This window comes from Campylobacter mucosalis (assembly GCF_013372205.1).
In the GTDB taxonomy this organism is placed as follows: Bacteria; Campylobacterota; Campylobacteria; order Campylobacterales; family Campylobacteraceae; genus Campylobacter_A; species Campylobacter_A mucosalis.
Window position 1 is genome coordinate 1,326,445 of sequence record NZ_CP053831.1, and the last position, 57,671, is coordinate 1,384,115.

Here is a 57,671-nt window from a genome sequence, read left to right on the forward strand (position 1 = left end):
GTTTTGCTTTTAGTGTCTTTAGAGTTGTATTACCAAATATAGCAGGAACATTACCATCTTCTGTAAAGCCATCATGTTTAATATGAGTATATGATAGACCTGCTATAGGTTTAATAAACATAGCATTACCTAAACCAAATACATAACCATACTCAACATCTACATCAAAGAATTTACTATCATACTTTCCTGTTGAAGTACCTATCTTAGAATCCATTGCATGTCTGCTTAGTTCATTTCTTCCAAATCCATATCCAATCTTAGCATCTATCTCGCTTTGATCAAAGTAGCTTCTTGAATATACACCAAAGCTATAGTTATCAGATTCACTTCTTACTTGTGAATCTTTTGATTGTACTTTTGCATAGTTGATAAATCCACCAACTATAGTGTTATCAAATGCTTTATCATAACCTAGTGTTACACCCCAAATGCTTGGATTAGCAGAGTCTTTTATTTTACCTTTACCACCAAAGATATTACCCCATAGGTTATTATCATGGTTAAATCTATTTGTATACTCTTTTATTACACTTGATAGACTATCACCAGCATCAGCAAATGTTTCTCCTTCTAGCTCATTAATAGCTTGTGCTAGTGCTAGGTCTGCATTAAATGGGTTTGATAGTTTTGCTAAGCGAGTGTTTGTAGCAAGTCCTGTATTAAACATTATGATATCAGTAGATGTACCTTTGTTCTGTGATCGTTGGCTTTGCTCTATTGATGTGTTTAGTGCTTTTGCAGTATCAGCAAGTTCTTTTGCATTATATGAGGTTACTATAGATTTTACAGTATCATTTGCTAAGACAGTATCAGTAAATGATCCTAATACTTCACCTTGTTTCTCTTCTAGGTTTGCAACCTTTGTTACACCTGTTGCACGAGCATTAGCTGCGTTTTTTAGTTCTTGTTGGGCTGTTTTTATTTGGTCGGTATCCTTGCTTTCTATGGCTAATTTTAGATCAGTAGACTTGGTGGCTGTAATACTCTCATCACTGGTTGCTTTTGCTACTACATCTTCAAATTTAGCCATAAGATCGTTTGAGGCTTTAAGCTCGGTTTCTTTGTCTGATACGTCATTTATCTTGTTTGTAACTTTTTCTATCTCCTGTTTTGCTTTGTTTGTCATATTGGCAGCGCCTTCTTGTCTACCAACATCTCCAATAAGAGCATTTAGAACTTTTTCCTTTATTTTCATCTCCTGACAAATCAGGTACATTGTCATTGTCAAAATCATCTTTATTTGCTGTGCCAGCAAGGATAGCATCAATGTCACCTTTGGTTAGAAGTGTATCCTCTGCATTTTTTCTTTTAAGTTTTACACCTGCATCTATGGCTGCTTTTAGTGCAGCTGCCTTTTCTATGTTACCTTCTTGTGTTTTACCCTTAGCTTCTGCTGTATTTAGCTGATTTAATACGTTTGACACAAGAGTCTCTTGCTCTGCTATCTTTTTATTATCTGTGCTGAGCAAAGTTACTATCTTGGCATCTGTAGCTTTTATAGCCTTACTCACTTCCTCTTTGGCTTTTACAACTGCGCCTTGCTTTGATTTTATATCTGCATTGATAGCGTTCTTCACATCATTTTTGCTCTCAATATATGCTGAATATTTATCATTGGGTGTAACTACTAAACTTTGGTCTGAAGCAGCGAATTTCAAACTCTCTTCTTGTATCTTAGCGTCTCTTTTAGCCTTTAATTCATTATGTTTATTTGTGAAATCTTTTATAAGGGCTTGCCAAACGTCTCTGTTGTTTTCGGCAAATATCTCTTTTATTTTATCTTTATTAAGAGCTTCAAAATCTGAAAGTGTCAGGCTGGTTTCTTGAACTGCCGTATTGCCATCATCAGCTATGGTTATTTTTATGGATTTATCGCTTCCTATTACTAATTTTGAGTTTTTGCTACCTTTTATTATCAAATCAGAAGCCCCTGGGGCTATTTTGTCTTTTAATCCCTCTATTTTTCCAAAAGCGTCATAAATTTTACCATTTACATCCTCTTTTAGTTGATCTACACCGTCATTGACTGCTTTAGCTCCATTCCATTTAGCTAAGTTTTCATAACCTATAGTTTTTAAGCTATTTACAACTTCAAGAATCTCTTTGTAAGCAGCCGTTCTAGTTACTTCATCTATTTTAGCATCTTGCAGATTTTTTAATTCATTATCAGCCAATGCAACCGTAGATATACTAGCACTTAAAAGTGCAACACATGCAATCTTTGAAAATTTCATTTTAACTCCTTAAATTATTGTAGAAATCACAATGGTATTTTACCCCCCCCCACTTAAAGTAATGTTAAAATTTATAATGCTTTTTAAATAAAGTTTTACTTTTTGATGTTTTTAGGTGTAAATTAGATTAATGAGTTAGGATTATAAAGTCATACTTCCAAACAGCCAAGACCTAAGTCTTAGCTGTTTAGTATGTATGTATGTTTATTGTATGTTTGTATGCATACTTATTGTATGTATCTTAGAATTTATAAGAAACTCCAAGTGTTCCATTGTAGTATTGTTCTTTTGCTTTAGCTTTTGCACCAAAGTTAATGTTTGTGCTTAGATTGTTTGTAATCTTAAACTCAGCACCAGTCTTAAGAGTAATGTATGTATTCTTTTTCTTATCAGCATCAAACACTACATCTTTACTAGAACCTACAAATTTTACACTAAGGTCATTTGCACTCTTACTAAGTTCTCTTTCTACACCAGGAGTTATATAAAAGTAGCCTGCATTATCAGTATATACTCTAAACTCACTACCAAGTTTTGCTTTTAGTGTCTTTAGAGTTGTATTACCAAATATAGCAGGAACATTACCATCTTCTGTAAAGCCATCATGTTTAATATGAGTATATGATAGACCTGCTATAGGTTTAATAAACATAGCATTACCTAAACCAAATACATAACCATACTCAACATCTACATCAAAGAATTTACTATCATACTTTCCTGTTGAAGTACCTATCTTAGAATCCATTGCATGTCTGCTTAGTTCATTTCTTCCAAATCCATATCCAATCTTAGCATCTATCTCGCTTTGATCAAAGTAGCTTCTTGAATATACACCAAAGCTATAGTTATCAGATTCACTTCTTACTTGTGAATCTTTTGATTGTACTTTTGCATAGTTGATAAATCCACCAACTATAGTGTTATCAAATGCTTTATCATAACCTAGTGTTACACCCCAAATGCTTGGATTAGCAGAGTCTTTTATTTTACCTTTACCACCAAAGATATTACCCCATAGGTTATTATCATGGTTAAATCTATTTGTATACTCTTTTATTACACTTGATAGACTATCACCAGCATCAGCAAATGTTTCTCCTTCTAGCTCATTAATAGCTTGTGCTAGTGCTAGGTCTGCATTAAATGGGTTTGATAGTTTTGCTAAGCGAGTGTTTGTAGCAAGTCCTGTATTAAACATTATGATATCAGTAGATGTACCTTTGTTCTGTGATCGTTGGCTTTGCTCTATTGATGTGTTTAGTGCTTTTGCAGTATCAGCAAGTTCTTTTGCATTATATGAGGTTACTATAGATTTTACAGTATCATTTGCTAAGACAGTATCAGTAAATGATCCTAATACTTCACCTTGTTTCTCTTCTAGGTTTGCAACCTTTGTTACACCTGTTGCACGAGCATTAGCTGCGTTTTTTAGTTCTTGTTGGGCTTTTGCGATTTGGTCACTAGGTTTTTTATCTTTTATAGCTGTATTTAGAGCCTTTGACTTAGCATTTGCGATGCCTTCGTCGCTGGTTGCTTTTGCGGATTCGCTTGCATACTTAGCTATAACTTTATTTGCTTCTTTAATTACAGTTTCTGCTTCTGTGACTTTCTCTATTTTATCTATTACTTTTTCTATTACCTGATTTGCTTCCTTTACTGCTTTTTGAGCACCAGAATTCTGATTATTGCCTATAAGGGAATCTAGGATTTTAGCCTTATTCTCATCACTAGTTGTATTATCTGCGCCACCATTATCAAAATCATCTTTATTTGCAGTGCCATTCTTTATTCCATTAATGTCCTCTTTGGTTAGTGCTCTACCATTGTTTGCTTTAGTTTGTAGCTTTACACCTGCATCTATGGCAGCTATTAATGCGTCGGCTTTTGCTTTAACAGCCGCTTCATCATTGCTATTTTTTTTCTTTGCTTCTTCTAATGTTTTTATGAGCGCATTTACAGTAGTTTCTTGTTTGATTATCCCTGCATTGTCTTTGCTTAGTAACGTTAACTTGTCTTCACTTACTTCTTTTATGGCTTTGTCTACCGCGGCACGTGCTTCTATAAGAGCAGCTTGCCCGTCTTTCATACTTGCTTTAGCAGCATTTTCCACAAGGCTTTTATTTTCAATAAATAATAAATATCTGTCATTAGGATTGATAACTTGATCGGCGGGAGTATCTTGCACAACTTTTAACGCTGCTCTATCTATAGCTTTAAGTCTAACTTTTTGTTCTACATTATGCTGTGCTGTAAAATCTTTTATAAATGCCTCCCAAACATCTCTGTTGTTTTCAGCAAAAATATCTTTTATTTTTTCTTTATTATCGGCTTTAAAAGTTTCAAGACTTAGGACTAATTCCTGATCGTTGCCACCGTTAACTGCCGTATTACCATCTCCCTTTATAAGTATTTTTATTTCTCCTTGTTGAGTTATTGTAAGTGTTGAGCTCTCTTTGGTTACTTTAAGTTTTTTATCTTTATTTTTGATGTCTGCTGTTGCTTTTTGTATTTTTTCTAATGCGCTGTAAATTTTTGTATTTATATCAGTATCAGTATTGCTTTTATCTCCACTCCAAGTTTTTAATTTATCATAACCTATGGTTCGCAATTCGTTTATAGCTTCAACAATTGTATTATAGCCTGCTGTTCTAGTTACTTCATCTTTTTTAATTTCTTCTAGAAGTTCTAATTTGGTTTTCCGAACTTGTTGAGGCTGGGCTTGTTGAGCCAACGCAACCGTAGATATACTAGCACTTAAAAGTGCAACACATGCAATCTTTGAAAATTTCATTTTAACTCCTTAAATTATTGTAGAAATCACAATGGTATTTTACCCCCCCCACTTAAAGTAATGTTAAAATTTATAATGCTTTTTAAATAAAGTTTTACTTTTTGATGTTTTTTTAGGTATAAATTAGATCAATGAGTTAGGATTATAAAGTCATACTCCCAAACAGCCAAGACCTAAGTCTTAGCTGTTTGGGACTTAAACTTATCGTGTATATTCTCACACTTACAAGCTAGAGCAGTCATTTTTTTGACTCCGCTAGCTATTTTTTCTAAGTCTTAAACTTTCAAAATATTCTTCAGCTAATATCGTTGTTTTAAACTCATACTCATCTTTTATTATCTCATCCAATGCTTGTTTGATTTCTTGCAAAGAAACTTTAAAAAATTCTTTTCTAAAATTTACAGCATTTACTCTTGAATTTGCAAAATATTTATGCAATTGATACTCTACATTAGGTGCATCTTCGCAATATATTATCGCGTGAACATCGAATTTGAATGGCACACTAGCATCTCCTAATTCATCTATTCTATCCATCGGCTCTAGTCTTCTTGTCATTCCTATTTTATAAACATTTTCTCCAAAACTACCTATATTGCTTATAATGTATATATAGCCCCTTTTTGTTTGCTGTGCCAAACTAATTGCTCTTTGACTATTTGCTTCTGCTTCTTTTAGCTTTGCTTCAAGCTCTTCTATCTGTTTCTCTTTTAACGCTTTTTCTTCGCTTGTTGCATATTCTAGCTCCAACTTCACTTTATTTAGTAATTTTTCGTATATTTCTTCCTCTTTTTTCGCATCATCTATAGCTTTTTGATATTCTGCATTTGCTCTTTTTTCTTCATTCATACGCTCTCTTATAAGTATCTGTTCTTCTTTTTCTTCTTGTTTTTTTAATTTATATTGATACACCAATTCACACTCTTGCATTTTTAATTCAATATATTTATCATTAAACACAATTTCAAGAGTTGGCGATATTTTTTCTATTTCAGTTGCTAGTCCCCAAATTTTTTCTAAAGTTTTACTAAAATTTGACGGCGTTACCTTTTCTATTAAAAAATCACACTCGATATTATATGTTTTTATCATCAACTTTGACGTGTTTTTAAATATCTGATTATTTAAAGATGTAAAATTTGTTATGATGTTATTTTCTGCGTATTCTATTGCCACCTTATCTGTTATCATCTTTTTTTGTTTGTTCCGATTTATTTTTATAGCTTCTACAAACGATTGGGACATTTCGTATAGATAATTTGGAGTTTCAAAATGTCCATACCCTATCAACTCATCTATACGAGAATACAAGTCAGCTTTATTTATTAACTCTTTTAGTTTTATCTCATTTTTTGATATATCTTTTTCTATTTTTGATAATTTGCTAATTTTTTGCTTTACTTGGTTTAAATTATCTTTTACATATAAAATTTCTTTTTCTTCTCGTGCGAATTTATCTATACTCGTTATCAACTCTTGATTTCGTTGATTTAAATTTTGATTTTTTGTATTTAATTTTTTATTTTCTTCGAATATTTCTTCATATTTTTTTCTAACACCATTAAACATATCTGCTTTACCTAAGCCTTTTTTATATCCACAATAAGCAGATACACCCACTATAACTAAAATAGTAATCAAACCTTCCATAGCAAAATCCTTTACTTAAAATTATTTTTTATATATTTTTCATAAAGCTTGGCACGTGATTCTTCTTTTTTTTCTAATACCCGCTTAGCTCTATCGATCATTCTTTTTAGCCGATCTCTATTTTCTTTGTTGTTTTGTACTTTCATACCTCCTCCTTTATGTCGTTTAGCTTGATTATGAAGTCATTTAGGGCTTTTTTGTTGCCATAACTCTTAAGTACCTAAATTTGATGCGTTTGCCACCTTTTTCAGTACCGTCTACAATTATATCTATTACTATTCTTTATGGAATTATACAATCTTAAACTTATTTAAAGGTTTAAGATTAAACATAGCTACATAAGCAAGAAATAATAGGGAGCTAACCACAAACCTTATACTAGATTGGTATCAAAACAAAACCGTGGTGATGTAATTTACTTTTTAAGATCCAGCGCAACATATTAACATTAAATATTGATTAAAGAGGGATTAAAATGGATTTTTAAATAAAAGTGGCTCCGGATGCTGGATTCGAACCAGCGACCAATCGGTTAACAGCCGACTACTCTACCGCTGAGCTAATCCGGAATGCTTATGAATGAAGTTGCAATTTTATATAAAAAAAACTTTTTTGTCAATAAAATTTAGCTTAAATTTCACAATTTAAGCTAAAAAATCAAACAAATAAGCCATTTACGCTTTCATTATGATAAATTCGTCTAATTGTTTCGCCAAAAAGCGGTGCAACACTAACAACCTTTATACACCCAAGCTCCTCTTTTAAAGGTATGGTATCTGTCACAACAAGCTCATCAAGATAGCCCATTTTTAGGTTATCATACGCAGCACCACTTAGTACAGGATGTGTACAAAACGCCATTACACTAGTTGCTCCACGCTCTTTAAATGCTTTTGCGGCTTTTACTATCGTTCCTGCGGTATCTATCATATCATCAACTAGTATCACATCTTTACCATTTACGTCGCCGATGATATTCATTACTTCGCTCTCATTTGCCTTTTCGCGACGCTTATCGACTATAACCATATCAAGCTCTAGTTTTTTTGCTAACGCCCTAGCTCTAGCAACACCACCCACATCTGGACTTGCGACAATTGGATTTGGCAGGTTTTTAGCCTTTACATAGTCGTTAAAAACAATACTTCCATAAAGGTTATCAACTGGAATGTCAAAAAAGCCCTGAATTTGCCCAGCGTGTAAATCCATCGTAACAACGCGGTCAATCCCAGCTACTTGCATCATATTTGCAACAAGTTTTGCGGTTATCGGCACTCTTGGTGCAGCCTTTCTATCTTGTCTTGCATAGCCAAAATATGGCACTATCGCAGTTATAGAACTAGCAGAGCTTCGCTTAAGTGCGTCTGTGAGTATTAAAAGTTCCATTAAATTTATATTTGCAGGAGCACAGGTTGGCTGGATAACAAACACATCTTTGCCACGCACACTTTCGCCTATTTGAACGCTAATTTCGCCGTCGCTAAAACGCTTAATACTAGCCTCACTAAGAGGAAGAGAAAGATACTGTGCTATCTTTTTTGAAAATTCCAAATTTGCTGTTCCTGAAAAAATTTTGTAGCCTCTCATAAAAAACCTTGAATAAAAATTTTGAGTTATTTTAGCCAAAACGAGCTTAAGCTTGTAAATTCCAGGAGTCAAATGACCCCTAGATTTTATTTGTTTATAGCTAAAATCGTATTACCTTCATCATCAGTTGTGATATCAGCCATACCCATTGTATTATATCCGCAATCAACGTAGTGAATCTCACCCGTCACGCCACTTGCAAGATCGCTTAAAAGATACATCGCTGATTTACCCACGTCTTCAGTCGTTACGTTGCGTTTTAGAGGAGAATTTACCTCGTTATAGTGTAAAATCATCCTAAAGTCGCCTATGCCACTAGCTGCAAGTGTTTTAATGGGGCCTGCTGAAATGGCATTTACGCGGATATTTTTTGCACCCAAATCGTGTGCTAAGTAGCGAACAGAGCTTTCAAGTGCAGCCTTTGCAACGCCCATAACATTATAATGAGGCACAAATTTTGGACCGCCAAGATATGTCAAAGTAAGCACCGAACCACCCTCTTTAAGCACTGGCAAAACCGCACGAGTAAGGCTTAAAAGCGAATAAACAGATGTCCCCATAGCGATATCAAACGCCTCTTTTGTGGTGTTTATAAACTCGCCCTCTAACGCCTCTTTTGGTGCGTAAGCAACGGCGTGAACGATAAAATCTATCTCGCCTAAATCTGCTCTTATCTTATCTGCAATTGTGTTAAGGTGCTCTTCGTTATTTACATCAAGCTCATAAACAAATTCACTTCCAAACTCCGCAGCTATCGGCTCTACACGCTTTTTAAGAGCGTCGTTTAAAAACGTAAAAGCAAGTTTTGCTCCCTGCTCGTGACAAGCCTGTGCTATGCCGTAAGCGATTGATTTGGCGTTGGCAACGCCGACGATTAGACCTTTTTTGCCATTCATTATCATACTTTTCTCCTTTTTTATTTGGTTGCTTTTATATTGTGAGTGCTTTTAAATGAGCTTGAAATTTTACCTAGCAGACTAAATGTTTAGCTTACGCAAAATTTTCGCTACACAACCCTAAAAATCACTCTATTTTAAAATTTAGCTTTTAGCCGTGCTAATTAAATTTAAAAAATTACTAGCATCCCAACTAGCAGTGCCAACTAAAACGCCACCACAACTATCAATATTGCAAATTTCGGCAATATTTTTAGCATTTACACTTCCGCCATACAAAAGTGGTGCGTGAGTTAAAGTAGCTAAAAACTCTAAAATTTCAGCTATCTGCTTGGTGTCTGCACTCTTTCCGGTGCCTATTGCCCAAATTGGCTCATAAGCTATAACTAAATTTTTATAATCTAGGTCAATGTTGCTAAGCTGTTTGGTTAAAAACTCCTTTGTTTCTTTGCTCTCAAACACCTGCAAACTCTCGCCCACGCAGTAAACTATCGTCCAGTTGTTTTTAACAGCAAAATCAAATTTCGCCCTTAAAAACTCCTCGCTTTCGCCTAAAATTTCACGTCTTTCTGAGTGTCCGATCAAAACATTTTTTATCCCAAACTCATCAAGCATAGCTTTGCCAATCTCGCCAGTAAACGCCCCACTCTCACACGGATAGAAATTTTGTGCTCCAAGGGCAAATTTAAACTCACCCTCCAAAAAAGCACTAGCAGGTGCAAATACTAGAACATTTTCATCTGCATTTAGCTCCTGCTCTAAAGTTAGAGCGTATTCGTTAAAGCTATTTCTGGTGTGATTGCACTTTAAGTTGGCCGCAAAAATCACGCTTCAACCCTTTTTCTTAGCGGTTTTACGCCTGGTAGCTCTTTGCCTTCAATTAACTCCAAACTTGCTCCTCCACCAGTTGATATAAACGTCATCTCATCGGCATCTCCGGCACGAGCTACGACGTCTGCGGTATCTCCACCGCCCACAACGGTTGTTGCGTGAGTTTCAGCTATACAGTGGCTTATTTTTATGCTACCTTTTGAAAATTTATCCATCTCAAACACACCCATAGGTCCGTTCCACCAAATGGTTTGAGCGTCTATTAGTGCCTCTTGAAACAGTCTTATACTAGCAGGTCCTATATCAAGTCCCATCCAACCAGCTGGAATTTCTTGAGCTGTTACAAATTTTACAGCACTCTCATTTGAAAAGCTTTGAGCTGCGACTACATCGACAGGCAAATAAATTTTAACCCCCAACTCCTTACCTTTTTTAAGCACCATAAGTGCCTCGTCAATAAGCTCCTCTTCAAGTAGCGAGTTGCCGATATTTTCACCAAGAGCCTTTAAAAATGTAAAAGCCATACCGCCACCAATTATTAGCTTATCAACACGTGGAAGTAGATTTTTTAAAGCCTGAAGTTTGCCACTTACCTTACTTCCGCCAACTACCGCCACAAATGGACGTGCTGGTTTTTTAATAAGCTTTTCGGCAAAATTTATCTCTTTTTGAAGCAAAAATCCAGCAGCCTTTGTGTTATCATCATAAAATTTTGTTATAGCTTCAACCGAACTATGAGCTCTGTGACAAACACCAAAAGCGTCATTTATGTAAATTTCACCAAACTCGCTTAAAGCTTTTGCCAAAGCTTCGTCGTTTTTGGTTTCGCCCTTTTCAAAACGTAAATTTTCAATAAGTAAAATTTCACCAGCTTTTAGGTTTTTAGCCTTCATCTTAGCGTCATCTCCTATGACATCTTTTGCCATTATGACATCTTGATGAAGTAAAAATGACAAACGCTTTGCCACTGGCTTTAGCGAAAACGCGTCTTCATAGCCATTTTTTGGGCGTCCCAAATGCGAAGCCAAAACGATTTTACAGCCCTGATCAAGGCAGTATTTTATGGTTGGAAGTGAGGTAAAAATTCTCCTATCGTCAGTTATGTTGCCAAACTCGTCCATCGGCACGTTAAAATCACACCTTATAAATACGCTCTTACCAGCGATATCGATATCTTTTACCAAGATTATGCTGTCCATTATTTACCCCCTACAAACACGCCCATATCGACCAAACGTGCGGAGTAACCCCACTCATTGTCATACCAAGCGATCACTTTTACAAGATCATCACATACAACTTGCGTAGTATCAGGCACAAAGATAGAGCTTGCTGGATGAGTCATAAAATCGCTTGAAACAAGATACTCGTCATCTATGAAAATTTTATCTTTAAAATTCTCTCTTGAAGCAACTCTAAATGCTTCGTTTACATCCTCTACGCTAACCTTTGTTTTTAAAACAGCAGTCAAATCAACAAGCGAAACGTTTGGCACTGGCACACGTATAGCACCGCCGTTTAATTTACCAAGCAAATGTGGCATAACCTTGCCGATAGCTCTTGCTGCACCTGTTGTGGTTGGGATTAAATTTACAGCTGCCGCACGAGAACGCCTAAAATCCTTAGCTTTGACATCTAAAATACTTTGTCCGTTTGTATATGCGTGAATAGTAGTCATAAGCCCTTTTTCTACACCAAATTTATCATCTAGGACTTTTACGACAGGGGCGAGACAGTTTGTGGTGCAACTTGCGTTTGATATGATAGCTTCGCCTTTGTAGCTATCTGTGTTAACACCTATTACATACATTGGCGTATCATCTTTTGCAGGGGCTGACATTACCACCTTTTTAACACCATTTGCTATAAATGGCTCACACTTCTCTTTTGTTAAATTTGCACCAGTACACTCAAGCACAACATCTGCACCATAACTGGCAAAATCAAGCTCATTTGCGTCACGAGTTGAAAAAACTCTTATTTTTTTGCCATCAACTTCAATATAATCATCATTTATAACTCTAACATCGTGCTTAAACTCCCCGTGCACGGTGTCAAATTTTAGCAAATAACGTGTCATATCACGCTTTGCTGTATCATTTATCGCCACAAGCTCGCAGTCACTACGCTCAAGGATAATACGTGCTGCACACCTACCTATCCTACCAAAGCCGTTTATTGCGATTTTAACTGACATTTTAGCTCCTTACTGATATAATAGGTCCAAATTTTACAAAAAACAAATTTAGAAACGTATAAATAAGGCAAAATTTTATGAAAATAGCACTTTTTGGCGGTAGCTTTGATCCGCCTCACATGGGACACGATAGTATCGTCAAAAATGCTCTTGAAATTTTAGATATCGATAGGCTTATTGTTATGCCAACGTTCATAAGCCCATTTAAAGATGAATTTTCAGCCCCACCACAGGTTAGATTTGCTTGGGTTAATAAAATTTGGGGCAAATTTGATAGAGTTAGTATAAGCAAATTTGAGATAGAACAAAATCGCCCAGTGCCAACTATTCAAACTGCTAGACACCTTTATGATACTCTTGACATAGATAAATTATATATTATAATAGGTGCGGATCATTTAAGCTCACTTGATAAGTGGCACGAGATAGACGCACTGAAAAAACTATGCACGTTTATCATCGCAAAACGCGATCATATCGATATACCAAGTGGTTTTAAGACAATGGATATAAATGAAGATATTAGCTCATCTCGCATAAGAAACGAGCTAATAAGCGATAGAATTCCAAATCAAATAAAAGATGAAGTTATCAATTTTTACCAAGGAGAGCAATGCAAGAAATTTCAAAACGTATAGAAAATATCGTCAAAATTTTAGACGAAAAAAAGGCTGAAGAGATTCAAGTCTTTAATATGAAAGAGCGTGATTACTTCGTTGATTACGTCATTATAGCAACTACTATGGCTGAACGCCACGCACTATCTTTAACGGACGAGCTAAAGGAGAAGCTAAAGCCCCTAGGAGAGGAGTTTTTAGGTATAGAAAGCTCAGGAGAGTGGGTCGTGTGCGATCTTGGAGATATACTCATACACCTTTTAAGTGCGGAGTTTAGAGCCAAGTACAACATAGAAGAGCTTTTAAACAAACTAAAAAACAGATCTGAAATTTAAGGAGAAGAGATGATCAAAAAAATTGGAGTTTTTGCCATAGCTATGATTTTAGCAGGTTGTGCATCAAATAGCAAAAATTTAGAGCAAATGGTACAAAATGAAGTAGTAGATACTCAAAAACCACTTACGTTGTTTGTTATAGATACGTCTGAGTCGATGACAAAGACCGACAAACACTCAGGCTTAAGCAGAATGGAGACAGCAAAAAAGAACCTAAAAGACATTATCTTAACGCTAGATACGCAAAAGACAAATTTAGGGCTAATTAGCTTTGGTTACGTTAAAAGCACGGATAACGGCAAGGATGTATGTTCACTTAATACAGACATAAAAGCAACGGCTAATGTTGATTATTTTAACGCCAAAACAGAGCTACTACAAGCACAAAAAGATAGCTACACGCCACTTGCAAAAGCGATAGATGAGGCAAATAGCTTTATTAAACAACAGCCAAGCAAAAAGGTTCATCTAATCATAATAAGCGATGGTTGCGATACTTGCGGTGGAAGCCCAATGACACAGCTAAAAAAACTAGAGTCAGAAAATCCGTATGTTGAAATTTCAACCTATGTTTTAGGCTATGAGGCAGAAGAATACACAAACTGCCAACTTGACAAACTAGGCAAATACTACGACATAAAAGACTCAAAAGATATGGCAGCCGCACTAAATGAGATAGGCACAAAACTAGCCATTACTGATGGCAATTGGGAGAACGGCGTTTATAGCTTTAATATAAATTTTGACTTTGACAGCTCTTATATCAAGCCAGAATTTACACAAAACGTTCAAAAACTAGCTGACTACATCACAAAAAGTGGCAACAAAATGCAAATACAAGGCCACACTGATAATATCGGAAACAGCGACTACAACACGCACTTATCTCAAAGAAGGGCTAATGCTGTAAAAGAAAAACTTATCGAGCTTGGAGTAGATTCATCTAAACTTGAAGCTGTTGGCTATGGACAAGACGCACCAAAGGCTGATAATAGCACAAAAGAGGGAAGATGCGAAAATAGACGCGTAGAAGCTCACGTCATAAAATAATTGTAGCCCCAATTTGGGGCTTTTATACTATAAATCCACTAGCAATAACGCTATCGCCGTTATACATCACACACATCTGACCAGCTGCCACGCCAAAAGCGTCATCGTTTAGCGTAAGAGTGGCTGTATTGTTTGAGCGATCAACCTTAACCTTGGCCTTTATTTTTGGGCTTCGGTAGCGAATTTTTACCTCGCACTCAAATTCACTCTCATCTATAAACATATTTACATCTTTTAAATTTACAATCTTTTGTTTTAAATCATCTTTTGTGCCAACGACAATTTCATTTTTCTGGGCATTTATCCTAAGCACGAAGTGTGGCTCGTGTGCGCCATAAACCTCAAAACCACGACGTTTGCCGATAGTATAGTGCATATAGCCCTGATGAGTGCCGATGACATTGCCATTTTTATCTACTACATTGCCTGGCAAGTCGGTGTTATAATGCTTTTGTAAAACCTTAACATAAGTGTCCTCAACAAAGCAAATTTCGCTACTTTCAGCCTGTGTGCCAAACTCGCTTAACACTGGCACAGCCTTTGCAAGCTCTTTTATATCGGCTTTAAACTTATCGCCAAGCGGAAAAATCATATCATTTAAGGCACTTTTTGGAACTTGAGCCAAAAAATAGCTCTGATCTTTACTGGGATCAAGCGCTGATGTTATTAAACCATCTATCACCTGCACATAGTGTCCAGTGGCTAGTTTCTCACAGCCTTGCGATTTAGCAAATTCCAAAAGCGCACCAAGTTTGATAAATCTATTACACAAAGCACAAGGATTTGGCGTGAGGCCATCTTTGTAAAATTTCACAAACGGATCATAGACAAATTCGTTAAATTTATCCTGTAAATCCAAAATATGCACCTTAATGCCAAGATAATCGCCGACTTTATTTACCTTGCGTATATTCTCCTCGTGATATCCAGGCTTTGAGTGTAGTTTCATATAGCAGCCTTGCACATCGTGCCCCTGCTCTTTTAAGAATTTCGCGGTCATCGTGCTATCGACGCCACCGCTCATAGCTACCATTATTTTCATAAAAATCCTTTAAAAAAGGAGTGATTATATCTTAAAATTTTAAATTTTTAAAATTTCACTAGCAATAAATCCGATATCATCGGTGATATGATACAAATTTACATCATCCTTACTGATTAGTTTTTCATCAATAAGTGTAGTTTTTATAAAATTATCAAGCCCAGCCCAAAAAATAGAGCCTACAAGAAAAATTTTCGCTTTTTGAAGTTTGGTTTGAGTAAGGGCAAGTATATCAAACAGCTCATCAAGTGTGCCAAAACCGCCAGGAAAAACAACAAAAGCGATAGAGTAGTTTATAAGGGCAAATTTTCTTGGGGTAAAGCTAGAAAAAACAAAGCTATTTGTGATAAACGGATTTGTCTTTTGCTCAAACGGCAATCTTATATTAAACGCTATGCTCGGAGCTTTTGCACTCTCATAAGCTCCCATATTTGCAGCTCTCATAATGCCGTCTCCACCACCAGTTAAAACAGCAAGTCCAGCTTCATTTAGCATAAATGCTAACTCCTTTGCCTGTTTGCAATATGGGCTTGACATCGGCAATCTAGCTGAGCCAAAAAAGGTTACATTTTTATTTTTATGCCCCAAAATTCCCTGAAATTTTACAAACTCGTCTAAAAACTCACTCAAACTAGCCCTTTAGTTGCTCTAAACGTTCGCGTTTTGTGCCTATTTGAGTGATCTGAATTCCAAAGTTTCCATCAATAATCACAACCTCGCCATAAGCAATAATCTTATCTCCTATTAAAATTTCAAGCGGATCATTTGCTAGTTGATTAAGCTCGATAACAGAGCCTATGTCCATAGTCAAAACATCTTTTAAAAGCATACGTTTTGAGCCGATACGAACGCGAATAGGCAACCTAACGTCCATTATGAGATTGATATTTCTCATCTCCTCAGCACTAAACTCGTTTTTTAAACCACCAGCTTTAGCTGCTTCAGGAGTTGGCACGGCTTGTGGTTTTGGCTCAAAAACATTTAAAAGCACACTATCATACACAAAACCGAAATTTTCGTTTAGATCTTCAAGCGTCACATCAAACAAAGAAAGTTTTGCAAACGAGCTTAAGTCTAGATTGGCATTAGTGTCAAGAAAGCTAACTCCAATCACTTCAAAAGTCATCTTTGGCAAACTCTTTTGAGCACCTAAAGATGTGTTAAACGCGCCAAGCAGATTTGAAAATATCTCTTTAGCCGCATCAAGCTCATCATCGCCTAAATTTTCATTACGAGAAATTTCCTCCTCACCCATCATCCATTCGCTAACAGCACTCACTAAAACAGGTGTACAAACTAGCAAGACTTTCGCGTTTATATCGCCTTTTATAGCTACGTTTGCTACAACCACAGGCGGTCTTATGCCACTTTGAGCGTTTGCCTCGTAGTCATTTCGCTCCCCAACTTCAGGCACTCTGCCAGTAAGCCCTTCAATCGTAGCTTTTATCTCATTTACAAAGATATTAAAAAAATCATTCATCATATTCATCGTTCTCTTCTTCTTGGTTGTTTTCTTCGTGTTCGTATGCTACAAGTTTTGCCTTTCGCTCCTCTTCGTAGCGTTCTAGTATACTCTTAATCTCATCTTTATCAGAGCGTATGAGTTGCTCGATCTTAATTGATTTTCTAAAGCGATGAAGCCCTACTTCAGCTAAAAATACCTCTTTTTTATCAATCGAAACAATAGCCTTATCATCAGCTCCCCTATCAAGTCTTAAAATATCACCCTCTTTTAAGTCCAAAAACTCATTTACGCTAATAACAGTCTTTCCAAGTATCGCCTCATATAAAATTTCAGCCCTGCCGATAAGCGTTTTTAGCTCTTTATTTCGACTCTTTTTTGCACTCGTTTCGCCAAGCATTATGTCGCGGTTTGCGAGGCGACTTAAAATCGGCTCAAGATATATAACAGGATAGCAAATGTTTATCATGCCACTTGAGTTGCCTACGATAATCTCCATTACAACCATTATGACAATCTCATTTTGACTAACGATTTGTACGACGTTTGGGGAGCTCTCTTTTGCTTCAACGTTTGGATACATATCAGTTATCATCGCCCAACTCTCTTTTAGGCGTTGCATTATCATTCTAAGCACGGCATCAAGCAGGTTTATCTCGATATCAGTAAGCTCTCTGCTTGTTTCAAAATTTTCGCCATTTCCGCCCAAAAGACGGTCGATCATCGGAAAAGCAATGCTCGGATTTATCTCTAAAATGCAGTTTCCATCAAGCGGTTTGATTGAAAATACGTTAAAACTTGTAGGGCTTGGAAGACTCATCAAAAACTCGCCATAAGTCATCTGATCTACGCTATGAAGCCTGATTTCAACGATACTTCTCATAACACTTGAAATTTGAGAGGCCAAATTTCTTGCAAGTTTATCGTGTATACCTTTAATCGCACGAAGTTGCTCTTTGCTTACTCTGTTTGGGCGTTTAAAGTCATAAATAATTATCTGTCTTTCATCTTTTGTGCTCTCAGGCACCTCCATTTCGACAGCGTCGCCACCCTCATCGACAACTTCAAGTAGCGCGTCTATCTCTTCTTGACTTAAAATATCTGCCATTAAGCCCCCAAGCTCTCTCTAAGCTTACTCAAAAGTTTTTTGTGAATTTGTGAAATTCTGCTCTCACTTATTTTCATTATCTCACTTATCTCTTTTAAATTTAACTCTTCATAATAATATAACTGAATAACTAACTGATCGCGTTTTGCAAAGCCTTCTAAAATACCCTCAATACGCCTAATAAGATCATCTCTTTCTACCTTTTCCTCAACATTTGAGTCACTTAAAAGTCCGAGCTGATCATCAAGAGGTAAAACACTAGCCACCGCTGCCGCACCTCTTGCGTCTCTTATTTTTGAAACATCTTCGCCAAGTTTAGCGGCCAAATACTCATCATCAGGCTCTTCTTCGAATTCATTAAAGTAAGCGTCTATTTCGCTATTTATGCTCTTTAGCAGGGTTCTATTTGAGCGACTTAAAACATCTAGACTTCTTAGATAATCAAGCATAGCACCATAAACTCGCTTATTTGCATACCCCCAGAACGAGTCATTTTGCTCTTTGTCATATTTGCGACTTAGCTTTATCATCTCCTCAACGCCACAACTCATAAGGTCATTTACATCTATGCTTGATGGCAAACGCTCTTTTAGACGATATGCCATAGCACGAAGTGCTGGCATATAGGCTATTACAACATCATCTTGCTCTTTTTTTATGGCGTTTTGGTATGGATTAGGCCGCTTTTGCTTTTCTTGCATTTTTTTCAGCTCCAGCCTTATTCATTGCTACATTAACAACTAAATTTTCCATTCTTTTTTCTCTAATGGCAAGTTCGCCCATTAAATACTCAGCCACATCTTCGTGTTTTTGCTTGTCAAAAAACTGCTTCATCGCACGTCTGACATCGACATAGTTCATAATGATAATATGGATAATTAAGTAAAAGAAAAACGTCACAAGTATGGTATGAATCATCATTTCTATCGCGTCATTAGAACTAAGGATAGTAAAAATAAGCCCCACAAAAAAACCACAAACCGTAAAAAATGCTATAAAATTTTCCGCTCTCATACCATTTATCCTAAAAATTTTCTATCAGACGTTTAAAAAAGCTACCAAAACTATTGCTTGAATTATTTGTAAGCACTTTTCGTTCCAATCTATAAAGCAAATTTGAAGCGATATCTCTTAGTTCACTTGTTTGAACGCTATATGGGGCGTCGTTTGTAAAAAGTGTGCGTTGCTTTATGCTCTTTGAGATTGTATTTGTAAGGCTTAAATATCCTATCATCTCAAGGTGTAAATTTCCGCCTATATTCACATCTGCCACGCGTTTTATGTTCTCAAAAATTCTAACCGCCTCAGCCTCATTTTTTACCATATTAAATAGCATTAGTGGATTATTTTTTACCCTAGAAACTATCTTTATAACGGCATAGGCGTCAGTTATACTAGCAGGATCAGGCACGGTTACGACTACAACCTCATCAGCTGCCTCTAAAAACATCTGTGTGCTTCCGCCAATACCAGCACCAGTGTCTATGATGATAAAATCAAGCTCATCAAGAGTAGACGCCTCGGCTAAAAATCTCTCATACAAAAATTGGTTATTAAATTTTAAAATTTCATCGCCACTTTCGCCTGGGATTAAGATTAAATTTTTATTTATAGGAACTAAAATATCCTTTAGACTGCACTCGCCTTTTAAAACGTGAAGTAAATTTTTACCCATTTTGACGTTTAAGATGACATCTAAATTTGCAAGACCTATATCAGCATCAAGTAACGCAACCTTGTATCCGTCAAGCGATAAAATGTTTGCCAAATTTGCGCTTATAGTGCTTTTGCCAACTCCGCCTTTTCCGCTTGTAATGGCTATAAAGTGCGTGTTTTTAGACCCTTGCGTTTGTGAGACTAAATTTTTTAGCTTACTAGCCTGATTTATCATCTTTTGCCCTTTTCATAACCCTCAAGCACGCAAGATACTAAAAATTCGCTCTTAGCCTCAAGCAGATCATCTGGGACTTCTTGGCCAACACAAAAATAGCTTACTGGCGTATTTGTCTCATATATAAGAGAAAAAACATTACCAAAAATTCTAGTTTCATCAAATTTTGTAATGATTAAAGTATCTATATCAAGAAAGCTAAAGCCGTTGTAAATTTCAAGCAGATCTTCAACCTTTGATCCAGCACTTAATACTAAATTTACATCGATATCCGCATCACTATGACGCAAAAAATTATCAAGCTTATCGAGCTTTTCCTTATCATACTGCGAATTTCCAGTCGTATCAACAAGTATCACATCGCAGTAGTTTAGCGTCTTTATCGCATTTTTAAAATCGTCAACCTCAATCACATCAAGTATCGGTAGCTTCATCATCTTTGCATACTGAAAGAGTTGCTCTACCGCACCAATACGATAGGTATCAAGAGTGATGATACCGACTTTATAGCGTCTTTCTTTGCCATACGCAAAACGCGCAGCAAGCTTTGCTAAAGTCGTGGTCTTGCCTACGCCTGTTGGACCAACTAACATCATTATACGCTGCTTCTTACTGCCTTGCTCTTTTCTACAAGGAAGCATATTTCTTAAAAGCGAATAAAAATATCTCTTTACGGCAACTGGATTTGCCTTCATCGCTGGAGGCATATTTTGCATAGTTGTTTGCATTATCGCCTCTAAATGCTCATCTTTCATACCGCTATCACTAGCAGCCTTGTAGATACTAGCAAATTCAGGCGGTATAGGCAGGTGGTTTCTACTACTAGATCTCTCATCCCAAAACATATCAGCTATTAGCGAAACCTTATCATTTAGTGCATTTACCTGCTTTGCGACATCATCTATTTTTTTATTTACGCCAAGCTCACTTGGACTTATTTTGCTACTTTCTGGAATGGCAGTGTTTGTTATCTCGCTTATCTCTCTAGCGGCTTTTGAGATATTAAGCATAACGTCTTCGCTTGGAGTTGGGGCTTTTACGGGAGCTTCTGTGACGCTAAATTTTTTCTGTTTTGGCGGAGCGTATGTTTCATACTCTTTTACTTTTGGGTTTATACTGCTTTTTGGCTCATCAGGCTCCTCTACGCTAACTAAAATTTCAAATATGGGCTTTTTATTAATGCTCTTTGCTTGAATTTGCTTTGTTGTAACGTGTATAGCGTCCTCTCCACACTGCTCACGTGCCTTTTTTAAGGCCTCAATAGCACTCTCCCCTGTAAAAGTATAAAATTTCGTAGCCATTTACTATAAACTCCTCATAAGTCCTAATGGAACAATCACGCTAAGACGCTCATTTACGCCCAAATGTGGCACACATAAGCCATCAGTTTTTACCTTCGTATCCATATATAAAATATCCAAATCAAGCGTCCTTGGTGCATTTTTAAAGCTTCTTACGCGTTTAAATTTCTGCTCATAGTGGTGCAAAATTTTTAAAAGCTGTTTTGGCGAAAGGCTTGTTTGGATATGAACTGTCGCATTTAAAAAATCAGCTTGCAAAATATATCCAAACGCCTTATTTACCAGCATTGGCGAACTCTCAACCACACTAAAACGCCTATCTTTCATAAGCGAAACTAAAAATCTATCAAACCTAACTCTTGTATTGCCGATATTTCCGCCAAGACCGATAATAGCACTAAATTTAAATCCACTTTTAAACCCAAAATACCTAGGGAAAAAGTGATCCCTTCTAATCTCTTTAGCACCATTTAGCTTCATAAAATTTCAGCTCCATTTTTACCAACGACAACGACATCTTCTATACGAACGCCAAATTCTCCAGGCAGATAAATTCCAGGCTCAACGCTAAAAATCATACCCTCTTTTATAATGGTTTCGTTTTTAGAATTTATCATAGGAAGCTCGTGTATATCGATACCTACACCGTGTCCAGTAGAGTGGATAAACTGCTTTTCATACCCAAAACTAGCTATGACCTCTCTAGCGGCTAAATCTATATCCTTTGCCCTTATTCCAGGCTTTATGACGTCTATGGCGGCTTTTTGTGCCTTTAGAACTATCTCATAAACCTCTTGTTGTTTTTTATCTTGAAATTTCTGCTCTTTGAAAAAGTTAAAATTCTCATCAAAGCACGAAGTTCTAGTTCTATCCGAGCAATAATTTTGATACCTTACTCCAGCGTCAAGCAAGAGCAAATCGCCCCTTTTTAGCCTTTTATCAGTAGGCAAGGCGTGTGCTTTTGCCGCATTTTCATTTATGGCGACAATCGGGCTAAAGCTAAGTCCAAGTTCATTTTTTTGCTTAAAGATAAGCTCAGCGTTAAAATGCAACTCTTTTTCGCTCATACCTTCGCCATTTTCTCTTACAAATTTTGCAAACTCATCAAAGCATTTCGCACCTATTTGCGACGCTTTGCGTAAAATTTCTATCTCTTTTTCATCTTTTATCTCCCTTTCTTTAAATGAGAGATTAACATCCTTTTTAAAATTTACACAAACTCCTTTAGTAAGTGCCTCATATGCACTTAGACTAAAGTCATTTGGGTCAAAATAGAGCGTTTTTGGCTTTAGTTTTCTTAAAATTAGTCTAGCCTCTTTTATCAAACCACGCCCAGCGTCGATAACAGCGACATCTTTATCTACACGCTCTTTTGCCTCTGTCGTGTATCTTGCGTCGGTTAAGAAAAATTTCTTACCATCTACGCATAAAAATATAGCGTTATCACAGCTGTATCCGCTACTAAAATATATGGCATTTTCATTTTTTAAGATGAAATTACGCATTTTGCTCTTGACTTGCCTTGATAGCTTTTATTTGCTCAAACATTTGAAGCATTCCAACCATAGCCAAGTGGTAGCCAACTGGTCCAAAACCTACGATTACACCGTTTGATACTGGAGAGATTAGACTTTTTTGGCGAAACTCTTCACGACGATAAACGTTGCTAATATGAACCTCAATAGTAGGTAATCCAACCGCTGATAAAGCGTCACGAATCGCAATAGAAGTATGCGAATAGGCAGCTGGATTTATGATAATGCCGTCAGCCTCGCCTAGGCATTCTTGAATTTTATCAACTATTTCGCCCTCAAAGTTACTTTGAAAAAACTCAATATCAACACCGCTCTGATCAGCAACTATCTTCATTTGCTTATGAATATCTTCCATACTCATAGTGCCGTAAGTAGCTGGTTCGCGACTGCCTAGCATATTGATATTTGGACCTTGAATCACCATTATTTTCATATTTTTTCCTTTTATTAAAATTTAGTCCATTAATTATACATTTTTAATTCTAAAATTTCGCTACAATCACAAAGAATAAAGGAGCAAAAATGAAAATTTTAAAATCAAAATTCATACTAACTTGCGATGAGAATTTTAAAATTTTAAAAGATAAAGCCATTGCTTTTGATAAAAAAATTATCGCTATTGATGAAGTTAGCAATTTAGTATCAAAATTTAAAAACGCTAAAATTTTAGATTTTGGCAATGCAATAATCACTCCAGCCCTTATAAATACGCACGTTCATCTTGAATTTAGCTCAAATATAAGCACGTTAAAATATGGAGATTTCATCGAGTGGCTTGGCTCGATAATCGATAATGGACGCAACTTAAAATGTAGTAACGAAATAATGCAAAATGCCATAAATTCGATAATCTCTAGCGGTGTTGGCACAATAGGTGCGGTCTCTAGTTTTGGTAGTGACTTAGAGATTGTGGGCTTAAGCGAAGCTAGAGTTGTATTTTTTAATGAAATTTTAGGCTCAAATCCTGATTTTATAGAGCAAAATATGTCTGGATTTTTAGAAAGATTTTTTAAAAGCCATAAATTTAAAAGTGAGCGTTTTATCCCAGCAATATCGCTACACTCGCCATACTCAATACACCCAAATCTTGCTAAAAAAGCGGTAAAGTTTGCCAAAAATGAAAATTTGATAGTTTCAACGCACTTTTTAGAAAGCTCATATGAAAAAATGTGGTTAGAAAAGGGCAAAGGTGGGTTTAAAAACCACCTAAAACGCTTTGTAGCAGATCCAAAACCAATGTATGATAAAAGTAGCTATTTAGGGCTTTTTAGTGGGTTAAGAACGCTTTTTACGCACTGCGTTTATCAAGATGACTTTAGTGGGTTTGACCCGAAATTTCATAGCGTGACACACTGTGCTAGCTCAAATAGATTGCTTGGTAAAAAAGCACTAAATATAGGGCGAGTTTTAGCTAATAATATCAGTCTAAATATCGGCACTGACGGGCTTAGCTCAAATATTAGTCTAAATATGTTTGACGAGCTTAGAAACGCTCTTTTTACTCATCAAAATATCAAGTTAAATGACCTTTCAAAAATTTTATTTACCGCAGCAACGAGTGGTGGAGCAAAAGCACTTGGGCTTAATAACGGGACATTAAAATCAAACAAAGATGCCGATATAGCGGTGTTTGAGGGCTTTGATGACATTGATGAAAGCTCTGTAACCACGCAACTTATCTTGCATACAAAAAGGACAAAGGCGTTATTTGTGCTTGGAAAACAGGTTATCTAATCCTTGCCCACCAGAGGGTATTGCCACCAAATTTTAGGCTAAAGAGCGGATCTGTTTTTAGGCTAAGTTCTATGTTTTTGCCCTCTTTAAATTCTGAGCTTTGATAGATTAGTAGCCATTTTACATCAGCTAACTTTCGTGCTTTTGCAAGTTCTAAAAAGCTCTGTGCTCCCTCAAACATTATAAGCCTTGCGTCTAAATTTGAAAGTTCGTTTGAGATTTTAACGCTTCTATTTTTAACGCCAAAAAGCGGTATTGTTTTATCAAATTTTTGTGATTTTGAGTAGATAAGAACATTTGGGGATTTTTGATTGCCCATAAGTCTTGTATCTAGCGTGGGTCTATCTATCCTAACGGTGTTGCCACCAACCACCAAAAGATCGCAAACGCTTCTGAGTAAGTGCATATGAGCTCTGCTAAGCTCATTTGAGATCAGTCCGCCTGTTGCGACGCCATTAGTACTCATAGCAACTTTTAGGAAGCTAAAATTTCCACCCTGCCACGACAAAAACGGCTCTAAAAGAGTGTTTGCTTCAGTTTTACAAACTCCCATTTTAACGCTTATGTCTGCATTTTTTAAAATTTGTGCTCCGCCACTTGCTATCTTATTTTCATCACTACACGCTATCACGACCTCTTTAAATTTTAACGCTGATAAAAGCGTGGCACAAGGCGGGGTTTTGCCATGATGAGAGCAAGGCTCAAGCGTGACATACGCCTTTGCGTCTTTTAGCAAATTTTGATGATTTTTAAGTATAAAATCGTAGGTAAAATTTGGCTCTAAAAGCTCCACACAATCAATATCGCTAAAATCTGTGTTAAATTTTAAATTGTAAGCATTTAGAAAATTTCGCAAAAAATCAGGGCTAAGTTCGCAAAGAGCCATTAAAATAGCACTTGGCTCAGCGTGTAAAGAACCCGCCTTTTTGTGGGCTGCCACGCTTAAAATTTTGCCGTTTTTATCAAGCACCACACAGCCAACAGCTGGATTTGGATAGGTTAAAATTTGATATTTCCAAGCCTCGCTTATCGCAAGGCTCATATAAAACTCATCGTTCACGAAAGCCCAAAAATCTCGCCTGTTGCCGTATCTATACGCATATCAAGTGCACCTGGATGTGGACTAAGTCCTGGCATTAGCATTATCTTGCCACAAATAGCCACGATAAATCCGGCTCCCGTGCGAATCTCAAGATCTTTTACACTAAACGTAAAGCCCTTAGCACGTCCTAATGCCTTTGCGTCATCGCTAAAGCTATACTGCGTCTTGGCTATACAAACTGGCATATTATCAAAGCCTAGAGCCTTAATCTTTTCAAGAGATTTTATCGCTTCGGGTTCAAAAACAACCTCTTTTGCTCCATAAATTTTAGTAGCAATTTTAGTTATCTTAGTAGCTATATCATCGCTGTCTTCGTATGTAAATTTAAGCTCTTTTTCTATCTCGCACTCGTTTATGATAATGTTTGCAAGTTCTAAAGCCCCGTCACTACCCTTGCTGAAATTTTCACAAACTGCCATTTTAACGCCAAATTTCGCACAATAATCCCTAACAAACTCTATCTCTTCGCTACTATCAAAGCCAAATTTATTCAAAGCCACAACAGGATTTAGTCCAAAATTTTGTAGATTTTCTATATGACCACCAAGATTTACTATGCCATCATTTAATGCTTGTAAATTTGGCTTGTTTATGCTCTCTTTATCGGCACCGCCGTTATATTTTATGGATCTTATGGTGCTTACTAAAACCACAGCGTCAGGTTTTAAAGAGGCTTTTTTACACTTGATGTCTATAAATTTTTGTGCTCCAAGCTCAGAGCCAAAACCAGCTTCTGTAACTGCGTAATCAGCCAGGCTTAGTGCCGATTTAGTCGCTATTATAGAGTTACAGCCGTGTGCTATATTTGCAAATGGTCCGCCGTGAACAAATGTCGGCGTATGCTCTAGCGTTTGAAACAAATTTGGCTTTATCGCGTCTTTTAAAAGTATCGTTACGGCGTCTTCGCAACCTAAATCACGCACATAAACCGGCTTATTATCAGTTGTGTAAGCAACCATTATGTTTGCTACATTTTGTTTTAAATCGGCAAGGTCGTTTGAAAGGCAAAGAACCGCCATTATCTCACTAGCAGCCGTTATATTAAAGCCGTCTTTACGCTCGATACCATCTACTTTCGCACCCTGTCCTATCGTGATATAGCGAAGTGAGCGGTCGTTCATATCCATACATCGCTTCCACAGAATTTGCTCTATGTCGATATTTAGTGGATTGCCTTGATATATGCTGTTGTCTATGACTGCGGAGATTAGGTTATTTGCTGAAGTTATAGCGTGAAAATCTCCCGTAAAGTGCAGGTTTAAATCCTCCATGGGTGCAAGTTGAGAGTAGCCACCACCAGCAGCACCGCCCTTTATGCCAAAAACAGGCCCCAAAGACGGCTCACGAAGTGCCAAACAAACGCTCTTACCTAGCTTTTTTAACGCGTCAGCAAGTCCTATGGACATCGTTGTCTTACCCTCTCCAAATGGAGTTGGGTTGGTTGCAGTAACCAAAATAAGCTTTGATTTTTTTTGCTTTAGAACAGGACTTACCTTTGCCTTGTAGTTTCCATAAAGCTCAATATCATCATCGCTAATGCCAAGAGTTTTTGCAACTTCTGAAATTTTAGCCAACTTAGCAGCTCTTGCTATCTCTATATCACTTTGCATTTACCACTCCAAATATGTTTTTGCTTTTTTTATCTCGCTTAAATTTATCTGTAAAATTCCCTCATCATTTTGCACGGCTATGCTGTTTTCATCCGCCTTTACAAGATGTCCTTTTATCGTATAATCTTGCGTTTTTATGCTCACTAACTCGCCTATACTTTTTATAAAATGTTTTGGTTTTTCTAGCTTTCGCTCAAGTCCAGGAGAGCTAACTTCAAGGTTGTAATCTCCATCAACAGGAGGAGTCACGTCAAATATCGGAGATAACAACTTGCTTACTTTTTCGCAGTCATCTAAATTTACGCCACCGCTTTTAGTGATATAAATTCTATAAATTTTTCTACCATTTTCACTTACAATCTCATCATCATAAAGCTCTACGCCACACTCTTTTATAAGTTGTGCTAAATTATCCATCTTTATTTAAATCCTTTGAAATTTTATCAAAAAGTTTATCTATATGGTTTTGATACTCCAGCCTATCATCAAACTGAAAATGAAAATTTGGACACCTATACCAACCCTCTGCACTCATACAAAAATTTTGCAAATGCCTTGAAATACGTTTTAAATGATTTAACACATACTCTTGCTCACGCTCATCAAACGCCATTTTATCAAGATAAACAAAGGCGTCATATCTGCCTTTTTTACACTCAACATCAGTAACACAAAGCCCCTTTAACATAGCGTCATCAAGGCTAGAGAGTGCTTCTGGTATAAGCTGTTTTAGTATACTCTCCGTGCGTAGGCGTTTTATCTCGTTTGCGTTCATATTTTTGCCTGTTCTTCTATCTCTTTAAAGCTTTCAATGTAGTCATTTTCACGGATATTGTTATACCCTTCAATGCCCACACCACACTCATAGCCTTTAGCAACCTCTTTTGCGTCATCTTTAAAGCGTTTAAGTGAGCTTATCGTGCCCTCGTGAACAACGACGCCATCACGGATAAGACGTATTTTGGCACCCCTACTAATCACACCCTCAGTAACCAAACAACCAGCTATCGCACCTATTTTTGGCACATTAATAACTTGACGAACAACAGCTTGACCAAGTTGCTCCTCTCTTATAATAGGCGACATCATACCGCTTAGTAGTGCCTTTACATCATCGATTAGATTATAAATAACGTTGTATGTCTTTATCTGGACGCCACTCTCTTTTGCTTTTTCTTTTATTTCGCCTGTTGGACGTATGTTAAAGCCCAAAATAACACAATTTGAACTAGCCGTGGCAAGAGCTATGTCATTTTGCGTAATTCCGCCAACGCCAGAATGGATAATATTTACCTTAATCTCATCATTTGCAAGTTTATCAAGGCTCACCTTTAAAGCCTCAAGAGAGCCTTGCACATCGGCTTTTACGATAACAGGTAGAGTTTTTAACTCGCCTTCAGCAATCTTAGCACTAAGCTCATCGATACTAACTTTTGTACTTTTACTAAGCTCTTTTTGACGTAGATATTCAGCTTTTTTTGATGCATATTCTCTGGCTTCTTTGTCGCTTTTTACGCTTATTAGCGTCTCTCCAGCTTCAGGAACTTCGCTAAGTCCGACAATCACGCCACACTCTCCTGGTCTTATCTCTTTTAAAGGTCTACCTTGATCATCAAGCAAGGTTCTTAGGCGTCCATATGCAACACCCGCAACAATAGTATCGCCAACTTTTAAGGTGCCGTTTTCTACTATAACAGTAGCGACTGGACCTCTACCTTTTTGCACAGAGCTTTCAATCACACTAGCTTTTGCGTTGGTTTTTGCATTAGCCTTTAGCTCTAAAATTTCAGCCTGTAAAAGAACTATCTCCAGTAAATCATCTATACCCATACCAGTTTTGGCACTTATTGGCACAAATTCGTTAGCCCCACCCCACTCTGTTGGCATTATATCTAGCTCAGCAAGTCCAGTTTTTACTAAATCTGGGTTTGCATTTTCTTTATCCATTTTATTTATTGCTACTATTATAGGTACACCAGCGGCTTTTGCGTGAGCAACAGCCTCTTTTGTTTGCGGTTTAACGCCGTCATCTGCTGCAACGACGATTATAACAATATCAGTAACACCAGCACCACGTGCTCTCATAGCGGTAAAGGCTTCGTGTCCTGGCGTATCGATAAATGTGATGTTTTTGCCATTTTTATTTACCATATATGCACCAACGTGCTGCGTGATACCACCAGCCTCGCCACTTGCTACGCGTGATTTTCTAATGTAATCTAGTAAAGATGTTTTTCCGTGATCGACGTGACCCATAATCGTGATAACTGGCACTCTAGGAGTTAGATTACGCTCATCTTGCTCATCTTCATAAGCTTTTACATAGTCAAATTCCTCTTGAGTATCGATGATATTTACTTCAACATTAAACTCATCGGCTAAAATTTCAATCGCATCTTCATCTAAAAAGTCGTTTTTTGTCGTCATCATACCAAGCATAAAAAGCTTTCCGATAATCTCGCTTGGCTGTTTATTTAGTTTCTCCGCAAATTCATATACACGTATCTCTTTTGGAATATCTACTGAAGTTACCGCTTCGCTATTTTGCTTATTTTCTGGTTTTTTATGCTTTTTACGAGCACGGCGATGCAAACCACCTTCAGCAAAGATATTTATGTTGTTATTTGAAACGTTTCTTGCTTGGTTTTGTATCTTTGTGTTTTGATTTTGTTTTTCTTGCTGATAACTTGGTGTTTTAAAGCTAAAATCTGGTAAAACAACTTCATTTTCATCCTCTAAAACAATGTCAGCAAAATCGCTCCCACCTAGAAAATCCATCTTCTGACTGCTATCTTTTTTGGAGCTAACTGGCTGTTTTTTCAGATCTTTTTTCTTTTTCTTAGCACCCAAATCACTAACATTTGAAAACATATTTTCTAAATTTTTAGGTATTATCGGCTCACTTTGGCTAGCTTGTGTGCTTTTTACAGGAGGCGTATCCTCGCTCTTTTTCTTTACTATTACAAGACCTCTACGCTTTTGCAAACTAATGTCAGCTAGACTCTCCTTTGGCTTTTGTGGCTCTGGTGCAACCTCTTGTTTAGGCTCCTCTTTAACTACCTTTAGCTCCTCGTTTTTAGGCTGGGCGGATTTAACTGGCTCTTTTGTTTTGCTCTCTTTTTTACTCTCTTTTTTCGTGCTTTCTTTTTTGCTAGAGGTTGTCGTATCTTTGTCTTTAGTGGCTTTTGCACTCTCTTTTTTGGGTTTACTCTCGCTTTTTTTCTTTTGAAATTTATCTGGTATGACGCCTGTTGTAATGTATTCGTATATAGCTTCAGCGTCCTCTGGTGTAACCGCATTTGAGTGTGTTTTTACCTTTAGCCCGAGCTCTTGTGCCTTTTCTAGCACCTCTTTGGCTGGATAGCCTATCTCATTTGCGATTTCTGAAATTCTAATATTTGCCATTTAAGAGTATCTCCTTTAAATTTGACAGCAAACTGCTGACACCTTTTGTATATTTATTAAGTATTTTTTTTAGTATTTTTTCATCTTTTTTTAAGCACTCGTCGCACATATAAAAACTACGCCCAAATCCCTTGCCACACTCTATATCATCGCCTTTTAATCGGTATCTGCTTAGCTGTTGCTGGGGCAATTTTGCTCTACAAACGACACAAGTTCTTATCGGATTTGATTTTCTCATTATATCTTTTTTTTGCTTTTTTTTAGCTTTGCATTATGACAAATCCGTCGTTGTCAAAATCAAAAATTTCAACTCTAAATTTATCAAATTTGGTAGCTAATTTTTTGGCTAAATTAGCCGCTTCATCTTTGTATGCTATATTTAAAAATGTAGAGCCTGAACCAGAAAGTGTGCTCATTAAAGCACCATTTTCATACGCAAATTTTCTTACTTCAAAAAGCTCAGGAAGTGTCTGCATACGCCTTTGCTCGTGCATCATATCAACGGCAGCTGTCTTTAACATATCGTAGTTTTTACTAGCAAAACAAGCTGTTAAAAATGATGAATGCGACAGGTTATTTACACACTCTTTTATGGTGTAGCTCTTTGGCAAAACGCTTCTTGAGCTATTTGTGCTCATCGGTACATCAGGTATGACAGCTACCGCCTTTATATCATCAGGAAGTATAAATTTATTAAAAAAAACCGATCCATTTTGCACAACCGCACTAACAAATCCGCCAAATACAGCAGGAGAGATATTATCAGGGTGGTTTTCATATATTAGGGCTTTATTTAAAATAACGTTCTTTTGAGCCTTAAATCCAGCCATATGATATGCACTAGCTATCGCAGAGATGATAACTGCTGATGAGCTACCAAGCCCTCTGGAAAATGGAATTTGGTTATCAAAAACAATGCGGAATGTCTCTTTTTTGCCAGTAAGCTCTGTAAAAATTTCATTAAATATGCCCACAAAAAGGTTATTTTTTTTCAAAAATGCGTTTTGACTACCCTCGCCGTTAATCGATATGGAGCTAAATTTTGAATACTCAATACTAACTCTATTAAAAAGCGATATACTAAGACCAAGAGCGTCAAAACCAGGTCCTAAATTTGCACTGGTAGCTGGGACTATTATATTCAAAATTTCTCCTAAACCGCTTGTATGATATACTCAGGAAGTGTATCTTTTTTTAAATTTAAAATCTCTAAATTTTGTGGCAGGACAAACCCGCTAGGCTCTTTTTGCTCCAAAACGATATGGTTATTTTTGGCGACAAAACTTAGCGATCTGTTTGCTCTAATAGCTCCACCGCCATTTAACTCAAAACCACTAACAGCGTAAAATTCACACTCTTTAACCAAGCAAAACGTCTTAAGTATGACATAGGCAACCTTAAGCCCCATAAAGCTCCCTGGAGTATTTGCGTATATAATTTTAGTGATGCTATATCGTTGACTAAGCTCGTCTAGCACCTCTATAAGGGCTTCACTAGTATGCTCACTGCTAATAATCTCATCAAATTTAGTGCCATTACTATAAAGTCCAACAAGCATTGGCGAAGATAGCGAGATGATTAAAATTTCAATATTTTTTATGCAAACGCCTTTTGATACTCTTTTGAAAATTTCTCATCGACCCTTACTATCTCGTAGTTTTTCTCATCAGCCATAATTGCAAGCGTGAGCTTATGATTTAAATCGTGACTACCAGCAAATGCCGTATAATCGCCCATTAAAGGCATTTTTAACAAAGCAAGATCCCCTATGGCGTCTAAAATTTTGTGTCTAACAAACTCATTATCAAACCTAAGCCCCTCCGGATTTAATATGCGAGTATCATCGATAGCTACTGCATTATCAAGGGACGCGCCAAGTGCTAAATTTTGAGATTGTAGCTTTTGCAAATCTTTTAAAAAACCAAATGTCCTAGCTCTTGCTATCTGCTCTATAAAATTTCGCTTACTAAACTCAAAAACATATCTTTGTTCGCCTATAACCGGATGGTCAAATTTAATCGTGTAGTCAAATTTTGGGTTATTAGACGGAGTTGCTCTTACAAATTTATCACCCTGCCTAACCTCAACTTCACGCTTAATAACAAGCACTTTTTTACTCTCATCAAGTTGTCTAACCCCAGCCTCATCAAGCAACATACAAAAGCTAATCGCCGAGCCGTCCATTACGGGAATTTCATTTGCGTCAAGCAAAATTCTTATATTATCTATGCCATATCCATTTATAGCACTTAATAAATGCTCTATCGTACTAACAAAGCCATTTTGGTTGCCAACAACGGTCGCCATTTGCGTATTTACAACATTTGCTGGTTCTGCTCTAAAACTAATGCCAAGATCGGTTCTTGTAAAAACTATGCCCATATTAGCTTCAAGTGGCTCTAGTCTAAGGCTAATCGGCTCACCCTTATGTAACCCTATGCCGACAGTTTGAACGCTCTTTGCTATGGTTGTCTGTTTCACTTTTTTCCTTAAATTTTAATTCTTATCTATCATCGCCTTTGCGGCACTCATAACGCTTGTTATGTTATCTTTTATCCATTTTTTATCCATCCACTGCTGAGGACGTACCTCTTCGCCTTGTATCAATATCCCAAAATGCAGATGATCTCCAAGTGCTAAGCCCGTAGTTCCAGTCGTTCCTATCTGCGTTCCAGCCCTTACTTCACTACCCAAATCCACATTTAAATTTGTGCAGTGTCCATATAGTGAATACAACCCAAATCCGTGATCTATTAGCACATTTAAGCCATAAATTCCATTATCCTCTGCAAATACCACCCTGCCTGGGTTACTGCTTAATATCGGCGCTTGTGCCACACTAGCAAAATCTATTCCCATATGCCAAGATTCGCTAACTTGCTGTCCATTATAGGTATAAAAACGATGGTCAGCAAAGTCAGCAACCTTTTTTCCATTTCTAAGCGGATAAAAGGTGTTTATATTAAAATCACTCATCATCTCTTTTGTTGTTTTGGTTGTCATTTCAATTATTTTATTATCATTTAAATCGCGCAATGTTTCATTCACAAATTTCATCTTAGCAAGTCTGTCAAGCTCCATATCCTTAGCATATTTGTTAGCCAATGTTTCTATCTTGCCGTCTAAAAAATTATCTTTTAAAGCTATCGTTGATGACCTATATTTTACATTTTCTAAAAAGTATCTAACGTGTGCCTTACTCTCGTTACCTGCACTATCTCTTGCTACGACATCTGCAACAAAGTTACTCTCTTTAACCGGCCAAACGACCAAAGAAGTGTAATAGCCGTCCTTATAAAATGGGGTAACTTCAAAGCGTTTGCCATAATTTGTCTGCACAAAAACATCGCTTAAGCTACTATCATTTGCCTTAAAAATCACGACAGCAGCCCCGCCTCTAGAGATTGAGTATGACTGCGATAGGATATATAGCTCAGGTCTTGTGGTGTCAAGTATAACCTTAACCTTTTTTTGTGTCTTGTTTCCGCCAAAAAAATTCCACTTGCTAGTATCTACCGCTTCTATATTCATATCATAGCTATCTTTTTTGTTGCTAAAAAAGCCGGTTTTTGGGAAAGTTAAATTTACATCAAACGCACTCATTGGAGTTTGCAAAACTTGATTTAGCATATTTATCTCATTTTGCCCATCGCTCATACTGATTCTTACAAATTTAATGCCAACATCATCTGTAAATTTAATGCTCATAGGAGTTTTTAAATTCCAATAAATAGTGTCATTTATCTCCACTTTTGGGCTGTTTTTTTCAAAAGCCTGTGAGTTTAGCACAGCAAAAGCACCCGCACAAATAATCGCTAAAATAACCAAAAACCCTAAAAATTTCATAGATGCACTATTTTTTCTCAAACCAATATCCTAATTAATTTTTTCCAAATTCTAACAAAAAATCGATAAAATTTTGTTAAATTATAAAATTTCTCTTATCTTTCTAGCTTCACTCATCCATTTATTTATATCGTCCCAACGCTCTTGTCTTACAAGCTCTTCGCACTGGCTAAGCTCATTTTTAAACATATCAATAGCACATAAAATATTCTCTTTATTTTGCTTAAAAATATCACCCCACATAGTAGGAGAGCTTTTTGCGACACGTATCATACCCCTAAAAGTAGGACCTCCAAGTGCCATAATGTGGCGAGTATCTTCTTGTTTTAAAACTCCATTTGCCAAAGAAAAGGCAATCGCATGTGGCAGATGAGATATGATCCCAACGTGATGATCGTGCTCAGCAGCACTCATAAAAACTATCTTCATACCAAGATGAGAAAACAGCTCAACCGCTCTTTTTACGTGTTTTTCGCTACTCTCTTCAAAGTCGCAAACCACAACGACCGCGTCTTTATAAAGCCCCTTTTGTGCGGCGCTAGGTCCTGAAAATTCTGTTCCAGCCATAGGGTGAGCTGGTATAAAATTTTTACGTATACTTAGTGGGACTGAGTCTATAATCTTTTGTTTTGTCGAGCCTAGATCTATTATAGTGGTGTTTTCATCGATATCTGAGAGCTCTTTTGAAATTTTAATTATAGCCTCAACCGGAATAGCTAAAAATATGATATCGCACTTTTTCTTAAGCTCATCAAACGTTAAAATTTCGTGCACCAAACCAAGTTCTAAAGCCTGTTTTTCGTGCTCTTTACTCATATCAAATCCACTCACACAAGATATAAGCTTTTCATCTTTTAAAGCAAGACCGAGTGAGCCACCTATAAGTCCAAGACCTATAATACCTACTTTCATTAAAAAACCTTTTAGTTTTATAAAATTTAAAAATAAATATGGTATTATACGACATTTATTATCAAATTTTAGGTTAAACTATGAAAAAATCTCTTTTTTTACTTTTTACAAGTCTTTGTTTAGCAAACGCACAGCAGATACAAAGCATAAATTTCAAGGGTCTTATCCACCTCTCTCCTGATGTTGCTAGAGAGATTAGCGGACTTCAAATAGGTAGCACACTAACTGGCGAAAATAGCGATAGAGCCATTTTAAATTTATACAAGCAGGGTTACTTTGATGATGTTTATATTAGCAGCGACGAGGCTGGAAATGTAACTATAAATTTAAAAGAGAAGCCAAGCATTGCCAGGCTTGATCTAAAGGGCGTAGTCACGAACGACAAAACAGCCATAGAGTCGCTAATCCACATAAAACCGGGCAATATGTATGATGAGCTAAGCATTGAAAAGACAAAAGATAGAATACGCCAGTATTACGAATCAAAGGGCTATTACGATACGGTTATAGATGTTGAGAAAACTCCGGTTGCTGAAAACGATAGTGCACTTTTTGTAACGCTTAACATAAATCGCGGCGAAAATATGATAATAGACAGGGTAAATTTAATCGGTGCTACAAAATTTGGCTATAGCGACGTAGAGCCTATCGTAGCAAACAAAAGCCGTGAATTTATGGGCTGGATGTGGGGTAGAAATGATGGAAAAGTCAAACTTTACGAGCTTGAGAGTGACCCATTTAGGATACAAGATAAGTACTTTCAAAAGGGCTATCTAGACGCAACGGTATCTGCACCTTACCTAAACGCCTCTTTTAATAACTACAAAGCCGAGCTAACCTACTACATCAAAGAGGGAGAACCATATAGCGTATCTAGCGTTAGCATAAATGCTCCAGAATTTTTAGATCTTAATAAAGATGAAATTTTGGATGATTTTAAACTAGAAGCTGGAGATACCATGAACTCCGAGCATTTAAGACGAGATATGAAAAAACTTGATGATTTGGTAGCCAATAAGGGATATGCTTTTGTTAAAGTCTATCCAAAAACAGATAAATTTGACGATAACCACACCGTAAACATAGAGTATGAGATCGATCCAGGCGAGCAAGTTTACATTAGAGATGTTAAAATTTCAGGAAACGAACGCACGGTTGACCGCGTTATACGCCGTGAGATGTATATAACGGAGGGAAATTTATACAACAGAACAGACCTTCAAGACTCTATTGACGCGCTAAAAAGAACGAGCTATTTTGACGAAGTTGATATAAAAGAGGAGAGAGTGGATAAAAACACTGTCGATCTAGTAATTGACGTAAAAGAGGCCTCTACTGGCTCAATTAGCGGCGGTATCGGGTATGGAAGCTCTGACGGACTGCTTTTAAATGCGAGCTTATCTGATACAAACATCTTTGGCTCAGGACTAAAAGGCACAATAAGCGTAGATAAAAGCGACAATGAGTTATCTGGACAGATAAGCCTTACAAATCCTAGAATTTTTGATAGTAAATATAGTCTTGGTGGCTCTATATACGCAAATAACTATAATTGGGATAACTATAAAGAAAAATCTTATGGCTTTAGCACAACGCTTGGCAGAAAGATAACTAGAAATTTAAACGCATCTATTAGCTATGTTATAGAACAAAGTGATATTAGTGGACTGAATCGAATATTAGTTCGTGAAATTGGCTACAAAGAGGGTAAAAATATAAAAAGCTCGGTTATACCGGCTCTATCTTATAATAGCACAGATGATTTTTACCTACCTCGTCGTGGTATCATAGCCAGTACATCTTTTGAGTTTGCAGGGCTTGGCGGAGATGAGAAATTTGTAAAAAACAGGACAGACTTTAACTACTATCTTGGCTTTAAAGAGTATATAGATTATGACTTTATCTTTAGATATAAGGCAAATTTTGGCAAAATTTGGGATAATGGCTACATACCAATCAACGAAAAACTATACCTTGGTGGTGTAAGAAGCCTACGTGGTTTTGAAAGTAGAAGTGTTTCGCCAAAGGTAAGAGGTAGTGATGGCGAATGGTATGAGATAGGCGGAGAGATGTCGTTTAATAACTCCGTTGAGCTAAGCTTTCCTATAATTGACCGCGTAAAAATGCGTGGCGTTTTGTTTTACGACTATGGCATGATAGGTGTTAGCAATTTAAATGAGATAAAACGCTCAAGCTATGGGGCTGGAATTGAGTGGATTACACCTATTGGACCACTTCAGCTGATATTTGCTAAAGCAATAGACGCTAAAGAAAATGACGATACAAATAAGTTTGAATTTACTATCGGCAGACGCTTTTAATTAGACGATGAAAACACTTACCATTATAGACACGTTTGGCTTCTTTTTTAGGCTTTATTACGCTATGCCAGGGCTTAAAAACAAAGATGGCAAGCCAAGCGGTATGGTAAGTGGCTTTGCAAATTTTATACTAGGGCTTAAGGATGAGTATCAAAGCGACTATTTGGTGTTTGCACTAGATAGTAAAGGAAAAACTCTAAGACACGAGATCGCGAAAGACTATAAAGCAAATCGCAACGAACCTCCAGCGGATTTAAAAGCACAACTGCCAATTTGCATAGATATGATTAAAAAAATGGGGCTGTGTGCTATATCAAAAGAGGGCTATGAAGCCGATGACATCATAGCTAGTGTTGTAAGAGAGTGCAAAGAGAGCGGAATTTTCGTTCGCATAGTAACCCACGATAAAGACCTATATCAATTAATCGACGATGAAAAAGTAAGCATATACAGCCCACAAAGTAAGATAGAGCATACAAGGGCTAGTTGCATAGAAAAATACGGCGTAGCACCTGAGCATATACGCGATTTTTTAGCCCTTACTGGCGATACTTCAGATAACATTCCAGGCGTAAAAGGCATTGGCTCAAAAGGAGCAAAAAAACTGCTTGATGAGTTTAAAAGCATTGAGGGAATTTATGAAAATTTATCCCTAATCGCAAACGAGCGTGTCAGAAATATGCTTATTGAGGGCAAAGAGAGTGCCATTTTAAGCAAACGCCTTGCGACGCTTTTTGATGATGTAAAGGTCGATAATCTACTAGAAAAATCGCTCTTTTTTGATAAAAATCCACTGCTAAATATAGTAGAAATTTTACGCGAATACGATCTTAGTAGAATTTTAAAAAAACTGCAACAAGATGATGAGCAAAAGAGCATAAATTTAGGCTTTGACGCGGTTTTGGTTAGCAACGAAAATGAGCTTGAGAGCCTACTTTTAGACATCACAGAAGATACCATTATAAGCTTTGATACAGAAACGACCAGCGTTGACGCAAAAAATGCCCAGATTGTTGGTTTTTCATTCTGCTTTAACGATGAGCGTTCATACTATGTGCCAATAGCCCACAACTACCTTGGTGTACCAAAGCAAATTTCAAAAGAGTTTGCAAAATGGGCAATAGAGCAAATTTTTAAAGGCTGTGTCATAGGGCAAAATTTAAAATACGATTTTGAAGTGGTTTATAAAAATTTAAACATCCTGCCACCAAAAAAATTCAAAGACACGATGATTTTGGCGTGGCTTAGTGAGCCGAGTTTATCGGTTGGAATGGACGCTTTGGCAAAAAGGCTTTATGAGTATGATACGATAAAATTTGAAGACGTTGTAAAAAAAGGCGAAACCTTTGCAAACGTCATACTAGAAAATGCGACAAAATACGCAGCTGAAGACGCCTGGATAACGCTTAAATTTTATCACACATTTTTACAAACACTAGAGCCTAAGCTTTTAGAGATTGCTAATTTATTAGAATTTAGCTTTATTAAAGTGCTATTTGAAATGGAAAACAACGGCATAAAGCTAGATACGCAAAAAATGCAAACACTTTTAGATGATTTAAACACCCGAGTTAAAAGGCTAAGTAACGAAATTTATGAGCTAAGTGGCGAGAGCTTTAACATCAATTCCGTAAAACAGCTTGGCGAAGTACTGTTTGAGCACCTAAAACTCCCAGTAAAGAAAAAGACAAAAACTGGATACAGCACCGATGAAGCCGTACTTACAGAGCTAATAGATGAACACCCCGTGGTAAGCAAAATTTTAGATTATAGGGAAATTTACAAATTAACAAGCACATATTGTGAGCCACTTCTTACTCTAGCAAAGCAAGATGAAAACTCAAGAATATACACAACATTTTTACAAACTGGCACAAACACCGGTCGCCTAGCCTCTAAAAATCCAAATTTACAAAACATACCAGCCCGCGGAAGACTGGCAAAAGATGTCCGTTCAGCGTTTATATCGCGTGATGGCTATAGTCTTATATCACTTGACTACTCGCAAATCGAGCTTAGATTATTAGCTCACTTTAGCGAGGATAGTGCGTTACTTAAAGCTTTTAACGACGACGAGGACATTCACGCTAGAACAGCTATTAGTATATTTGGACAAAGCGACGAGCATAAAAGAGCCGTGGCAAAAAGCATAAATTTCGGACTCATCTATGGTATGGGTGCAAACAAGCTAAGCAACACCGTAAATATCAGCAAAGCCGACGCCAAAGAGTATATACAACGTTATTTTGAGGCGTTTCCTAGTATAAAGGGCTTTTTAGATGGGCTTAAAATTTCAGCCAAAAACGACGGATTTATAACGACCCTACTTGGCAGAAAAAGATTTTTTGACTTTACAAAAGCCACACCAATGCAGATTGCAATGCAAGAGCGAGAAGCCGTAAATACGAAATTTCAAGGCTCAGCAGCTGATATCATAAAACTAGCTATGGTGAAAATTTCAAGCATTACAGACCAAAGAGCAAAGATGCTACTGCAAATTCACGATGAACTTGTTTTTGAGGTTAAAGATGAGTATGCTAACGAATTTGGTGAGCGAGCAAGGCAGATTATGCAAGATATTTACAAGCTAAACGTGCCATTAAAGACGTCGCTAAATATCGCTAAAAATCTTGGCGATTTAAAGTAATTTTTGCCATTATTTTTGCAAAAATAGAGATTTTTATCGGCTAAGCTAGCACCAAACCAAAATTCTCATTGATGTAGCAATACAGACACTGTAAAATCACAAGAGCCACCAAAGCACCAATGATAGCGTTGGTACATCTTTAAAGTCTCTAAAACACTGGCAATATCAAACAACTCTTGAAATTTAAAACTACAACAAGCAATTTTCTCTCTAACTTAAAATTATAAATTAGCACACTCTGCTCAATATTACTTGTGGACGGTAAAAATTTACGCCATTTTCTGCTATTTTTGCTACTTTTATAGTCGCTTTTGCGATATCTTTACCGCTCATTGGGGCGATATTTTTAAACCAGCCTTTTGGTAAAATTTCAAAGAGTAAAATCATAAATTTTTCGCCGTATCTTTTATTCTTTCACTCTCCGTTTATTAGCGGTGGGTGGATTATGCTTAGGCTTTTAAAACCCTGCTCTTTTACGTCCTGCTCGGCTTCGCCCTTTGATTTTAGGTATAAAAATTTTGAGTTTATATTTGCTTTTGGTGCTGAAATAAGCGTGAAATTTCACAGCCCGAGCGTTTTGCCCATTTAGCCAAGTTTATAGGATAAATCACATCAGCTTTTTTAAAATTCTCCACGCTTCTCGCCTGTTTTATCGTCGTGCCTAACGCGCAAAAAACGGCGTCAAAACGCTCATTTTCAAGCGATAAAATTTCATCAAAATTTATAACTTTCTCTCTTAATTTTTGATTCTTTGCCCCACTTACTTTTCGCACCAAAATCACTACTTCATCGCACTCTTTATAGTTTAAAAAACTCGCTAGCCATTTCACAACTCACAACACCACTTGCACCGACAACTAATTTTTGACCATTTAGATTTAATTTTAATAATTTATATCATTTTTTATTAGGATTTAATTTTTTTGATAATATAATTCAATTTCCAAATCTTACTTTTAAAGGGAAAATGATGAAAATTTTTAAGGTTATTGCAATTTTGTTTGCCATTTTTGGCTTTGCAAACGCAGAGATCAAAACGATCACCGACGTTTTAGGGCGTGAAGTTAAGGTTGATTTACCTGCTAAACGCATAGCACTTGGCTTTTATTATACCGATTTTTTAGCTGTTGGTGGCGTTAAGGCACTTGATAATGTTGTTGGTTTTTCAAAGGCTGTTTGGACTGACTGGACACCTACAAGCTGGGATGTTTATAGCAAAGCAGTGCCAAAACTAAACGATTTAGCTGACTTTGGTGAAGTTGAAGTTGGAACATTTTCGGTTGAAAAGGTGCTTTCATTAAAACCTGATTTACTAATTCTTGCTGCTTGGCAGTATTCTGTTTTAGAATTTGATTTAGAGCCAATCCAAAAGGCCGGAATTCCAATAATTGTTCTTGATTATAATAGAGAAAAAGTAGAACTTCACGCAAAAAGCACAGAAATTTTAGGTGAGATTACTGGAGAAACAAAAAGAGCTAATGAGCTTGTAAAATGGTATAAAGGCATAGCACAAAATGTAGCTGATAGGATAGCAAAAGCAAATTTGCCTAAGCCAAAAATTTACATTGAGTTTGGCAACAAAGGACCAAAAGAGAGTGGCTTTACATACGGAAAAGATATGTGGGGTTCGCTAATTGACCTAGCTGGTGGCGATAACATAGCAGCGCCTTTTGTAAAACAATGGGCACCGATAAATCCAGAACAAGTCATCGTTTCACGCCCTGATGTGATTATTATTACAGGTAGAGAAACCGAGCTTAAAAAGAATGCTGAAGCTATGGTAATGGGTATCAATATAAATGAGAACGAGGCTCTAAAACGCCTAAACCCATACAAACTAAGACAAGGTTGGCAAAATTTACCAGCCATAAAAGATAACCGCCTTTATGGTGCTTATATGGGTGCAAGTAGAAATTTAACAGACGCTTCAATGATTGAATTTATCGCAAAAGCACTATATCCTGAGCTTTTTAGCGACCTTGATCCGCTTAAAACTTACATTGAATTTCATAAAAAATACCTGCCTATCATTCCAAACGGCACATTTATGATTAGAGCAAGTAAGTAATGGACGCTAAAAACACGATAGCACAGCACAGAAAACGTGAATACAAAAGATTTTTAATCATTATCACGTTTTTAACCATTGCCTTTGTTTCGCTTGTTTTTGACATTGCCACTGGGCCGTCAATGCTATCTCCTAGTGAGGTTTTAGCAGCACTTTTAGAGCCTATTTTAAAAAGTGACAAAGTAGATAGCACTGCTTTTATTATCGTTTGGGATTTAAGGCTTCCGATTGCCTTGATGGCACTTGTTGTTGGGGCTACGCTTGGTGTTGGTGGTGCTCAAATCCAAACACTACTAAATAACCCTATGGCAAGTCCTTACACGCTAGGACTTGCAGCAGCTGCTGGTTTTGGTGCTAGTCTTGTCATCGCATTTGGTAGCTTAAATATACCACTACTTTTTGCCGTGCCTATTGGTGCTTTTTTAATGACAATGTTTAGTGCTGGTGTACTTTTTAGCTTTGCGGCATTTAAAAATTTCAACTCATCAATGCTTGTTTTAGTAGGCATCGCACTTTTGTTTTTGTTCCAATCAATGCTCTCACTAGTCCAATTTTTATCATCGCCTGAAATTTCACAGCTCATTTTATTTTGGCTTTTTGGTAGCTTACAAAAGGCAAACTGGATAAATTTAGCAGTAGTTAGCGTTGTTACGATAGTTGCAATTACACTTTTATTTCGTGATACTTGGGCCTTAACGGCTCTCAGACTTGGCGAGGATAAGGCAAAAAGTATGGGTGTAAATTTAACAAGACTAAGAGTAAAGGTGCTTTTAATCGTATCTGTAATGACCGCTACTGCCATTAGTTTTGTTGGAGTTATCGGATTTATCGGACTTGTAGCTCCCCATATCGCAAGGACATTAGTTGGTGAAGACCAGCGCTTTTTTATGCCTAGTGCTATGCTAACTGGTGCTGCGTTTTTATCTATCTCATCAGTTTTATCAAAGGCGATCGTGCCTGGTGCATTATTTCCTGTTGGAATTATTACCGCGTTTGTTGGTGTGCCATTTTTCTTTTGGATCATACTTTCAAGGAAAAATATATGTTAGAGCTTAAAAATTTAGAAATTTACAGAGGCGATTTATGCGTAGCAAATAAAGTTAATACAAATTTTAAAAGTGGTAAAACATACGGAATTTTAGGTCCAAATGGAGCCGGTAAAACATCGCTTTTAACGGCTATTTTTGGTGATCTTGATTTTAGTGGCGAGATAAAATTTAAAGACAAAACATTAAGTTTTAAAAACCATTTTAGTTGGAAAAAACAGATAGCCTATATGCCACAAGATAGCTTGGTTGATGCTAGTTTAACCGCTCTTGAAGTCGTTCTTTTAGGGCTTCTTGATAATCTTGGACTTTATGTAAGCGATGAGCAACTATCAAAAGCAGTGTCAATTATGGATGAGCTTGGCATACTTCATCTAGCAAGCAAAGATGTTACTAAATTATCTGGCGGTCAAAGGCAGATGGTTATGTTTGCTTCTGTGCTTATTAAATCGCCAAAGATTATCTTGCTTGATGAGCCAGTTAGTGCGCTTGATATGCATCACTCCTGCATATTGCTTGATTATGTAAAAAAATTTACAAAAGAGCGCGATTTAACAACCATTATGATACTTCACGATTTAAGCCTAGCTTCGCAATTTTGCGATGAGTTAATCCTTTTAAACAAGGCGGAAATTAAAGCACAAGGCGCACCAAAAGAGGTGCTTACAAAAGATATAATCAAAGAGCTTTACAGAGTAAAAGCCGATATTTTTTATTGCAGTGATGGACAACCTGTTGTTATTGCAAAACAAGCCATAAAATAAGGAGAAAATATGAAAAAATTTGCAGTTTTATTTGCCGTTTTGGCACTAAATTTTGCTTTTGCAAAGGATTATGAGGTGCAAATGCTTGATATGGATAAAAACAATCAAACTATGCTTTTTGAGCCTGGATTTTTACAAATACAGCCGGGTGACAGCGTGACATTTGTGCCCACGCATAAAAGCCACTGGGCAAAAAGCGTGATAGTACCTGAGGGAGCGGAGAAATTTGAGAGCAAATTAGATGAAAAAGCAACATTTACTTTTGATAAAGAGGGTGTTTATATTTACGTTTGTCCACCTCATCAGATGATGAATATGGTTGGCATTATTCAAGTTGGTAAGGCTACAAATTTAGATAAAATAAAACAAGCTCTACCAAAACTTGAAAAACGTGCTACGATGAACGAGGGCAGATTAAGCGAGTATGCAAAAGGCATAAATGAGTAGAATTTTTATTTTAACTTGTAACGAATACCCAAACGGCAACGACGCCTTAAACGAGCTTTGTTTAAGGCTTAGCCGTGAAATTTACAAAGCCAAAATCATACCTTGGCAGAAATTTTTAGAGCAAAATCCACCAAAAAATAGCATAATTTTACCGCTTGGAGTTTGGGATTATTCTAAAAATTTTAACGCCTTTATGACTTTTTTAGATGAAATTTCAAGCTATTTAACCCTAAATGAGATACAAATCATAAAAGAAAATATCACAAAAGAGTATCTAACTAAACTTCAAGATAAACTGCCAACAATCCCAACTGAAATTTTAAAAACAAAAGATGAGATGACTAAAAAAATAGGTAGTTTAAAAGGCGAATTTATTATAAAACCACTCGTTGGTCAAAGCGGAAATGGTGTAGAGAAAATAGATAAAATTTCAAGCCTTGACGCTTATGACAATGGAGCGATAATTCAGCCATTTATCAAAGAAATTTCACAAAATGGCGAGATCTGTTTTGTATTTTTTAACTCTAAATTTAAATACGCCATAAAAAGAGAGATAAAACAGGGCGAATTTAGGGCAAATTCAAACTACGGCGTAACAATAAAACCAATTTTATCGCCAAATTTAGAGCTTTTAAACATGGCAAAAATGGCTTTAAAGGTACTTTTAAAAGATAAAATTTCTCTTTATGCAAGAGTAGATATTGTGCCAACAAAACAGGGCGGACTCATAAACGAAGTAGAGCTGATTGAACCAAGCTTGTATTTTAACCACTTTAAAAACGGCTACGAAATTTTCATTAATGCGTTAAAAAGTAGAATTTAATCCACTTTAAAACTTAAAACAAAGTGGTTCATCTCTGACGCCCTGTAATCAAGAAGCGTTTTTTGAAGCAAGGAACCGTCATCGTTAAAATAATACACAAACTCATAGATAAGCCTATTTTTTGGGTCTTTTACGTTTCTTAACAGTTTTTACCCTTTGCGATTTCTAAATGCACAAGCTTATCTGCATTTTTTGTATGCTTTATGCTTTTTATTTTGCCTTTAAATTCACCAATCTCTAAATCATTTTAACTATAAATTCGTCTGCAAAAACACTAAAACAGATCATAAAAATAATAGCTAAAATTCTCATTTTCTCTTTAAAAGCTCAAGCAGACTAAATTTCAGCTCGTTTATATTTTCGCCACTTAATGATGAGATAGGCATGACAAAATATGGCTTATTTGCGTCAAATTCGTAAATATCTTGCTTGTAGCTAATATCACCTTTTAAGCCAAGATGAGCAATAAAATCAGCGATTTTTGACACATCATCACAAGCGTCAATTCTAGTTAGTGCCACAGCGTAATCCCTACTAAAAAGCTCAGGCGAAAATTTCTTTACTTCGGCACGTAGTGTATTAAACTGCTCTTTTAAATCGCGATAATTTGCCAAATCAATCATATAAAGCAAAATTTTTGTCCGCTCAATGTGCTTTAAAAATTTAATCCCAAGCCCCCTGCCATCACTTGCACCCTCAATAATACCAGGGATATCCGCCATAACAAAGCCGTTATACTCATCAACCGCAACCTGCCCTAGCTTTGGCGTAAGCGTGGTAAATTCGTAGTTTGCAATCTGTGGCTTTGCGTTTGAAACGACCGAAATTAGCGTGGATTTACCTACATTTGGAAAGCCCACAAGCCCAACGTCAGCGATTAGTTTTAGCTCCAAACGGACATTTTTAACCTCTTCTGGTAAGCCCTTTTGAGCGTATTCTGGTGCTTGATTTACCGAGTTTTTAAAGTGGATATTGCCAAGTCCACCTTTGCCACCCTTTAAAAACAATACTCTTTGCCCCTGCTCTGTTAGGTCACACAAAAGCTCGTTTGTATCAGCGTCATACACGGCTGTGCCCGGCGGGACGATAAGCTCTAAGCTCTCGCCCTTTTTACCATTCATTCGTGAGCCTTGCCCAGCCTCGCCATTTTTTGCACTCAAAGAGCGTTTGCCTTTGTAAGCAGCTAGTGTGTGAGAGTTGTTATCTACGATAAAATACACATCTCCGCCGTCCCCACCATCTCCGCCGTCTGGACCGCCTAAAATCACGTGTTTTTCACGGCGAAAGCTAACTGCTCCAGCACCGCCATGCCCTGAACTAACCCTAAAACTCGCACTATCTATAAACATATTTTGCCTTTAAATTTTTGCTTGATTATAGCAAATTTTGCTAAAAGCTAAATTTTGGAGCTAAAATATCACTAAATTTTAAAAATTCAAGTGAGTATAGTTTGGTTAGGTTATCACTGCTTAAAATTTCATCAGTTTTGCCAAAAATATAACTTTTATCGCTAAATAAAATAAGTGTATTATCGGCTACTTTAAGTGCGTGATTTGGATCGTGAGTGGAGAAAACTATGCCAAAATTTTGTGATTTTAGCTCTTTTAGTAGCTTTAAAACTCTGTTTTGATTTTTTAAGTCAAGCTCACTCATAGGCTCATCAAGGAGCATAATGTCGCTTTTTGAAAAAATAGCCCTTGCAAACAAAACAAGCTGTTTTTGTCCGCCTGAAAGCGTTGAAAAATTTCTGTTTGCAAATGGTTTTAATCCAAGTGAGTCTAAAATTTGCAAAACCTGTTCTTCATCTTTGACACTTGGTGCTTTAAGTAGTGAAATTTTGTTTGCAATACCCATTAAAACGATATCTTTTACAGTAAAATCATAAGCTGTGATGAAATTTTGTGGCAGATACGAAAAGGTCGCATCTGATAAAATCTGAGCCATATCAAATTTTAAAATATTAAGCATTAGCTTTAAAATCGTGCTTTTGCCCTGTCCGTTTAATCCTAAAATCGCCGTAATCTCTGCGTTTTTACAATAAAAGTTAAAATCTTTTAAAATTTGGTTATCTTTGTAGCTAAAAAAGCCATTTTTTACCTCAAATTTTGCCATAGCAAACCCTTAAAAGGTATACAAACACGGGCGTTCCAATTAGTGCAGTTAAAATCCCAAGCGGTATCTCGCTACCAACACTAGCCCTTGAAATCGTATCTATAAGCAACATAAAAACTGCACCCAAAATGGCACAAACTGGCAAATTTATATTGTAGTTTTGCCCAACCAAAAACCTAGCCATATGTGGCACGACAAGTCCTATCCAGCCGATATTCCCGCTCATAGCAACTTGTGCTGATATAAGCAGTGTCGTGCAAAGCAGTATGATGATACGAAGTGTTTTTGGATTTATACCAAGACCTATGATGTCATCATCGCTAAGGCTTAGCAGATTAAGACGCCATCTAATCACCATAAGCGTCCCGCCACAAATTAAAGATATAAAAAATAGGATAAAAAATTTATCATAATTTGCACTTATAAAACTTCCAAGAAGCCAAAATATGATGTTTGGGAGAGTTTGTTCGTTATCTGCAAGATACTGAGTAAGGCTAATTAAAGCACCAAAAAAGCCATTTACCACAACGCCTGATAAAATGAGTGAAAAAATACTGCTTTGGCGGACAAATTTTGCGATATATCCAAGCAGAATTATCGCAAAAATACCCATAAAAAAGGCACAAAATATAAGAGCAATACCACCAAAACCAAGTAAAATAGCAATTGCTCCGCCAAAAGCAGCTGCTGAGCTAACGCCTATAATATTTGGGCCTACAAGTGGGTTTTTAAAAACAGCTTGCAATGACGCACCGCTAACTGCCAACATAGCACCACAAATACTTGAAAGCAAAATTCTAGGCACCCTAATACCAAAAATCACATCTTTTGCACGTTCATTTGTTGCAAAAAGTAACGTATCTAAAACCTCGCTGGGGCTTAGATGATAAGAGCCAACCCCTAGCGAAATTAGGCATAATATGAGCCAAAATCCTAATAAAATAAAAAATTTAAACAATTTTAGTTTTTAACTCTATAAAATTTCAAATAATACTCATCTACAAAGGCGTCTAAATCAATATCCTTGCCAAGTTCTGGATATAGTTTTTTAAGCACCCAAAACTCACCCAAAGCCATTGCCTCAGGTGTTGGAAAACCCCAAGCTTTGGCGTATTCTGGCATAAGATAGACTTTATCATTCTTGATTGCTTTTAAGCCTTTTAGAAGCTCATTTTGTTTTAGCTCATCAATAACTTGCGGATATCTTTCTTGAACAAAAATCACATCTGGATCCCACGATATAAGATTTTCAGGACCAACTTGTTTATAGCCCTTTATATCTTTTGCCGCTACGTTCTCTCCACCCGCTCTTGCAAATATAATACTTGTGTATTTGCCACTTCCATATGTGTTAAAGTCCGGATTTGCCATATAAAGCCTAGTTTTAGCACCTTTGATTTTGTCTGTATAAGTCTTTAAAAGCTTCTGCTTTTCTTTTACATAATCAACTAAATTTTGTGCATTTTGCTCTTTATTTGCAATACTTCCTAGCAATAAAATACCCTCATAAAGCCCATTTGTATATGCATTAATCTCGTCGCTAAAATTTTTAAATTCCGGATTTAATGAGTTTTGTGCGTTTATATTATCTTTAAAAAAGCTCATTGCGACAACTGGGATCTTTAGCTCCGATAGTTTATCGATAAACTCTTTTGGTATGTAGTTTGCTACAATTACAACATCTGGCTTTAACGCCAAAATTTGCTCGTAATTAATGCTTTTTAGATCGCCCGGCGTTGGCATATCTTTAAGAGCAGGAGCCAGTCTTACATAGTTTTTTCCTAAATTTTTCTCCCAGCTTTCTAACACGCCGACAACCTTTGAAAGTGCGTCAAGCTGAACTAAGACATTTAAGCTTTGGTGCTGAAGCACAACTATGCGATTTACCTCATCTGGTAAAACTACATCTCTACCATTTTGATCTTTTATAAGCCTATCCGCAAAAAGAGAACACGACAAGCTAAGCAGGATAAAAAACAGAAATTTTTTCATTGCATTTTCCTTAAAATATATTTTTTTATATATATAAAATATAAAAATGCAATTAAATCAAAAAAATAATAAAAGCAAGATAAATTTTATACAAAACATGGTTTTTATTTTAAAATTTTAAAAAGTTAGAATTGGAATTTGTATGAATAAAAAAAGAGAGAAGGGGCAAAAGCCCCAAGAATTAAGCTGCTGGATAAACAGAAACTTTTTTTCTGTTTTTATCTTTACGCTCAAATTTTACGTATCCGTCAATAAGAGCAAATATAGTGTGATCTTTACCAAGACCTACGTTGCTACCAGCGTGAGTAGCTGTGCCACGCTGACGAATGATGATATTTCCAGCGCGAACAAACTCGCCACCGAATTTCTTAACGCCTAAGCGACGACCGATAGAGTCGCGATTGTTTTGGGTTGAACCCTGACCTTTTTTGTGTGCCATTTTGCAGTCCTTTTTTTATTATTTAACCTGCTAGTATCGTTTTGCTATGCTTTGTTGATTTTAAAACTTCGCACTCACGGACGAAAAGTCCGCTACGTTTAAAATTTTAAAATCGCCTAGCCTAGCTTTACGATACTTCGCGATCGCCGCTCTAAGCTTTTACGCTTACGACTTTTACGCGTGTGTATTGTCTTCTAAAACCGCGTTTTAGTTTTGAGTCTTTTCTTCTTCGTTTTTTATAGATAACGACTTTTTTGTCTTTACCTAAATTTACTACTTCTAAGACAACTTTTGCACCCTTAACAAATGGCGCACCTACCTTTACTTCGCCGTCATTAACGACTAAAACATCTGTAATCTCAACAGATGATTTTGGCTCAGCTTCAAAGCGATCAAGGTTTAGATACTGACCTTCGCTCACTCTATACTGCTTTCCGCCGTGTTTTATAATAGCATACTTCATTGCTATCCCTTCTTTTGGTAAGTTAGTAAAAAGCACTTTGAAATTTCAAAGATTTATGGAGCTTTGTTACTTAAAAAGTCGGATTTTAGCTAAAAATTTATAAAAAGCAACTTAGGAGCGAGTTTTTCGCCCCTAAATTTTAATAATCAAGCTCTGGTTTTGAGGTTTTATCCGTTGATGCTGGTAGCATTGGATACTCAACTTTTGGCATATCGCCTGTTAGTGATTTTAAGAAAATTCCGATACTATCCGCCTCTTTGTCGCTTATATCAATACCAAGCTGGACGCTACCCATAGTCTTTATCGCCTCTTTTAGCGACCAAATCGCGCCATTGTGAAAATACGGCGCTGTTAGCTCAATGTTGCGTAAAGTTGGGGCTTTTACCATACCATTTGCGTCCCCTTTAAAGTCGCCAACATCTGCAAACTGATACTTTGACGCCACTTCAAAAGGTTGCAATGCTCCACCCAAATTTATGCCATTATGACATGTTGCACAGCCTTTGTCTATAAAGGTTTTTAGTCCTACTTTTTCAGCTTTTGTTAATGCATTTATATCACCTTCTAAAAATTTATCAAATCTAGAAGGTGTTACTAATGTTCTTTCAAAAATCCCAATTGCAGTTGTGACAAGCTCAAAATTTATCTCACTATTAAACGCCTTTTTAAACTCATCAACGTAAGCTGGGATTGATTTTAGCCTATCTACGACAAGCTCAGGGGTTGAAGCCATTTCAGGCTCGGCTGTCATCGGACCAGCAGCTTGTGCGGCTAGATGAGCTGCCCTGCCATCCCAAAATTGCACAGAATTAAATACTGAATTATATACAGTTGGGGCATTAATATGATGCGGATTTGGCGTCCATTTGTGCCCTGTTGAGGCTGGAATTCCATCAGCTCCACCAAGCCCTAAATTATGACAGGTGTTACAGCTAATTATGCCTGATTTTGATAATCTAGGATCAAAATATAGCCTTTTTCCCAATTCTACACGCTGGTCTGTTGTAGGATAATTTTTTGCATCCAAAGAAGCACTCTCTATTAGTTTTGAAAGAGCACTGCTGTCGCTAGGAAGCGCAACTAAACCATTATTTAAAGCCTCCTCTATTAAGTTATCAGCCAATAATAAATTAGCCAATGCTATAGATGGTAAAAATAAAAATTTTTTCATAAAAATCTCCTTTATGTAAATTAAAAATTACTCTGCGAATTATATTTTAAATAAAATTAAATACAAATAAAATTCTTATCTAATAAAAAATATTATTTATAAAATTGATGAATATAAATAAAATTTTAGTTATAATCACGCAAAATTTCAAAAATAATGGATAATAATGGCTAGCGATGACCAGGAGAAAACCGAAGAAGCGACCGACAAAAAAATAAGCGACGCCAAAAAGGACGGCAACGTCCCAAAAAGCCAAGATATGAGCGGTTTTATCACACTCATAATAGGCATAGGTGTACTAATAGCAATGCTTGGTTTTATGCAAGATCAAGTCGTTAGCCTGTATCAATACTACTCAAAATTTATAGGCAAAGAGCTAACAATCCCAACCATACACCTAATAGCCCTAAACACAATGGCTAGAGTTTTGCTGATGATACTGCCCGTATGCGTTTGCGTGGCAATCGGTGGAATTTTAGCATCCATAATGCAGTTTGGATTTATTTTTACAACAAAACCTATAACGCCAGACCTTAAAAAAATAGACCCGATAAAGGGCTTAAAAAACCTATTTTCTATGAAAAAAGTGATAGAGAGCATAAAGATAGTAGCAAAAGTTTCAGCTGTTTTTGGCGTAGGTTTTTACTTCTTTTTAAAATTCATAAAAGAGCTTCCACACACTCTATTTTTTAGTATGTTTGATCAGCTAAGTTGGCTAAAAGAGAAGATGCTAATTTTAGTTGGAGTAATGTTAATAGTCCTTTTAGTTGTCGCACTTGCCGATATTTTGATAGTTCGCTTTAACTACTTTAAAGATTTAAGAATGAGCAAACAAGAGATAAAAGATGAATACAAGCAAATGGAGGGCGATCCACAGGTAAAGGCTAGAATTAGGCGTGTACAAATGGAGGCAAGCAGAAAACGTATGATGCAACAAGTCCCACAAGCTGATGTAGTCATCACAAACCCAACTCATTACGCCGTTGCTTTGCGTTATGATAAGACAAAAGAGGAGGCGCCGATAGTTCTTGCAAAGGGCGTTGATTTAGTGGCGTTAAGGATAAGAAAAATAGCCACAGAAAATAACATAGAGATCGTAGAAAATCCGCCACTTGCGCGTGAGCTTTATAAAATTTGCGAAGTAGATGACTTAATCCCTGCAAATTTATTTCGTGCCGTCGCCGAAGTATTAAGCTTTGTATACATGGGCAACCAAAGCAAATTTAAAGACCGCCTATCTAAATAAAAAAGCTTTAACCAACTTTTAGTTAGAATTACAAAAACTCAAAAAATAGGAAAAATATGGACGTCGTATTTATGGGCACTCCCGAGTATGCCACAAAAATTTTAAGAAATTTAATAAAAAATCAAATCAACATATCAGCCGTATTTACCCAGCCTGATAAACCAGTCGGCAGAAAGCAAATTTTAACCCCGCCTGACGTAAAGGCATTTTTAATCCAAAACCACCCAGACATAAAAATACACCAGCCAAAAAACCTAAAAGATCCACAAACAACAGAATTTATATCCTCGCTAAAACCTGATTTTATCGTTGTAGCGGCGTATGGGCAAATTTTGCCACAAAGCATTTTAGATATCGCTCCTTGCATAAATCTACACGCGTCAATCTTGCCGCAATATCGTGGCGCAAGTCCTATTCAAAGTGCTATTTTAGATGGACAAACCCAAACCGGAGTAACCTCAATGCTTATGGACGCTGGACTTGATACTGGTATGATACTACAAATTTCAAAGACGGAGTGTGGCGATAAAACGAGCGGTGAGTTGTTTGATGAGCTTGGCGATATGGCAGCAGAGCTTATCATCGACACGCTTAAGAATTTTCACACTATACAAAAACAGCCACAAGATGAGAGCAAATCAAGCATATGTAAAAAAATAAAAAAGGAGATGGGGCTTTTTGACTTTAACCAAACAACCAAGGAAATTTATAACAAATTTCGTGCATTTACACCGTGGCCAGGTATGTTTTTAAGCAGTGGGCTTAAAATTTTATCCCTAAAGCCATCTAGCCTAAGGGGCAATGTCGGCGAAATTTTACAAATTACAAAAAACAGCATTATCGTTGGCACTAGCGATGAGTCGGTTGAAATTTTTACACTACAAGAACCGAGCAAAAAACCGCTAGACGCACCTATATATATAAACGGAAAAAGGCTTGGCGTTGGTGATAGAATTTCTTGACGAGTGCGATTCTACGCATATTTTAATGTGTAACAGCATAAGAGAGGGCAGTATCAAACCGCCAAGTGCAATCTGTGCAAAAAATCAAACAAATGGGATAGGTAGTAGAGGAAACAGCTGGAGCGGTCTTAGCGGTAATCTATTCTTATCATTTTGCCTAGATAAAACTGCTCTGCCAAGCGATTTAAACGACGCGTCAGTGTCAATATATTTTGCTATGATAATGAAAATTTATCTGCAAAATTTAGGCTCAAAAGTCTGGGTAAAATGGCCAAACGATCTCTATATAGATAGCCTTAAAATCGGCGGAGTCATTAGCACGAAAATTTCAAACACGTATATTGGTAGTGTGGGATTAAATATACTTAATGCACCTGAAAATTCGGCTATCTTAGATATCAAAACAAATGCAAATGACGTAGCTTTCGGCTTTTTAAACGAGCTTGAAAAAAAATTTTCGTGGAAGCAGATTTTTAGCAAATTTAGTGTAGAATTTGTCAAATCAAAAAGCTTCATTACTCACATCAACGATCAGAACGTGCATTTAGCGGACGCTACACTCTGTGAAGATGGAGCTATTTTATTAAACGACAAAAAGGTGTATTCTTTAAGATGAGCGAAGTAATAACCATAGCCAATCAAAAAGGTGGCGTAGGCAAAACCACCACCGCAGTCAATCTAGCCGCTTCTTTGGCAGTAGCTGAGAAAAAAGTCCTACTAATAGACATCGACCCTCAAGCAAATGCCACAACGGGACTTGGGTATAAAAGAAGCGACTACGAATTTAACATTTATCACGTGCTAACAGGCTCAAAAAAGCTTTCACAAATAGTTTTAAAAACGCAAATTCCTACGCTATTTTTAGCTCCGTCAAATATAGGACTTGTAAGCATTGAGAGAGAATTTAACGATAAAGACAAAGAGCTAAAGCTAATTTTACGCAAAAAATTAGAAGAAGTAAAAGATGACTACGATTTTATCATCATCGATAGCCCTCCAGCACTTGGTGGCATAACGGTAAATGCTCTTAGTGCAAGTGATAGTGTCATCATACCAATCCAGTGCGAATTTTACGCACTTGACGGCGTGGCGTTGATACTAAACACCGTTAAATATATCAAAAAAACTATCAATCCAAAACTAAGTGTGCGTGGATTTTTACCAACGATGTTTAGCTCTCAAAATAACCTATCAAAAGAGGCGATAAATAACCTAAAAGAGAATTTTAAAAGCAAGCTCTTTACCACAAAAGATGGAGATGAGGAATTTGTAGTTATCCCAAGGAATATCAAACTCGCAGAAAGCCCTAGCTTTGGCAAACCTGTCATACTTTATGATATAAAATCTCCAGGCTCTATCGCCTATCAAAATTTAGCATACTCAATACTCAATTAAGGAAAATAATGGCAAAGGAAAAGGTAAAAATAAATTTTGGAAATATGCTCTCAGATGCTAGATCAGCTTACGAAGATGACGAGGTTCTTGACTACTTTGGTCTAAGCTCAGATGTCGTTGAAGAGATAGAAATTTCAAGAATTTCACCAAACCCTTATCAGCCTAGAAAACACTTTGACGAAGAAGCTTTAAAAGAGCTAAGCGAAAGCATCAAACGCCACGGATTAATTCAGCCAATTATAGTCATAAGAAAAGAAGATGGCTATATGCTAATAGCTGGAGAGCGTAGATACAGGGCTACAAAGCTACTTGGAGAGAATAAAATCAAAGCCATAGTCGCGGATTTAGAGTCTAAAAATTTACGCGAAATAGCCTTGATTGAGAATATCCAACGTGAAAATTTAAACCCAATTGAGTTAGCAAACTCATATCAAGAACTTATAAACGAGTATAAGATAACCCAGGAAGCACTATCAAATATAATACACAAGTCACGCACTCAAATTACAAACACGCTTAGACTTTTAACGTTATCAAAACAAACACAACAATTTTTAATAGATGACAAACTCACGCAAGGTCACGCAAAAATAGTTGTGGGACTTGAACCAAATGACGAAAAAATGGTGGTTGATACCATCATCGGACAAAAGCTAAACGTAAGAGATACGGAAAATTTGGTCAGAAAAATCAAAGAGAAAAAAACACCAAAAGAAGAAATTTTGCAAGAGGATAAAGAGTATAAAGACGCTCTTTTAAAACTTCAAAAAAATATACAAAATCTAAATTTTACATCTAAAATAAAAAATAAAAATTTAATAATTGAGTTCAAAAATATCTCTGAAATTAACGATTTTATAGATAAAATAAGATAATTCATTTGAAATTTATTTTATTTTTTACTTATTTATAGTAAAATTGGGCTCATTTTTTGATGTTTATAAACAAAATTTAAGGAGAGTTGATGTTAGAGATAAACCCATCTCTTGTTATCTTAACAGCTGTCGTTTTTCTAGGGCTTATAGCGATATTAAACCCTTTGCTTTATAAACCGATGCTAAAATTTATAGATGATAGAAATGCGTCTATAAAGATCGATGAAGATAGTGCCAACAAGAATGTTAGCGATCTTAGCGTTTATGAAGCAGAAGTGCAAAGTATCCTACAAAATGCTAGAAACGAAGCAGGAAAGATACGACAAGAAGCCTTTAATGCTGCTAAAAATGCTGCTACAAAGGAGATAGAGTCCAAGAGAAGTGCTCTTGAGGCTAGTTATGAGTCATTTTTAAGCACTCTTAATGTGCAAAAAGATGAGCTAAAAGCAAATTTAAGTCAAAAAATGCCTGAGCTTAAAACAGCTTTGAGCGAAAAATTAGTAAGAATTTAAGGTGGTGTTATGAGAAAATTTACTATTTTACTTATCCTGCCTATATTTGCATTTGCTAGTAGTAGTGGGACAAACTATGACATAATAGAAAGAACACTAAACTTCTTGCTATTTTTTGGCATACTTTTATATTTTGCCGCAAAGCCTTTAAAACAGATGTATCTAAATAGAATTAATGGCATTGCAAACAAATTAGAAACAATACAAGATAAATTACAAGCTTCAGAACACAAAAAAGATGAGGCAATTAAAAAGGTTGAAGAAGCAAAGCTAAACGCTGCAAGTCTTATAGAAACAGCTAGAAAAGAGGCTGTTTTAATATCTGAAAAGGTTAAAAAAGATAGTGAGCAAGAGATAGCAAATCTCGAAAAGAGCTTCAAAGAACAGCAAGAATTTGAAGAGAGAAAGATGACAAAAGTCGTAGTAAATGAAATTTTAAACGAAGTATTTGCAGGCGATAATCTAAAAGTAGATCAAAAAGAGCTTGTAAATATTATCCTTAAAAAGGTTAGCTGATGAATGAAACAACAACCAAAAAATATGTCAAAGCAATCCTAAATGGAACAGATAAAATTGAGCTTGAAAATTTTATAGGTAGTTTAGATAAAATTTCTAGTGCTTTTAACTCAAACAAATTTGTAAATATTATAAATTTGCCGACATTAAAAACGTCATCAAAGGTTGATTTTATCATATCTTTAGCCGAAAATCCAAGTGTGAAATTTAAAAATTTCATAAAACTTCTTGGCTCAAACAAAAGATTAGGGCTGATACCAAATATATCTGCTGAGCTAAAAGCTCAAAAGTCAATTATAGAAAACATATATATCGGTGAGATATATGGAAATTCTAGCCTAAGTGATAGCGATATTAAAATGCTTGAAGAGAAATTTTCAAAACGTTTTAATGCAAATATAAAACTAGAAAATTCTCAAAATAGCTACAATGGAATTAAAATAGAGCTAAAAGACCTAGGAATAGAGGTGAGCTTCTCTGTTGATAGATTAAGAGCTCAATTAAGTGAATATATATTAAAAGCAATTTAAAAGGAGAGAAAGCGTGAGCGCAAAGAATAGAGCTGATGAAATTAGCGCAATAATCAAAGAAAGAATTGAAAATTTTGATTTAAGCGTTGATGTTGAGGAAACTGGTAAGGTTATCTCTGTTGCAGATGGCGTTGCAAACGTATATGGTCTTAAAAACGTTATGGCAGGAGAGATGGTTGAGTTTGAAAGTGGTGAAAGAG

Annotated in this window: 61 protein-coding genes and 1 tRNA gene (2 of these 62 only partly in view); 20 read left to right on the forward strand and 42 right to left on the reverse strand. The window is 36.5% G+C overall.

Annotation, left to right across the window (positions count from 1 at the left end; all coding sequences use genetic code 11):
- The 11 genes from CMCT_RS06890 to gap all read right to left on the reverse strand — a co-directional run.
- On the reverse strand, window positions 1-1,198 hold the 5' portion of the coding sequence (locus CMCT_RS06890; protein WP_176325081.1) for an autotransporter outer membrane beta-barrel domain-containing protein. Its footprint begins 290 nt before the window's first position; only the first 1,198 of its 1,488 coding nucleotides appear in the window; the start codon lies at window positions 1,196-1,198; the stop codon falls past the left edge of the window.
- Entirely contained in the window at window positions 1,149-2,237 is a 1,089-nt protein-coding gene (locus CMCT_RS06895; RefSeq protein ID WP_176325082.1) for a hypothetical protein, read from the reverse strand. The genes CMCT_RS06890 and CMCT_RS06895 overlap by 50 nt, the downstream gene beginning before the upstream one ends.
- A 241-nt stretch (window positions 2,238-2,478) precedes the next feature.
- Window positions 2,479-5,031: an autotransporter domain-containing protein gene (locus tag CMCT_RS06900; RefSeq protein WP_176325083.1), complete on the reverse strand. Its 2,553-nt coding sequence runs from the start codon at window positions 5,029-5,031 to the stop codon at window positions 2,479-2,481.
- Between the two features lie 255 nt (window positions 5,032-5,286).
- Window positions 5,287-6,681 carry an SNIPE associated domain-containing protein gene (locus tag CMCT_RS06905; protein ID WP_034968705.1) on the reverse strand — a complete coding sequence of 465 codons (1,395 nt, stop codon included), beginning with the start codon at window positions 6,679-6,681 and terminating at the stop codon, window positions 5,287-5,289.
- Window positions 6,682-6,692: 11 nt separating this feature from the next.
- Complete coding sequence (locus CMCT_RS09465; RefSeq protein ID WP_280525191.1) at window positions 6,693-6,827, reverse strand: hypothetical protein; 135 nt, start codon at window positions 6,825-6,827, stop codon at window positions 6,693-6,695.
- A 348-nt stretch (window positions 6,828-7,175) separates the two neighbouring features.
- Window positions 7,176-7,250, reverse strand: a tRNA-Asn gene (locus CMCT_RS06910).
- A gap of 88 nt (window positions 7,251-7,338) precedes the next feature.
- Entirely contained in the window at window positions 7,339-8,268 is a 930-nt protein-coding gene (locus CMCT_RS06915; protein WP_034968751.1) for a ribose-phosphate pyrophosphokinase, read from the reverse strand.
- Window positions 8,269-8,354: 86 nt separating this feature from the next.
- On the reverse strand, window positions 8,355-9,170 hold the full coding sequence (gene fabI / locus CMCT_RS06920; protein WP_034968704.1) for an enoyl-ACP reductase FabI: 816 nt from the start codon (window positions 9,168-9,170) through the stop codon (window positions 8,355-8,357).
- A gap of 138 nt (window positions 9,171-9,308) precedes the next feature.
- Window positions 9,309-9,992, reverse strand: a complete 684-nt coding sequence (locus tag CMCT_RS06925) for a triose-phosphate isomerase (RefSeq protein WP_034968702.1) — start codon at window positions 9,990-9,992, stop codon at window positions 9,309-9,311.
- Entirely contained in the window at window positions 9,989-11,194 is a 1,206-nt protein-coding gene (locus CMCT_RS06930) for a phosphoglycerate kinase (protein ID WP_034968700.1), read from the reverse strand. The genes CMCT_RS06925 and CMCT_RS06930 overlap by 4 nt, the downstream gene beginning before the upstream one ends.
- On the reverse strand, window positions 11,194-12,192 hold the full coding sequence (gene gap, locus CMCT_RS06935; RefSeq protein ID WP_034968698.1) for a type I glyceraldehyde-3-phosphate dehydrogenase: 999 nt from the start codon (window positions 12,190-12,192) through the stop codon (window positions 11,194-11,196). Before gap ends, CMCT_RS06930 begins: the two co-directional genes overlap by 1 nt.
- Window positions 12,193-12,269: 77 nt before the next feature.
- Between gap and nadD the strand changes: the two genes are divergently transcribed.
- The 3 genes from nadD to CMCT_RS06950 are packed head-to-tail and all read left to right on the forward strand — an operon-like array spanning window position 12,270 to window position 14,194.
- Window positions 12,270-12,830: a nicotinate (nicotinamide) nucleotide adenylyltransferase gene (gene nadD, locus CMCT_RS06940; protein ID WP_171993487.1), complete on the forward strand. Its 561-nt coding sequence runs from the start codon at window positions 12,270-12,272 to the stop codon at window positions 12,828-12,830.
- On the forward strand, window positions 12,806-13,144 hold the full coding sequence (rsfS, locus tag CMCT_RS06945; RefSeq protein WP_211436520.1) for a ribosome silencing factor: 339 nt from the start codon (window positions 12,806-12,808) through the stop codon (window positions 13,142-13,144). The genes nadD and rsfS overlap by 25 nt, the downstream gene beginning before the upstream one ends.
- 9 nt (window positions 13,145-13,153) lie before the next feature.
- A complete protein-coding gene (locus CMCT_RS06950) occupies window positions 13,154-14,194 on the forward strand; it encodes an OmpA family protein (RefSeq protein WP_051654874.1) in 1,041 nt (346 codons plus the stop codon).
- Between the two features lie 22 nt (window positions 14,195-14,216).
- Here CMCT_RS06950 and mnmA read toward each other — a convergent pair whose 3' ends face one another.
- Genes mnmA through aroQ form a run of 11 tightly spaced genes read right to left on the reverse strand, consistent with a single transcriptional unit; the run spans window position 14,217 to window position 22,966 of the window.
- Window positions 14,217-15,236, reverse strand: a complete 1,020-nt coding sequence (mnmA, locus tag CMCT_RS06955) for a tRNA 2-thiouridine(34) synthase MnmA (RefSeq protein WP_034968696.1) — start codon at window positions 15,234-15,236, stop codon at window positions 14,217-14,219.
- A 39-nt stretch (window positions 15,237-15,275) separates the two neighbouring features.
- Window positions 15,276-15,866 (reverse strand): LOG family protein, encoded by a 591-nt coding sequence (locus tag CMCT_RS06960; protein ID WP_034968695.1) that lies wholly within the window; start codon window positions 15,864-15,866, stop codon window positions 15,276-15,278.
- A 1-nt stretch (window position 15,867) separates the two neighbouring features.
- A complete protein-coding gene (gene fliY / locus CMCT_RS06965; protein ID WP_034968744.1) occupies window positions 15,868-16,719 on the reverse strand; it encodes a flagellar motor switch protein FliY in 852 nt (283 codons plus the stop codon).
- Complete coding sequence (gene fliM / locus CMCT_RS06970; protein WP_034968692.1) at window positions 16,709-17,806, reverse strand: flagellar motor switch protein FliM; 1,098 nt, start codon at window positions 17,804-17,806, stop codon at window positions 16,709-16,711. The genes fliY and fliM overlap by 11 nt, the downstream gene beginning before the upstream one ends.
- Entirely contained in the window at window positions 17,806-18,507 is a 702-nt protein-coding gene (locus CMCT_RS06975) for an RNA polymerase sigma factor FliA (protein ID WP_034968689.1), read from the reverse strand. Before CMCT_RS06975 ends, fliM begins: the two co-directional genes overlap by 1 nt.
- Entirely contained in the window at window positions 18,482-18,820 is a 339-nt protein-coding gene (locus tag CMCT_RS06980; RefSeq protein ID WP_034968687.1) for a hypothetical protein, read from the reverse strand. Before CMCT_RS06980 ends, CMCT_RS06975 begins: the two co-directional genes overlap by 26 nt.
- A 10-nt stretch (window positions 18,821-18,830) precedes the next feature.
- A complete protein-coding gene (locus CMCT_RS06985) occupies window positions 18,831-19,697 on the reverse strand; it encodes a P-loop NTPase (RefSeq protein ID WP_034968684.1) in 867 nt (288 codons plus the stop codon).
- Window positions 19,694-20,998 carry a flagellar biosynthesis GTPase FlhF gene (gene flhF / locus CMCT_RS06990; protein ID WP_034968681.1) on the reverse strand — a complete coding sequence of 435 codons (1,305 nt, stop codon included), beginning with the start codon at window positions 20,996-20,998 and terminating at the stop codon, window positions 19,694-19,696. Before flhF ends, CMCT_RS06985 begins: the two co-directional genes overlap by 4 nt.
- 3 nt (window positions 20,999-21,001) lie before the next feature.
- Window positions 21,002-21,478, reverse strand: a complete 477-nt coding sequence (folK, locus tag CMCT_RS06995; protein WP_034968678.1) for a 2-amino-4-hydroxy-6-hydroxymethyldihydropteridine diphosphokinase — start codon at window positions 21,476-21,478, stop codon at window positions 21,002-21,004.
- A complete protein-coding gene (locus tag CMCT_RS07000; protein ID WP_034968676.1) occupies window positions 21,475-22,503 on the reverse strand; it encodes a M24 family metallopeptidase in 1,029 nt (342 codons plus the stop codon). The genes folK and CMCT_RS07000 overlap by 4 nt, the downstream gene beginning before the upstream one ends.
- A complete protein-coding gene (aroQ, locus tag CMCT_RS07005) occupies window positions 22,496-22,966 on the reverse strand; it encodes a type II 3-dehydroquinate dehydratase (RefSeq protein ID WP_034968675.1) in 471 nt (156 codons plus the stop codon). Before aroQ ends, CMCT_RS07000 begins: the two co-directional genes overlap by 8 nt.
- An 89-nt stretch (window positions 22,967-23,055) precedes the next feature.
- On the opposite strand from aroQ, the gene mqnF reads away from it, so the two are divergent.
- Complete coding sequence (gene mqnF / locus CMCT_RS07010; protein ID WP_034968673.1) at window positions 23,056-24,267, forward strand: aminofutalosine deaminase family hydrolase; 1,212 nt, start codon at window positions 23,056-23,058, stop codon at window positions 24,265-24,267.
- Here mqnF and ribD read toward each other — a convergent pair.
- Genes ribD through CMCT_RS07065 form a run of 11 tightly spaced genes read right to left on the reverse strand, consistent with a single transcriptional unit; the run spans window position 24,260 to window position 35,142 of the window.
- The gene (ribD, locus tag CMCT_RS07015) at window positions 24,260-25,327 is read right to left on the reverse strand and encodes a bifunctional diaminohydroxyphosphoribosylaminopyrimidine deaminase/5-amino-6-(5-phosphoribosylamino)uracil reductase RibD (RefSeq protein ID WP_034968670.1); all 1,068 of its coding nucleotides are present in this window, start codon (window positions 25,325-25,327) and stop codon (window positions 24,260-24,262) included. The genes mqnF and ribD overlap by 8 nt on opposite strands.
- Window positions 25,324-26,979 carry a formate--tetrahydrofolate ligase gene (locus CMCT_RS07020; RefSeq protein WP_034968659.1) on the reverse strand — a complete coding sequence of 552 codons (1,656 nt, stop codon included), beginning with the start codon at window positions 26,977-26,979 and terminating at the stop codon, window positions 25,324-25,326. Before CMCT_RS07020 ends, ribD begins: the two co-directional genes overlap by 4 nt.
- Window positions 26,980-27,396, reverse strand: a complete 417-nt coding sequence (gene rimP / locus CMCT_RS07025) for a ribosome maturation factor RimP (protein WP_034968657.1) — start codon at window positions 27,394-27,396, stop codon at window positions 26,980-26,982. It lies immediately after the preceding gene.
- The gene (gene rbfA / locus CMCT_RS07030; RefSeq protein WP_034968654.1) at window positions 27,389-27,754 is read right to left on the reverse strand and encodes a 30S ribosome-binding factor RbfA; all 366 of its coding nucleotides are present in this window, start codon (window positions 27,752-27,754) and stop codon (window positions 27,389-27,391) included. The genes rimP and rbfA overlap by 8 nt, the downstream gene beginning before the upstream one ends.
- On the reverse strand, window positions 27,751-30,384 hold the full coding sequence (gene infB / locus CMCT_RS07035; protein ID WP_034968652.1) for a translation initiation factor IF-2: 2,634 nt from the start codon (window positions 30,382-30,384) through the stop codon (window positions 27,751-27,753). Before infB ends, rbfA begins: the two co-directional genes overlap by 4 nt.
- The gene (locus CMCT_RS07040) at window positions 30,371-30,622 is read right to left on the reverse strand and encodes a DUF448 domain-containing protein (RefSeq protein WP_034968650.1); all 252 of its coding nucleotides are present in this window, start codon (window positions 30,620-30,622) and stop codon (window positions 30,371-30,373) included. The genes infB and CMCT_RS07040 overlap by 14 nt, the downstream gene beginning before the upstream one ends.
- A 22-nt stretch (window positions 30,623-30,644) precedes the next feature.
- Window positions 30,645-31,529, reverse strand: a complete 885-nt coding sequence (thrB, locus tag CMCT_RS07045) for a homoserine kinase (RefSeq protein WP_034968648.1) — start codon at window positions 31,527-31,529, stop codon at window positions 30,645-30,647.
- Window positions 31,530-31,537: 8 nt separating this feature from the next.
- The gene (locus tag CMCT_RS07050) at window positions 31,538-31,942 is read right to left on the reverse strand and encodes a glycoprotease (RefSeq protein ID WP_034968646.1); all 405 of its coding nucleotides are present in this window, start codon (window positions 31,940-31,942) and stop codon (window positions 31,538-31,540) included.
- Between the two features lie 38 nt (window positions 31,943-31,980).
- Complete coding sequence (gene lpxC / locus CMCT_RS07055) at window positions 31,981-32,865, reverse strand: UDP-3-O-acyl-N-acetylglucosamine deacetylase (RefSeq protein ID WP_034968644.1); 885 nt, start codon at window positions 32,863-32,865, stop codon at window positions 31,981-31,983.
- 15 nt (window positions 32,866-32,880) lie between these two features.
- On the reverse strand, window positions 32,881-34,251 hold the full coding sequence (gene pgp6 / locus CMCT_RS07060; RefSeq protein WP_236844944.1) for a peptidoglycan metallopeptidase Pgp6: 1,371 nt from the start codon (window positions 34,249-34,251) through the stop codon (window positions 32,881-32,883).
- Window positions 34,252-34,311: 60 nt separating this feature from the next.
- Complete coding sequence (locus CMCT_RS07065; protein WP_034968641.1) at window positions 34,312-35,142, reverse strand: prephenate dehydrogenase; 831 nt, start codon at window positions 35,140-35,142, stop codon at window positions 34,312-34,314.
- Window positions 35,143-35,222: 80 nt separating this feature from the next.
- Here CMCT_RS07065 and bamA point away from each other — a divergent pair, with 80 nt between their 5' ends.
- Together bamA and polA are read left to right on the forward strand one after the other, a co-directional pair.
- On the forward strand, window positions 35,223-37,463 hold the full coding sequence (bamA, locus tag CMCT_RS07070; RefSeq protein WP_171993479.1) for an outer membrane protein assembly factor BamA: 2,241 nt from the start codon (window positions 35,223-35,225) through the stop codon (window positions 37,461-37,463).
- 7 nt (window positions 37,464-37,470) lie between these two features.
- Window positions 37,471-40,110 carry a DNA polymerase I gene (gene polA / locus CMCT_RS07075; RefSeq protein ID WP_034968639.1) on the forward strand — a complete coding sequence of 880 codons (2,640 nt, stop codon included), beginning with the start codon at window positions 37,471-37,473 and terminating at the stop codon, window positions 40,108-40,110.
- 228 nt (window positions 40,111-40,338) lie between these two features.
- Here the strand turns inward: polA and CMCT_RS07080 are convergent, their stop codons facing one another.
- On the reverse strand, window positions 40,339-40,497 hold the full coding sequence (locus CMCT_RS07080; RefSeq protein WP_176325084.1) for a hypothetical protein: 159 nt from the start codon (window positions 40,495-40,497) through the stop codon (window positions 40,339-40,341).
- Between the two features lie 137 nt (window positions 40,498-40,634).
- Window positions 40,635-40,940: a Rossmann-fold NAD(P)-binding domain-containing protein gene (locus CMCT_RS07085; RefSeq protein ID WP_034968637.1), complete on the reverse strand. Its 306-nt coding sequence runs from the start codon at window positions 40,938-40,940 to the stop codon at window positions 40,635-40,637.
- A 137-nt stretch (window positions 40,941-41,077) separates the two neighbouring features.
- Here CMCT_RS07085 and CMCT_RS07090 point away from each other — a divergent pair, with 137 nt between their 5' ends.
- The 5 genes from CMCT_RS07090 to CMCT_RS07110 are packed head-to-tail and all read left to right on the forward strand — an operon-like array spanning window position 41,078 to window position 45,258.
- The gene (locus CMCT_RS07090) at window positions 41,078-42,178 is read left to right on the forward strand and encodes an ABC transporter substrate-binding protein (protein ID WP_034968634.1); all 1,101 of its coding nucleotides are present in this window, start codon (window positions 41,078-41,080) and stop codon (window positions 42,176-42,178) included.
- Window positions 42,178-43,227 (forward strand): FecCD family ABC transporter permease, encoded by a 1,050-nt coding sequence (locus CMCT_RS07095; protein WP_176325085.1) that lies wholly within the window; start codon window positions 42,178-42,180, stop codon window positions 43,225-43,227. The genes CMCT_RS07090 and CMCT_RS07095 overlap by 1 nt, the downstream gene beginning before the upstream one ends.
- Window positions 43,221-43,988 carry an ABC transporter ATP-binding protein gene (locus CMCT_RS07100; RefSeq protein ID WP_034968633.1) on the forward strand — a complete coding sequence of 256 codons (768 nt, stop codon included), beginning with the start codon at window positions 43,221-43,223 and terminating at the stop codon, window positions 43,986-43,988. The genes CMCT_RS07095 and CMCT_RS07100 overlap by 7 nt, the downstream gene beginning before the upstream one ends.
- Window positions 43,989-43,997: 9 nt before the next feature.
- A complete protein-coding gene (locus CMCT_RS07105; protein WP_034968631.1) occupies window positions 43,998-44,435 on the forward strand; it encodes a pseudoazurin in 438 nt (145 codons plus the stop codon).
- Entirely contained in the window at window positions 44,428-45,258 is an 831-nt protein-coding gene (locus CMCT_RS07110) for an ATP-grasp domain-containing protein (protein WP_176325086.1), read from the forward strand. The genes CMCT_RS07105 and CMCT_RS07110 overlap by 8 nt, the downstream gene beginning before the upstream one ends.
- Window positions 45,259-45,566: 308 nt before the next feature.
- Here the strand turns inward: CMCT_RS07110 and obgE are convergent, their stop codons facing one another.
- From obgE to CMCT_RS07145, 7 genes are all read right to left on the reverse strand, one after another.
- Window positions 45,567-46,607 carry a GTPase ObgE gene (gene obgE / locus CMCT_RS07115; protein ID WP_034968630.1) on the reverse strand — a complete coding sequence of 347 codons (1,041 nt, stop codon included), beginning with the start codon at window positions 46,605-46,607 and terminating at the stop codon, window positions 45,567-45,569.
- Between the two features lie 40 nt (window positions 46,608-46,647).
- Complete coding sequence (locus CMCT_RS07120) at window positions 46,648-47,370, reverse strand: ABC transporter ATP-binding protein (protein WP_034968628.1); 723 nt, start codon at window positions 47,368-47,370, stop codon at window positions 46,648-46,650.
- Window positions 47,357-48,328, reverse strand: coding sequence for a FecCD family ABC transporter permease (locus CMCT_RS07125; RefSeq protein ID WP_034968626.1), 972 nt, complete (start codon window positions 48,326-48,328; stop codon window positions 47,357-47,359). Before CMCT_RS07125 ends, CMCT_RS07120 begins: the two co-directional genes overlap by 14 nt.
- A 2-nt stretch (window positions 48,329-48,330) precedes the next feature.
- A complete protein-coding gene (locus CMCT_RS07130; protein ID WP_034968624.1) occupies window positions 48,331-49,362 on the reverse strand; it encodes an ABC transporter substrate-binding protein in 1,032 nt (343 codons plus the stop codon).
- A gap of 181 nt (window positions 49,363-49,543) precedes the next feature.
- Window positions 49,544-49,801: a 50S ribosomal protein L27 gene (gene rpmA / locus CMCT_RS07135; RefSeq protein WP_034968623.1), complete on the reverse strand. Its 258-nt coding sequence runs from the start codon at window positions 49,799-49,801 to the stop codon at window positions 49,544-49,546.
- Between the two features lie 151 nt (window positions 49,802-49,952).
- Entirely contained in the window at window positions 49,953-50,264 is a 312-nt protein-coding gene (gene rplU / locus CMCT_RS07140) for a 50S ribosomal protein L21 (protein ID WP_034968621.1), read from the reverse strand.
- A gap of 139 nt (window positions 50,265-50,403) precedes the next feature.
- On the reverse strand, window positions 50,404-51,435 hold the full coding sequence (locus CMCT_RS07145; RefSeq protein ID WP_034968618.1) for a cytochrome-c peroxidase: 1,032 nt from the start codon (window positions 51,433-51,435) through the stop codon (window positions 50,404-50,406).
- Window positions 51,436-51,601: 166 nt separating this feature from the next.
- On the opposite strand from CMCT_RS07145, the gene flhB reads away from it, so the two are divergent.
- From flhB to atpA, 9 genes are all read left to right on the forward strand, one after another.
- Entirely contained in the window at window positions 51,602-52,681 is a 1,080-nt protein-coding gene (gene flhB / locus CMCT_RS07150) for a flagellar biosynthesis protein FlhB (RefSeq protein WP_169753064.1), read from the forward strand.
- A gap of 56 nt (window positions 52,682-52,737) precedes the next feature.
- Complete coding sequence (fmt, locus tag CMCT_RS07155) at window positions 52,738-53,643, forward strand: methionyl-tRNA formyltransferase (RefSeq protein WP_034968615.1); 906 nt, start codon at window positions 52,738-52,740, stop codon at window positions 53,641-53,643.
- Between the two features lie 25 nt (window positions 53,644-53,668).
- Entirely contained in the window at window positions 53,669-54,259 is a 591-nt protein-coding gene (locus CMCT_RS07160) for a biotin--[acetyl-CoA-carboxylase] ligase (protein ID WP_244948677.1), read from the forward strand.
- Window positions 54,256-55,038: a ParA family protein gene (locus CMCT_RS07165; protein WP_034968612.1), complete on the forward strand. Its 783-nt coding sequence runs from the start codon at window positions 54,256-54,258 to the stop codon at window positions 55,036-55,038. The genes CMCT_RS07160 and CMCT_RS07165 overlap by 4 nt, the downstream gene beginning before the upstream one ends.
- An 8-nt stretch (window positions 55,039-55,046) precedes the next feature.
- Window positions 55,047-55,913, forward strand: a complete 867-nt coding sequence (locus CMCT_RS07170; protein WP_034968611.1) for a ParB/RepB/Spo0J family partition protein — start codon at window positions 55,047-55,049, stop codon at window positions 55,911-55,913.
- Between the two features lie 89 nt (window positions 55,914-56,002).
- A complete protein-coding gene (locus CMCT_RS07175; protein ID WP_034968608.1) occupies window positions 56,003-56,425 on the forward strand; it encodes a FoF1 ATP synthase subunit B' in 423 nt (140 codons plus the stop codon).
- Window positions 56,426-56,434: 9 nt separating this feature from the next.
- Entirely contained in the window at window positions 56,435-56,941 is a 507-nt protein-coding gene (locus CMCT_RS07180; protein WP_034968605.1) for a F0F1 ATP synthase subunit B, read from the forward strand.
- Window positions 56,941-57,471, forward strand: a complete 531-nt coding sequence (locus CMCT_RS07185; RefSeq protein WP_034968603.1) for a F0F1 ATP synthase subunit delta — start codon at window positions 56,941-56,943, stop codon at window positions 57,469-57,471. Before CMCT_RS07180 ends, CMCT_RS07185 begins: the two co-directional genes overlap by 1 nt.
- Before the next feature lie 13 nt (window positions 57,472-57,484).
- A protein-coding gene (gene atpA / locus CMCT_RS07190; protein WP_034968601.1) for a F0F1 ATP synthase subunit alpha crosses the window boundary here: on the forward strand, window positions 57,485-57,671 show its start. Its footprint extends 1,331 nt past the window's final position; the window shows 187 of its 1,518 coding nt (coding positions 1-187); the start codon lies at window positions 57,485-57,487; its stop codon lies off the right edge, out of view.

Coding starts and splice junctions, on each gene's coding strand:
- CMCT_RS07120 (WP_034968628.1), bottom strand. CDS start 47,370: ATGGCAAAATTTGAGGTAAAAAATGGCTTTTTTAGCTACAAAGATAAC.
- CMCT_RS07175 (WP_034968608.1), top strand. CDS start 56,003: ATGTTAGAGATAAACCCATCTCTTGTTATCTTAACAGCTGTCGTTTTT.
- CMCT_RS07180 (WP_034968605.1), top strand. CDS start 56,435: ATGAGAAAATTTACTATTTTACTTATCCTGCCTATATTTGCATTTGCT.
- CMCT_RS07110 (WP_176325086.1), top strand. CDS start 44,428: ATGAGTAGAATTTTTATTTTAACTTGTAACGAATACCCAAACGGCAAC.
- CMCT_RS06930 (WP_034968700.1), bottom strand. CDS start 11,194: ATGGACAGCATAATCTTGGTAAAAGATATCGATATCGCTGGTAAGAGC.
- CMCT_RS07080 (WP_176325084.1), bottom strand. CDS start 40,497: ATGATTTTACTCTTTGAAATTTTACCAAAAGGCTGGTTTAAAAATATC.
- CMCT_RS06985 (WP_034968684.1), bottom strand. CDS start 19,697: ATGATAAATCAGGCTAGTAAGCTAAAAAATTTAGTCTCACAAACGCAA.
- rimP (WP_034968657.1), bottom strand. CDS start 27,396: ATGGATAATTTAGCACAACTTATAAAAGAGTGTGGCGTAGAGCTTTAT.
- rpmA (WP_034968623.1), bottom strand. CDS start 49,801: ATGGCACACAAAAAAGGTCAGGGTTCAACCCAAAACAATCGCGACTCT.
- polA (WP_034968639.1), top strand. CDS start 37,471: ATGAAAACACTTACCATTATAGACACGTTTGGCTTCTTTTTTAGGCTT.
- CMCT_RS07145 (WP_034968618.1), bottom strand. CDS start 51,435: ATGAAAAAATTTTTATTTTTACCATCTATAGCATTGGCTAATTTATTA.
- CMCT_RS07100 (WP_034968633.1), top strand. CDS start 43,221: ATGTTAGAGCTTAAAAATTTAGAAATTTACAGAGGCGATTTATGCGTA.
- CMCT_RS06905 (WP_034968705.1), bottom strand. CDS start 6,681: ATGGAAGGTTTGATTACTATTTTAGTTATAGTGGGTGTATCTGCTTAT.
- rplU (WP_034968621.1), bottom strand. CDS start 50,264: ATGAAGTATGCTATTATAAAACACGGCGGAAAGCAGTATAGAGTGAGC.
- CMCT_RS07090 (WP_034968634.1), top strand. CDS start 41,078: ATGATGAAAATTTTTAAGGTTATTGCAATTTTGTTTGCCATTTTTGGC.
- mnmA (WP_034968696.1), bottom strand. CDS start 15,236: ATGAAAATAATGGTAGCTATGAGCGGTGGCGTCGATAGCACGATGACC.
- fmt (WP_034968615.1), top strand. CDS start 52,738: ATGGACGTCGTATTTATGGGCACTCCCGAGTATGCCACAAAAATTTTA.
- fliY (WP_034968744.1), bottom strand. CDS start 16,719: ATGATGAATGATTTTTTTAATATCTTTGTAAATGAGATAAAAGCTACG.
- nadD (WP_171993487.1), top strand. CDS start 12,270: ATGAAAATAGCACTTTTTGGCGGTAGCTTTGATCCGCCTCACATGGGA.
- CMCT_RS07065 (WP_034968641.1), bottom strand. CDS start 35,142: ATGAAAGTAGGTATTATAGGTCTTGGACTTATAGGTGGCTCACTCGGT.
- CMCT_RS06895 (WP_176325082.1), bottom strand. CDS start 2,237: ATGAAATTTTCAAAGATTGCATGTGTTGCACTTTTAAGTGCTAGTATA.
- CMCT_RS07170 (WP_034968611.1), top strand. CDS start 55,047: ATGGCAAAGGAAAAGGTAAAAATAAATTTTGGAAATATGCTCTCAGAT.
- CMCT_RS06980 (WP_034968687.1), bottom strand. CDS start 18,820: ATGAGAGCGGAAAATTTTATAGCATTTTTTACGGTTTGTGGTTTTTTT.
- CMCT_RS07095 (WP_176325085.1), top strand. CDS start 42,178: ATGGACGCTAAAAACACGATAGCACAGCACAGAAAACGTGAATACAAA.
- CMCT_RS07040 (WP_034968650.1), bottom strand. CDS start 30,622: ATGAGAAAATCAAATCCGATAAGAACTTGTGTCGTTTGTAGAGCAAAA.
- CMCT_RS07000 (WP_034968676.1), bottom strand. CDS start 22,503: ATGCGTAATTTCATCTTAAAAAATGAAAATGCCATATATTTTAGTAGC.
- flhF (WP_034968681.1), bottom strand. CDS start 20,998: ATGGCTACGAAATTTTATACTTTTACAGGGGAGAGTGCTATTGAGGCC.
- mqnF (WP_034968673.1), top strand. CDS start 23,056: ATGAAAATTTTAAAATCAAAATTCATACTAACTTGCGATGAGAATTTT.
- CMCT_RS07050 (WP_034968646.1), bottom strand. CDS start 31,942: ATGCTTGTTGGACTTTATAGTAATGGCACTAAATTTGATGAGATTATT.
- gap (WP_034968698.1), bottom strand. CDS start 12,192: ATGTCAGTTAAAATCGCAATAAACGGCTTTGGTAGGATAGGTAGGTGT.
- CMCT_RS06950 (WP_051654874.1), top strand. CDS start 13,154: ATGATCAAAAAAATTGGAGTTTTTGCCATAGCTATGATTTTAGCAGGT.
- CMCT_RS07130 (WP_034968624.1), bottom strand. CDS start 49,362: ATGAAAAAATTTCTGTTTTTTATCCTGCTTAGCTTGTCGTGTTCTCTT.
- CMCT_RS07105 (WP_034968631.1), top strand. CDS start 43,998: ATGAAAAAATTTGCAGTTTTATTTGCCGTTTTGGCACTAAATTTTGCT.
- bamA (WP_171993479.1), top strand. CDS start 35,223: ATGAAAAAATCTCTTTTTTTACTTTTTACAAGTCTTTGTTTAGCAAAC.
- CMCT_RS09465 (WP_280525191.1), bottom strand. CDS start 6,827: ATGAAAGTACAAAACAACAAAGAAAATAGAGATCGGCTAAAAAGAATG.
- CMCT_RS06900 (WP_176325083.1), bottom strand. CDS start 5,031: ATGAAATTTTCAAAGATTGCATGTGTTGCACTTTTAAGTGCTAGTATA.
- CMCT_RS07020 (WP_034968659.1), bottom strand. CDS start 26,979: ATGCAAAGTGATATAGAGATAGCAAGAGCTGCTAAGTTGGCTAAAATT.
- obgE (WP_034968630.1), bottom strand. CDS start 46,607: ATGTTTATAGATAGTGCGAGTTTTAGGGTTAGTTCAGGGCATGGCGGT.
- rsfS (WP_211436520.1), top strand. CDS start 12,806: ATGCAAGAAATTTCAAAACGTATAGAAAATATCGTCAAAATTTTAGAC.
- CMCT_RS06915 (WP_034968751.1), bottom strand. CDS start 8,268: ATGAGAGGCTACAAAATTTTTTCAGGAACAGCAAATTTGGAATTTTCA.
- CMCT_RS07185 (WP_034968603.1), top strand. CDS start 56,941: ATGAATGAAACAACAACCAAAAAATATGTCAAAGCAATCCTAAATGGA.
- fliM (WP_034968692.1), bottom strand. CDS start 17,806: ATGGCAGATATTTTAAGTCAAGAAGAGATAGACGCGCTACTTGAAGTT.
- CMCT_RS06975 (WP_034968689.1), bottom strand. CDS start 18,507: ATGCAAGAAAAGCAAAAGCGGCCTAATCCATACCAAAACGCCATAAAA.
- CMCT_RS07160 (WP_244948677.1), top strand. CDS start 53,669: ATGTGTAACAGCATAAGAGAGGGCAGTATCAAACCGCCAAGTGCAATC.
- folK (WP_034968678.1), bottom strand. CDS start 21,478: ATGAAGCTAAATGGTGCTAAAGAGATTAGAAGGGATCACTTTTTCCCT.
- aroQ (WP_034968675.1), bottom strand. CDS start 22,966: ATGAAAATAATGGTGATTCAAGGTCCAAATATCAATATGCTAGGCAGT.
- CMCT_RS07165 (WP_034968612.1), top strand. CDS start 54,256: ATGAGCGAAGTAATAACCATAGCCAATCAAAAAGGTGGCGTAGGCAAA.
- flhB (WP_169753064.1), top strand. CDS start 51,602: ATGGCTAGCGATGACCAGGAGAAAACCGAAGAAGCGACCGACAAAAAA.
- fabI (WP_034968704.1), bottom strand. CDS start 9,170: ATGATAATGAATGGCAAAAAAGGTCTAATCGTCGGCGTTGCCAACGCC.
- infB (WP_034968652.1), bottom strand. CDS start 30,384: ATGGCAAATATTAGAATTTCAGAAATCGCAAATGAGATAGGCTATCCA.
- rbfA (WP_034968654.1), bottom strand. CDS start 27,754: ATGAACGCAAACGAGATAAAACGCCTACGCACGGAGAGTATACTAAAA.